A 57003-nucleotide genomic window follows, 5' to 3' on the forward strand; every position below is an offset into this window, starting at 1 on the left:
CGGCAGCGGCCGCAGAGACGATCACCGGGGCGCTCGCCCGCGCCTATGAATACAATTCCGAACTCAATGCCGCGCGCGCCGGCGTGCGCGTTCGCGACGAGTCGGTGCCGCTCGCCAAGTCGGGCCTGCGACCGCGCGTGACAGGAACCGCCGGCATTTCCACGACCGCGACGAGCGGCGCACCGCAGACCTCGCGGTTGAGCTTCGGCATCGAGGTCAATCAGTCGATCTTCGACGGCTTTCAGACCCAGAACAATGTCAGGGCGGCCAAGGCCGGCGTGCGCGCCGAACGCCAGAACCTGCGCAATACCGAGCAGAACATCCTGTTCGATACGGCGCAGACCTATATGGACGTGCTGCAGAACCGGCAGATCGCCGGCCTGCGCGCGCGCAACATCGAATTCCTGCAGGAACAGCTGCGCGCGGCGCGGGCCCGTTTCGAGGTCGGCGAGGGCACGCGTACCGACGTGGCTCAGGCCGAAGCCCAGCTTGCGGCGGCGCGCGCCCAACTGGTCGCCGCGCGGGCACAGGTCGACACCAGCGAGGCGAGCTTTCTGCAGCTGACCGGAACGCGTCCGGGGTCGCTGCAGCAGGCCAGGCCGCTGATGCGCCTGCTGCCCGGTTCGCTCGATCAGGCCTATGCCATCGCTTTCGACGAGCACCCGGCGATCCTTCTGCGCAACGCGCTCGTCGATTCGAGCCTGTTCACCGTCAAGGCGGCCGAAGGGGCGTTCCTGCCGCAGGTGGGGCTGAGCGCCTCGGTCGATCGCACATCGATCAGCGGCGGTCCCCAGGCAGGCACGAGCACCAGCGCCACGGTCGGCGCACAGATCACCATTCCGATCTATCAGGGCGGCCGGGCGAGCGCGCAGGTGCGCCAGGACAAGGAAGAACTCGGACAGGCGCGAATCGAAACGGCCGTGGCACGCGATCAGGTGCGCCAGGCGGTGGCCTCGGCCTTCACGCAACTGGAGGCCTCCCGGGTCTCGGTCAACGCGAACACCGAATCGGTGCGCGCGGCGCGCCTTGCGCTCAACGGTGTCGTCGAGGAGCGCAATGTCGGCCAGCGCACGACACTGGACGTGCTCAACGCGCAGTCGACCCTGCTCGACGCGCAGGTCGGCCTGGTGCAGGCGCAGCGCGACCTGGTCGTGTCGTCCTATGCGCTGGCCTCGGCCATCGGCCGGCTCAGCGCCGAGCGGCTCGGCCTGAACGTGCAGGTCCACGAACCCGAAGAGCATTACGAGGCCGTCAAGGATCTGTGGTACGGACTGCGCACGCCCGACGGGCGCTGACATGGCCAGCCGACGCAATCGAAGCTGACTTGCATCCCCGCCATCCCCCGCTTTCCTGTGTGCGACCGCGCGCGCGGCCCGCGCAGGATTCTCTTTTTTCGTCGTGTCGAGTACCCTTTGTGCATTGATTCGCGCAGTTCGAGGCGGAGCAGACCGAACGATGGGCCAAGCCAAGCCAGTTGACGACCAGCCGTCGATGGACGAAATCCTGTCCTCGATCCGGCGCATCATCGATCGGGGCGAGGAGCCCGCACGGCCCGCGCCGCCGGTGGCTCCGGTCTTCGATCCGCCGCCTCCCGCGCCGCATTCGGCGGGGCCGGAGCCGCATCCGGTCAACGGCAACCGGCCGCAGCCGGCGACCGGGCCGCGCGCCGATGCGCCGCGGTTGCGCGGTAGCCATGCCGCACCCAACGACGCCGATGCGATGGCCGGGCGGCCGCCGTTGAGCCGGGAGGAACTGGACAGCTTTGCCGAGGTCATCGATGCGCGTTCGCGCGGCGCAGCGGCCGATGGCCGGCCCGCCCAGGCCAGCGCTCAGCACGCGGCCCATGAGGAACGTCGCGGCAAATACGCGGCGCGCTTTTCCGAGGACGACAGCCGCGCCTTTGCCCGGGTGGCCAGCGTGCTGTCGGAGACGACCGGCGTCGCGCCCGAGCCCGGCGGCGGTCTTTCAAGGCGCGCCGAAGCGGAACAGCGGCCGGACGATGGCGCGGCCTATGACCATGTGGTGAACGACCAGGCACCCGACATCGTCCATGACGACGCCCCCGCGCAAGCAAAGGCAGGCCTTGCCATGTCCACACAATCCCCAAAGGCGAGTGCGACCGGAACACGCCAGGCCGATGCGCCGGCGCGGCGGGCGCAATGGTCCGGTCATGGGTCCGATCATGGGTCCGGTCACGACGCGCCGGCGCGGGCCGCCACGGCTCCGCAACGGACGCAGGCCGGGCATGGCGGATCGCTGGTCTCGGCCCGGGCGCGCCAGTCGGTCGAGATGTCGTTCGACGCGCTGTCGGCGACGCTGCGCGAGCAGGCCGGACGCGATCTGTCCGAGATGGCCGAGGACATCCTCAAGCCGATGCTGTCGGACTGGCTCGACAACAATCTGCCCTCGATGGTCGAGCGGCTGGTGCGCGAGGAGATCGAACGCATCGCGCGCGGCGAGCCGCGCCGGGACTGACCGCAGCGCGGCGGAGGCTTTGTTGACTTCGCCGGGTGCATCCGGTTTACAGCGGAACGGCTGATTTCGCCGTCCCGGAACGGATCAATTTCATGCTCGACAAGACCTTTGACGCGGCCGGCGTTGAGCCGCGCATTGCCGCCAAATGGGACAAGGCCAACGCCTTCGCCGCCGGTGCCGGCGCGCGCGAGGGCGCCGAACCCTATTGCATCGTGATTCCGCCGCCCAACGTGACGGGCTCGCTGCACATGGGCCATGCGCTCAACAACACGCTGCAGGACATCCTGATCCGGCATCAGCGCATGCTCGGCAACAATGTGCTGTGGCAGCCGGGCATGGACCATGCCGGCATCGCGACGCAGATGGTGGTCGAGCGCCAGCTTGCCGACAGCGGCGAGAACATGACGCGGCGGCAGATGGGCCGCGACAAGTTCGTCGAACGCGTCTGGCAGTGGAAGGAGGAGTCGGGCGGGCAGATCCTCAATCAGCTCAAGCGGTTGGGCGCCTCCTGCGACTGGTCGCGCGAGCGCTTCACCATGGACGAAGGGCTGTCCGAGGCCGTGCTCGAGGTCTTCGTGCGGCTTTACAGGGAAGGGCTGATCTATCGCGGCAAGCGGCTGGTCAACTGGGACCCGAAATTCGAGACCGCGATCTCCGACCTCGAGGTCGAGAACATCGAGGTCGACGGCCATATGTGGCACTTCAAGTACCCGCTCGCCGGCGGCGCGACATATGACTATGTCGAAAAGGACGCCGATGGGAACGTCACGCTGCGCGAGACGCGCGACTACATCTCCATCGCCACCACCCGGCCGGAGACGATGCTCGGCGACGGTGCGGTGGCCGTCCACCCCGATGACGCGCGCTATGCGCCGATCGTCGGCAAACTGTGCGAGATTCCGGTCGGACCGAAGGAGCACCGGCGGCTGATCCCGATCATCACGGACGACTATCCCGATCCCGATTTCGGCTCGGGCGCGGTAAAGATCACTGGCGCGCACGACTTCAACGACTATGAAGTGGCAAAGCGTGGCTCCATCCCGATGTACCGGCTGATGGACACGAAAGCCGCCATGCGCGACGACGGGCTGTCATACGAAGAAGCAGCTCTGGTGGCGACGGAATTGGCGGCGACTGACCAACTCGGCGAGCATGTCTTCGACCGCGCCAAATACGATGTCCTAAGCAAGCACGGTTTGCTTCCAGACCCCTATTCGACAGACGTTTCAGCATTCGAATTCGCTATCGACCTCATTAATCTGGTGCCCGACGATCTGCGCGGGCTCGACCGGTTCGAGGCGCGCACGCGCGTCGTCGAGCAGATCACCGGCGAGGGGCTGGCGGTGATGACGACCGACGAGGAGGGCAATGCGATCCCCTTCGTTGAGGCCAAGCGCATCATGCAGCCCTTCGGCGACCGCTCCCATGTGGTCATCGAGCCGATGCTGACGGACCAGTGGTTCGTCGATGCCAAGACGCTGGCCGAGCCGGCGATCGCCTCGGTGCGCGAGGGACGCACGCAGTTCGTCCCGCGCAACTGGGAGAAGACCTATTTCGAATGGATGGAGAACATCCAGCCCTGGTGCGTGTCGCGCCAGCTCTGGTGGGGCCACCGCATTCCGGCGTGGTATGGCCCCCAACTGGTACCCTTGGAAGGCCTGCGTTATGCCGAGACACAAGCTGTAGGTGCAAATACTGTATTCGTTGGACGGAATGATGAAGAGGTTCGCCGGGAGGCATTCGAATATTATTCGGAAATCGTCGCCGATCCGTCAGATATTGTGTTTGTTGAAAGTTCAAATGAGGCGTTGGCTCTATTGTCGGAAGATGGGCCGACTAAGATCCCCCTTTACAGAGATCCCGACGTCCTCGACACCTGGTTCTCGTCCGCCCTGTGGCCGTTCTCGACGCTCGGCTGGCCGGAGAACACCGAGGCGCTCGACACCTGGTATCCGACCTCGGTGCTGGTAACCGGCTTCGACATCATCTTCTTCTGGGTCGCCCGGATGATGATGATGGGGCTGCACTTCATGACCGACGACGAGGGCAGGGGCATCGAGCCCTTCCACACCGTCTATGTGCATGCGCTGGTGCGCGACAAGCACGGCGCCAAGATGTCCAAGTCCAAGGGCAACGTCATCGATCCGCTCGAACTGATCGACCAGTACGGGGCGGACGCGCTGCGTTTCACGCTCGCCTCGATGGCCACGCCCGGCCGCGACGTCAAGCTCGACCCCGACCGCATCGCCGGCTATCGCGCCTTCGGCAACAAGCTGTGGAACGCCACGCGCTTTGCCCAGATGAACGGCGTCGCGCCCGCCCCGGACTTCGATCCGAACGGCGCCGAACTGACGATCAACCGCTGGATCCTCACCGAATTGTCGGCGACGGTCGATGCGGTCGACCGCGCCATCGCCGGCTACCGGTTCGACGAGGCCGCCATGGCCGTCTACCGTTTCGTCTGGAACACCTATTGCGACTGGTATCTGGAACTGCTCAAGCCGGTGTTCGCCGGCCAGCACGAGGCGGCCAGGGCCGAGTCGCGCGCCTGCGCGGCTCATGTGCTCGATGCGATCTTGAAGCTCATGCACCCGTTCATGCCGTTCCTGACCGAGGAGTTGTGGGCGCTGACCGGCGACCGCGACGGCCTGCTGTGCCATGCGCGCTGGCCCGGGCCCGAGCTTGCCGACCGTGCGGCGGCGGCCGAGATCAACTGGCTGATCGAGCTGGTCTCGGGCATCCGCTCGGTGCGCTCGGAGATGCATGTCCCGCCCTCGGCCAAGGCGCCGCTGGTGGTGGTCGGCGCCGGCGATGAGACCTGCGGGCGGCTGCTGCGGCACGATCCGGCGATCAAGCAGCTTGCTCGGGTGACCGACATCGTCATCGAGAGCCAGGTGCCCAAGGGCGCCGCGCAGATCGTGGTGGGCGAGGCGACGGTCTGCCTGCCGCTGGGCGAACTCATCGATGTCGCCGCCGAACGGGCGCGGCTGGAAAAGGCGATCGGCAAGGCGCGCGAGGAAATCGCCCGCGCCGAAAAAAAGCTCGGCAACGACAAGTTCGTCGCCAATGCGCGGGCCGAGGTGGTGCAGGCCGAGCGCGACAAGCTGGCCGAAATGCAGCCATCGCTGGAAAGGCTGCAGGCGGCGCTGGCGCGAATCGAAAGCCTCTGAGGGGCGGCGATCGGCGCTGCGCCGGCGGCGCGGCCGGCCTTCAAAGGACCGCAAACCCAAAACGCCGGTTACTGTGGCGATTGCGCAACAGTCGTGATTGTGCGCTGCAGTGGCCCGCGCGCCCCCTGCGTTTTTGCCCGTATTCCGTCAAGAAGAGGTATTGACTTATTTGCGAATCAGGTCGCGCAGTCCCCGGCATCGGGGATTTGCGATGCGCGATCAACGCCCATTGCCGCCTGTCCGCCAAGTGCAATGGGCGAAAGCTTCCGCAAAGGTTGCGCCTGTGCCGGATTGTCGTTCAATTGAACCGAGACGATTCGGAGGGGATGGGGATGCCCGAGACAATCAAGGTCCTGGTTCTGGGTCTGCTCGGCGCGGCCGGTTGCGTCGGCGCCGCCGGTGCGGCCGGGTTCGGTCGCGCGGACGCCGACACCGACATCTTGTACGAGCAAAGCAGTTTCGATTTGCGCGCCGGGGCGACACTGGTCATGCCGCGGCGCGGCTACGAGACGATCAACGGCGCGCCCGCGACCGATCCGGACTTCACGCGGGACCACGTCATACCGTCGATTGCGGCCAATGTCGTCCTTCATGACAAGGCGCGATGCGCCGGGACCTTCGTTGAGGTCTATGGCGCCGATGTCGTCTACGGCCCGCAAAAGATCATGAGCGACCAGCGCTTCGTCGACTTGGACGGTCCCGGGGGGCTCGATCCGATCCCGACGGCCAATGCGACCGAGTCGGTCGAACTGACCTCGAACGAGTATGGCCTGACATGTGCTTTCGGATTTCAGGCCGGCCCCGGCACGGCCTGGATCATCGGCGGTGGCTTTCTCGAGAACTTCCAGTACACCGAGGATACGGTGTTCGGAACGCTCGACTTCGATGGCGGCTACGAGCCGGGCTTCCGCGTCGGCGCGGCGTTCTCCATCGAGGAGATCGCGCTGCGTGCGCAGCTTCTCTACCGCTCGTCGGTGAGCCACAGCCCGGGCGGGACCTTTTCGGGCTATATTCCCAATCCGGGCTTCGATCCGCTGACGCCGCCTTCGCCGACCAATCCGCAATTTGCCCTGCCCAGCGGGCTCTACGACACCTCCGGGGTCGGCACCACGCCGCAGAGCGTCGAGTTGAGCGTGCAGTCGGGCGTCGCGCCGGGCACGCTCGTCTTCGGTTCGGTCAAGTGGACCGACTGGAGCGTGGTCGACACGCTCGATTACACCATCGACCCCTCCGGCGCAGCGCTGCCGAGCCGGAACGAGTATTTCTGGAAGGATGGCTGGACCGTGACCGCGGGCGTCGGCCGGCAGATCACGGAAATGGTCGCCGCATCGGCCAGCCTGACCTGGGATCAGGGCGTTTCGACCACCGAGGATGTGCTGACCGACACCTGGACGCTGGGCGGCGGCGTGGCGGTGTCCGGCGAACGTGCCAGCCTGCAGATTGGCGGCGCCATCAACTATCTGACGGCCGGTTCGGTCGCCATGGACCCCGATCTGACCGATGCCGATCCGGCCGGCGCCAATTCGGCGGCAACGGTGGGCGCCGACTGGGCGTTCGCGCTCGGCGGCAGTCTGACCATCACCTGGTAGACGCACCGGCCGTCCCCCGCGCCGGGCGACAGGGCCGGGCCGGCTTACGGGTCCTTGAAGCGCTCCGCACCGGGAGCGCTTTAACTGCCTTGTCGGCATGCGGGCCGGTCCGGCCCCGGCAATGGCGGCCGATTGTGACGATTCGGCAACAGTTCCCAGCTAAGAATTCCGCTAAGACACCGCCGGGCACCGCTGCCCACATTCCGTCAAAAACCGCGCGCACGCCACGGTGCGCGCTGCCCGGATCGCGCGATCGACCGGCCCGGGCACAGCGACAAGGACCGGACCCACCGATGGACAAACCCGTTTTCGACAAATCCAAGCTTCCCAGCCGCTACACCACCGTCGGTCCGGCCAGGGCACCGCACCGCTCCTACCTTTATGCGATGGGTTTGTCGGCCGAAGAGATCGCGCAGCCGCTGGTGGGCGTGGCCACCTGCTGGAACGAGGCGGCACCGTGCAACATCGCGCTGATGCGCCAGGCGCAGGTGGTCAAGAAGGGCGTCGCCGCCGCCAGCGGCACGCCGCGCGAGTTCACCACCATCACCGTCACCGACGGCATCGCCATGGGCCATCAGGGCATGAAGGCCTCCCTGGTCAGCCGCGACGTGATCGCCGATTCGGTCGAACTGACCATGCGCGGGCACTGCTATGACGCGCTGATCGGGCTTGCCGGCTGCGACAAGTCCCTGCCGGGCATGATGATGGCGATGGTCCGGCTCAACGTGCCTTCGGTGTTCATCTATGGCGGGTCGATCCTGCCGGGCACCTTCAAGGGCCGCCAGGTGACCGTTCAGGACGTGTTCGAGGCGGTCGGCATGCATTCGGTCGGCAAGATGAGCGATGCGGACCTCGACGAACTCGAGCAGGTCGCCTGTCCGTCGGCCGGCTCGTGCGGGGCGCAGTTCACCGCCAACACGATGGCCACCGTCGCCGAGGCGATCGGGCTGTCGCTGCCCTATTCGTGCGGCGCGCCGGCCCCTTACGAGATCCGCGACCGGTTCGGTTTCGCCGCCGGCGAGAAGGTGATGGAACTGATCGCCCGCAACGTCCGGCCGCGCGACATCGTCACGCGCAAGGCGCTCGAGAACGCGGCGGCCGTGGTTGCGGCCTCGGGCGGGTCGACCAATGCGGCGCTGCATCTGCCGGCGATCGCCCATGAATGCGGCATCGAATTCGATCTGTTCGACGTTGCCGAGATCTTCAAGAAGACGCCCTATGTGGCCGATCTCAAGCCGGGCGGAAAATATGTGGCCAAGGACCTGTTCGAGGCCGGCGGCATTCCGCTTCTGATGAAGGCGCTGCTCGATGGCGGCTATCTGCATGGCGACTGCATGACCGTGACCGGCCGCACTTTGGCCGAAAACATGGAGCATGTTGCCTGGAACGACGAGCAGGACGTCGTCTATCCGGTCGAAAAGGCGATCACGCAGACCGGCGGCGTCGTCGGCCTGAAGGGCAATCTGGCGCCCGACGGGGCGATCGTGAAGGTCGCCGGGATGAAGAAGCTCAAGTTCTCGGGCCCGGCGCGGTGCTTCGATACCGAGGAAGAATGCTTTGCGGCGGTGCGCGACGGCAAGTACGAGGCCGGCGAGGTGCTGGTGATCCGCTATGAGGGGCCCAAGGGCGGTCCGGGCATGCGCGAGATGCTGGCGACGACGGCCGCGATCTATGGCCAGGGCATGGGCGATCAGGTGGCGTTGATCACCGATGGCCGCTTTTCGGGGGCGACGCGCGGCTTCTGCATCGGCCATGTCGGGCCGGAGGCCGCCGTCGGCGGGCCGATCGGCCTTTTGCGCGATGGCGACGTGATCACCATCGATGCGGTCGAGGGCACGCTCGAGGTGGCCTTGAGCGAGGACGAACTCGCCGAGCGGCGCAAGGCGTGGCAGCCGCGCAAGACCGACTACACATCGGGGGCGTTGTGGAAGTATGCCCAGACGGTGGGCGATGCGCGCTATGGCGCGATCACCCATCCCGGCGGGGCCGAGGAGAAGCAGTGTTACGCGGACATCTGATGTCGGAAATGCGGTGTGAGTGTGTGATCGGGCGCGTTCTTGGCCCGGCCAGGATCCTGGGTCCGGTCGTGACTCTTGGCCTGGCAATGGCCGTGGCGGCGCCCGCCGCCGGGCCGGCGTTCGCCTTCGATCAGCAGGAGGGCGCCGTCGCCGAGCCGCAGCAGAATGTGCGGTCGCTGTTCAAGTTCGGCTTTTCGGCCTACAAGAGCGGCAACAAGGACGAGGCGTTCCGCGCCTATCGCGATGCGGCCGAGCACGGCCATGCCGGCGCGCGGTGGAAGCTGGCACACATGTATGCGGCCGGCGATGGCGTCGCCGAGAACGACTACGAGGCGTTCAAGCTGTTCCAGGGCATCGTGCGCGAGGGCGCCGCGCCCGGATCGCAGGAATCGACCTTCGTGGCCAATGCGCTGGTCTCGATCGCCAACTATATGAGGCGCGGCATTCCCGGCTCGCCGGTGCGGGCCAATCCCGACCAGGCACGCAATCTGTACTGGCAGGCGGCGGCCGATTTCGGCGATCCCAATGCGCAGTTCGAGCTCGGCCGCATGTTCCTTGAGGGCGAGGGCGGGCCGTCCGATGCGCGCCAGGCGGCGCGCTGGTTCAATCTTGCCGCCGGCAAGGGCCATGTCGGCGCCCAGGCGATGCTGGGCCAGATGCTGTTCGAACGCGGGCAGTCCGTGCGCGGGCTTTCGATGATGACGGCCGCGCTCGAACGCGCCGAGCCCGCCGACCGCGCCTGGATCCGGCAGATCCAGGAAGAGGCCTTCGCCGTGGCGACCGAATCCGACCGCCGCACCGCCATGGTGCTCGCCGAGGAGCTGAAGGCCCAATAGCGACGGCCACCGGAAGCGGATCCGGAGCTCCGGACTTCTGGCCCCTTGGGCGCCCGGCGCGCTGGCCTGCTTGCGCTATTTCATGTGATTGGCGAAATAGAGCGCCCAGCCTGCAATGATAAGCGCGCCGACCGGCACGATCAGCAGTGATATCATCTCGATCGTCGTCATTGCCGCAACCGCTTGAGTATCATGCTGCCAACATAGTGCAGCGTGCTCGATACAAGAAGGGAAAAGACGCTGACGAAGATCAGAAAGCCGGATGCTTGCGCCGATCCGTAGAGGCTTGAGATGATCGGCGCCAGTCCGCCGACGGCAATAACGGCTATCGCCAGGCCGTTCAGGTAGCCGGCCAGCAGCTTGATCCGCTCGTTGTGAATGGTTGTCGCAAGGCTCATGGCGTGTCGCCGGGATCAGCCGGCCGCCCGTGAACGTGACGGCGCGATCGTGCGCGAGGCGGTGGGACACCCCTGCTGAAGCGTCTTCCAGGCGGTGTTGTTGAGCACCTTGTCGCAGCGCGCCAGCACCGCGCCGCCCGGCAGGTCCAGACACATGGTCTCGCCGACCGCGATGTCGCGTCCCTTGAACCGGCAGGTGCAGGGGATCGGGCGGTTCGCCTGTTCCGCAACCACCCCGTCGGCGCCCCAAGCTTGGCCCGTGCCCCCAATGGGCGCGGCAAACGCCGCCAGCAACAGAAGGTGTTTCGTCATGACACAGCCTCCCTCGCCCGAACTGTTCCACACAATCGGCGCATGCACAATCGGCCCGGCGATGGAACCGCTGTCAGCGAAGGGCGGCCGGCGTCACCGACCTTGAGGCTTTTCGCGGGGTCAGCCGGGTCAGCGCGGTCAAAGTGCCATATGCGCGATCACCGGGACATGGTCCGACGGCTTCTCCCAGGATCGCACATGGCTGTCGACGGAAACGCCACGCAGCCGGTCGGCCGCCTCCGGCGACAGCATCAGGTGGTCGATGCGGATGCCGTGATTCTTCTGCCAGGCACCGGCCTGATAATCCCAGAAGGTATAGATCCCCGCCGCCTCGTCGCAGGCGCGCAGCGCATCGGTGAAACCGCAATTGGCGAGCCGGCGGAAGGCGGCGCGGCTTTCGGGCCGATAGAGCGCATCGCCCTCCCAGGCTGCCGGGTCGTGACAGTCCTGGGGCATCGGGATGACGTTGTAGTCGCCGGCAAGGATCAGCGGCTCCTCCAGCGCCAGGCGTTCGCGCGCCCAGGCCTCGAGGCGCTCCATCCAGGCAAGCTTGTAGGGGAACTTGTCGCTGGCGATCGGATTGCCGTTGGGCAGGTAGAGCGAGACGATGCGCACGGCACCGTCAGCGGTGGAGATGACCGCCTCCATGAAGCGCGCCTGGATGTCGTCATCGGCGCCGGGCAGGCCGCGGCCGACCTCGTCGATCGGCCGGCGCGAGAGGATGGCAACGCCGTTGAAGCCTTTCTGGCCATGGGTCTCGACATTGTAGCCGAGCGCCTCGAACGCCTCGCGGGGGAAATTCTCGTCCACCGACTTGATTTCCTGCAGGCAGGCAATATCGGGCCGCGCCTGCTCGAGCCAGCTCAGCACGGTGTCGAGCCGTGCCTTGATGCCGTTGATGTTCCAGGTCGCGATCTTCACGGCGCCCTCGAAGCGGGGGGCCGGTCAGATCGTGAAGGATGTGCCGCAGCCGCAGCTCGCCACGGCGTTGGGGTTCTTGATCTGGAAGGACTGCCCGATCAGGTCATCGACGAAATCGATCACCGAGCCGCCCATATAGACCAGCGAGAGTTCGTCGACGACAATGGTGGCGCCGTCCTTTTCGAGCACGACATCGTCGTCGTTGCGGCCCGAGACGAGGTCGAACTTGTAGGAAAAGCCCGAGCAGCCGCCGCCCTCGACGGAGACGCGCAGCGCGTCCTTGTCCGGCTCGTCCGCAAGTACCCTTGCGACACGGGCGAACGCCGCATCGGTCACCGACACGGTCTTGTCGGTCATGGTCTGGTCGTGTGCGGTCATGATCGGTCTTTCGGCCCTTTTTCCGTCCCCGCGCGCGGCGGCGCGCAGGCGCAATGCGTAAATGAAGGTATGGACGCATGCCCGGCGCGTCAATATGCGTTGGTGCGGGACAATGGCTGACACGCTGGCAGATATCGGCTTCGGGTTCGGCGCGCGGGCAGCGTTCGCCTGCGATCCGGCACGTTCGCGCGGGCGCCTCAAACCGGAGCCGGAAAGCCCGACACGCACCGCCTTCCAGCGCGACCGCGACAGGATCATCCATTCGACGGCCTTCCGCCGGCTCAAGCACAAGACGCAGGTCTTCCTCAGCCACGAGGGCGACCACTATCGCACCCGGCTGACGCACACGATCGAGGTCGCGCAGATCGCGCGGGCGCTGGCCCGCGCCTTCCGTCTCGACGACGACCTGGCCGAGGCGGTGGCGCTGGTGCACGATTTCGGTCATACGCCGTTCGGCCATACCGGCGAGGATGCGCTCGACGATCTGATGGGCGAATATGGCGGTTTCGACCACAACGCGCAGGCGCTGCGCGTGGTGACGCGTCTCGAACAGCGCTATGCGGAATTCGACGGGCTGAACCTGACCTGGGAGACCCTGGAGGGGCTGGTCAAGCATAACGGTCCGCTGGTCGATGCCGGCACGGGCGAGCCGTTCGGCGCACGGGCCTTGCCGCGGGCCATCGCCGACCATGTGGCGCGCCAGGATCTTCAGATCGACCGGCATGCAAGCCTTGAGGCGCAGGCCGCAGCGATTGCCGACGACATCGCCTACAACACCCATGACATCGACGACGGGCTGCGGTCCGGGCTGTTGACCTTCGACATGCTGGCCGGCGTGCCGCTGGCGGGCGACATGCTCGCACGCGTCGACGACCGCTACGGCGTGCTCGATCCGGCGAGGCGCGCCCATGAGGTGACCCGGCGGGTGATGACCGTGATGGTCGAAGACGTCATCGCCACGACCCGCGCCAATCTGCGCCGGCTGGCGCCCTCGTCGGTGGACGACGTGCACGGGGCGGGGGAGACGCTGGTGCGCTTTTCCAATGAGATGGCGCGCTGCGAAAAGGGTCTGAAGGGGTTCCTGTTCGACAATCTGTACCGCCATGAGCAGGTCATGGCGGTGCGAGCACGGGCCGAGCAGGTGGTGCGCGATCTGTTCGCCCGGTTCGTCGTCGCGCCGGAACTGATGGCGGCCGACTGGGGCGAAACGCCCGGCCAGCTCGACGAGGCGCAACTGGCCAGACGCGTCGCCGACTACATTGCCGGCATGACCGACACCTACGCGCTCGCCGAACACCGGCGCCTGTTTGACCGCACACCGGAATTGCGTTAGCGACCGCCGCATCGGGTGCGGAACGGGCATCCGCGCCATTTCCTCCTTGGGTTTTCGTGATGAACATCTTCGCCGTGTTTCGCGACCGTATTTGTGCTGCCATCGATACGCTCGGCCTGGCGTCGAGCGATGGCGAACCGCTCGATCTGTCGCGGGTCAAGACCGAGCCGCCGCGCGATGCGGACCATGGCGATCTTGCGACCAATGCGGCCATGGTGCTGGCCAAGAAGGTCGGCGACAATCCGCGCGCGCTCGCCCAGCGCATCGCCGATGCCATGGCCGCCGACCCCGATGTGAGCGAAGCGACCGTGGCCGGGCCGGGCTTTGTCAATCTGCGGCTTGCGGACGGCTTCTGGCGCGCACGGCTGGCCGAGATCATCGAGGCGGGCGCCGACTACGGCCGCGCGGCGCTTGGTGCCGGCACGAAGGTCAATGTCGAGTACGTCTCGGCCAATCCGACCGGGCCGATGCATGTCGGCCATTGCCGCGGCGCGGTGGTCGGCGACACGCTGGCCAATCTGCTCGCCTTCGTCGGCTTCGAGGTGACCAAGGAGTACTACATCAACGATGCGGGCGCGCAGGTCGAAACGCTCGGCCGTTCGGCGCTGTTGCGCTATCGCGAGGCGCTGGGCGAGGATATCGGCGCCATCCCCGAAGGACTCTATCCGGGCGACTATCTCAAGCCGGTGGGCCAAGCGCTCGCCGCCGAGCATGGCGAGGCCTTGCTTCGGATGGCCGAGGGCGAGGCGGTGGCGATCGCCACCGACGCGGCGATCGAGGCGATGATGGCGATGATCCGCGACGATCTGGCCGCGCTCAACGTGCATCACGACGTCTTCTTCTCCGAGCGCACGCTGCATGCCGACGGCGCGCGCAAGATCCGCAAGGCGATCAACGACCTGACCATGAAGGGCCATGTCTACAAGGGCACGCTGCCGCCGCCCAAGGGACAGGTTCCGGAGGACTGGGAAGATCGCGAGCAGACGCTGTTCCGGTCGACCGAGGTGGGCGACGATCTGGACCGGCCGCTGGTGAAGTCGGACGGGGCCTATACCTATTTCGCCGCCGACGTGGCCTATTTCGTCGACAAGTACGAGCGCGGCTTCGACGAGATGATCTTCGTGCTCGGCGCCGACCATGGCGGCTATGTCAAGCGCATGGAGGCGCTGGCCCGGGCCGTTTCGGACGACCGTGCGCGTCTGACGATCCTGCTGTGCCAGCTGGTGAAGCTGTTCAAGGGCGGCGAGCCGGTCAAAATGTCTAAACGCAGCGGACAATTCGTGACCCTGCGCGAGGTGGTCGACGAGGTCGGCCGCGACGCGGTGCGGTTCATGATGATCTACCGCAAGAGCTCGGAGCCGCTGGATTTCGACTTCGACAAGGTCACCGAGCAGTCGAAGGACAATCCGGTCTTTTATGTTCAGTACGCAACTGCCCGTTGTCACTCGGCTTTTCGCCAGGCGCGCGAAAGTATCAGCGGGGTGGAGGCGGATCTGTCCGCGCTCGATCTTCTGACGCATCCGGAAGAGATCGCGGTTGTACGTAAGCTGGCGCAGTATCCCAAAGTTGTGGAAGCGGCGGCAAATTCTCGTGAACCGCACCGAATCGCGTATTATCTGCACGATGTTGCGAGCGAATTTCACGCTCACTGGAACCGGGGCACATCCGATGACGCCTTACGCTTTGTTAAGGTTAACGATCGACAATTGACCTCGGCCCGGCTGGGACTCGTGCGTGGCGTGCTGAACGTGTTGCAGTCCGGACTGGGTATACTTGGCGTGGAGGCGCCGACACAGATGCGGTGAAAGCGGGGTCGGCAGGGCAGTCACGTTTTGCCCATATTGCACTGGCACAAGCAAGCCCGCGGGCACGCAGTGGCCGTATCGTAAGAGTGCAGGACTAAAATCATGGCCGAAGAAGCCAACCGCAGACTGAGGCCGGCCGGCGATGATCCGGCCGACCGACATGATGGCACATCCGGGGATGATCCATTGCTTGAGCTTTCGCGCATTGTCGGCTTCGACGAGGACGACGACCAGTCCGACACGTCGCAAGGCTTCGGGCAGCCGAGCCACAATGCGGGTCGGCACGGTCACGATCAGTGGCAGCACCATGGCTCGCCGGCATCGGACAATGCCCTAACGGCGGAACCGCCAGAGGGCGAGGCGCCGGGCGCGGCGCCCAGGTCGCCGGCGCCGGCCCATTCGGCCGGGCTCGGCAGCCTGCGGCCGGGTCTGGAGCCCGCGCCAGGACACGACGATGGCGCGCCGGCACAGGCAGCGCCCGTTCACACCGCCGCCGATCGTGGCGCCGGTTCGCAATGGCCGGAAGGTTCGGTGTCGTTGTGGCCGCGCAGCGACGCGTCCGGCCGCCAGCGCGATGACGATCGGCACCAGCCCGACGTCTTGCCGGCACCGCTGGCGCACAAGCCCGACCCCGGCGGCCGCAGCGAGGCGGCCTCGGCCCCATCACCGTTTCCAAGGGCGACGTTTCCAAGGGCGACCCCGACATTGGCCGAGGCCGGTGACGAGGCCGGCGCCGGCCGCTTCGGCGCCCATCGGCCGGCCGGCGAACGCTGGTTCGATCGGCCCGTCGCGGACACGCCCGCGCCGGACAGGCCGGCGGCGCACGAGCGCCCTATCACCGGCGAGCCGGAACGCGCCGTCGAGCCCGAACCGGACGCCGCGCGGCTGCACCCGGTCGCCGAAAGCACGCCGGCGCCGCGCGATGTCTCCGATGCCTTGCCCGATTTCGAGGACGATGCGGACGAGGCCCCCGCGGCTGTGACCGAAGCGGGGATCGAGCCGTTTGCGTGGCAGCCCCCAAGCGATGGCGCGCTCGCCCAACTGCCCGCCGAAGACCTGACGCCACGGCGCGGCGAGCCCGAATTCCCGCCCCATGGCGAAACCGGCGCGGCGCCACCGGCCGCGTCCGACCCGGCCGATGCGCTGGAGGACGAACTCGCCGCCATGCTGATCGCGCACAGCGATCTCGAACCGGCGCAGCCCGCTGCGGTCGCGACCCCGCAGGACGGGTCCGAGCCGGCCCCGGGGCTGGATTCCTTCGATGCCTATCTGGGCCAGTCCGAACCGGCGGTACCGCATATGCCCGACGCGGCACGATCGGCGGCGCCGGGACGAGCCGATCCGACGCCTGCCGAGCCCGATTCGGCGCAGTCCCATCCGCAGCACGGTGTTGCCCCGTCGGCAGCGCCAGCAGAGCCCGGGCTCGAAGACGAGGACCTGGAGAGCGTGTTCCGCGAGGTCTTCGACGCCGAGCTTGATGGCCATGAGGCCTTCGATGCCCTGGCCGAGCCCTTGCGCCCGGCCGGGACGGGCGAGGACGCTGCGCCGGCCCGCGGCGAGGACCGCTTTGCCGAACACGAGCCCGCGCCTGCGCCGGCGGCTCGGGCCGACGAGATGCCGACCGCGCCGGCCGACGGTGCGCCGGGCCAGAGCGCGGGCGAGGAAACCGATCCGGTCGCCGAACTGAGCGCCATCATGGGAATGGCCGACCCGCAGGACGAGCCGGTTGGCGGCGGCGACATGCGGCAGCCGGCCGGCATGGATTCGGACTTCGATGCCTCGTTCGCCGAACTCGACGCGGTTTTCGGTCTGACCGAGGACCATGAGGACCGCGCCCGGGCCGAGCCGGCAATGGTGCCGCCCGACCAGCGCGGCGCGCCAGCGTCCGCGCCTGCCATGCCCGATGCTCCGGCGCTCGACATGGTGGACATGAGCGCCTACGAGGCGAGCGATGGCGGCGGTGTGGCCGTGCCCGAGATGCAGGCCGATGAGGCCGCCGACGACGATCACGGCGCGGACGAGCGCAGCGCGCCGGCGGCAGCCATTGCGGGCGGCGCGGCGGCGGCCGGTGTGGGCGCCGCAACGGCGCGCGAGGCCAGGGCCGACGGCACCGGCGAACCGTTCGACGAAAGCAATTTCGAGGCCGAACTGGCCCGCGACATGGAGTTCGTCGGCCACGATCTGGAAGCCAGCCGCGAGCGGCAGGGCGATCAGTTCTTCGGCGACGACGAATTCGACGATCCGGTCGAGGCCGATTATGGCGAGCGCGAGCGCTCATCCTGGCGCGGTCTTGTCATAGGTGGCGTGGTCGGCATTGTCGCGCTTGGCGGCATCGGCGCGATGGTGCTGTTGACGGGCGGCGAAGACACGCTGACCGCCGGCCCGGTGCTGGTCGAGGCCGACGACGATCCGGTCAAGGTCGTGCCCGACGATCCGGGCGGGCAGACCGTGCCCAATCAGGATCGCGCGGTGTTCGACGACGGCTCGGGTGCTCCGGCGCAGGAAGCGCTGGTGACCACCGCCGAAGAACCGGTCGACATCGCCACCGCTCCGAGCGACGGGCTGCCCGCGGCCTTGGGAACGGGCAATTCGGGCACCGGCGATTCGGCCGCCGGCGAAAAGGCCGAAGACCGGCTGACGGAAGGCGGCTCCGAGACCACCGCCACCGCGGGCGAGATCGAAACGATCACGCCGCGCCGCGTGCGCACGCTGATCGTGCGGCCCGACGGCACGCTCGAGGAGCGGCCGGCGCCGGCCGAACCCGAACCGACGCAGGTCGCGGCCGCCGAGCCGGCGACATCGGGCCAGAGCGGCGAGACGCCTCCGCGCGTCGTCGAAACCACCGTTGCCGGCGATTCCGATGCCGGCAATGGCGGCTCGGATGCGGCGGCAGGCACGGGCACCTCGGACACGGGCACGGCGGCCATCGCAGAGCGCTTCGGCGACACCGCACCGGCCGCCGGCGGTGACAGCGATGCCGGCGAGACGCAGACAGCGGCAACGACGGCCGAGCCCTCGGGCACGGATGGTGCGCCGGCGGCACGGGACGCCGAACAGCTTCCGGTGGCGCGCGAGCGGCCGGCCAATCCGCCGGCCCAGCCCTCGCAGCCGGCCGAGCGCGAGGTTGCCTCGGCGCCGGCCGTGACGACGAGTTCCGGCTCGTCGGGCTTCACCGTCCAACTCGCGGCGCTGCCCTCGGAGGCCGATGCGCGGGACACGGCAACGCGGCTGTCGCAGCGCTATGGCGGGCTGATCGCCGGGCGCGGGCTGACGATCCAGCGCGCCGAGATCGAAGGGCGCGGCACGTTCTACCGCGTGCGCGTGGCCGCGGACGGCCGGCAGGACGCGGCGGCGCTGTGCGAGCGGATCAAGGCTTCGGGCGGCAACTGCTTCGTGGCGCGCTGACCGGCGCGCCGGACCACGCATCGAGCGGGCGGCACGCGGACGGCGCCGCCCGTTTTTGCGTCCGGCCCGGTTGCGCATAAGGTGAGCCATGAGCGAATCAAAGGCGATGATCCTTGGCTGCGCCGGCACGCGCCTCACGCGCGAGGAGGCGGCGCTCTATGCCGACCAGCGGCCCTGGGGGCTGATCCTGTTTGCCCGCAATATCGGCCAGGCCGGCGAGATCGCCGATCTCACCGCGCGGTTCCGCGACCTGGTGGGCCGGCCGGACGCGCCGGTTCTGATCGACCAGGAGGGCGGGCGCGTGCAGCGCATCCGTGCGCCGATCGCCCCGGACTATCCTGCCGGTGCGACGCTCGGGGCGGTCTATGCCCGCGATGGCGAGGCGGGTCTCGACGCGGCAAGGCTGATGGGCCGGCTGCTCGCATCGGACCTTGCCCCGCTCGGCATCAATGTCGACTGCCTGCCGGTGCTCGATGTGCCGGTGCCCGGCGCCAATGACGTGATCGGCACGAGGGCCTATGGCCATGATGCCGACAGCGTTGCCGCGATCGGCGGGGCGCTGGCCGAGGGCCTGATCGAGGGCGGCGTGCTGCCGGTGATGAAGCACATACCCGGCCATGGACGGTCGATGGTCGACAGCCACAAGGCGCTGCCGGTGGTCGATGCGCCGTTCGACGATCTCGACGGCGTCGATTTCGAGCCGTTCCGCCGGCTCGGCCATCTGCCGATGGCGATGACGGCGCATATTGTCTACCGCGCCGTCGATGCGGACAATCCGGCGACGACGTCCGCGCGCGTGATCGGCGAGATCATTCGCGGGCGGATCGGTTTCGAGGGCCTCTTGATGAGCGATGACCTGTCCATGCATGCACTTTCTGGGGATTTCGCGACGCGTGCCCGCGCAACGCTATCGGCGGGCTGCGATATCGCCCTACATTGCAATGGCTTGATGGAAGAGATGAAACCGGTGGCCGAGGCAACGCCGCCGCTTGCGGGCGAGAGCGCCGCGCGCGCCGAACGGGCTCTGGCGCATCTGGCCGGAAAGCCGATGGCGCAGGTCGATCGTGCGATCGAGGAGGCACGCGCACGGTTCGATGCGCTGGTGGCGGCGGCGTAGGGGCCATGACAAGGAGAGCACAGGCAATGGCGCAGCCGCACAAGGGCAGCGATGGCGGCGGACCGGCCGCCGGCGCGCCGGCGCCGATGGAGGCGATGTGGCAGGACGACCGGCCCGAACGGCGCACCGCCGAGCCGGCGCTGGTGGTCGATGTCGAGGGGTTCGAGGGCCCGCTCGACCTACTGCTGCATCTGGCGCGCGACCAGAAGGTCGACCTGACCCGCATCTCGGTGCTCGAACTCGCCCGGCAATATCTCGCCTTCGTCGAGGGTGCCCGCGCGCTGAGGATCGAACTGGCCGCCGACTACCTCGTCATGGCGGCGTGGCTCGCCTATCTGAAATCGCGCCTCCTGATCCCCAGGCCCAAGGATGCCGAGGAGCCGACCGGCGAGGAGATGGCGGCCATTTTGCGCTTCCGGCTGCGGCGGCTCGAAGCAATGCGCGAGGCGGCCGCCAAACTGGTCAACGGCAACCGGCTGGGCCGCGACATCTTCGCGCGCGGCATGCCCGAAACGGTGGTCGTCGAACGCAGATCGTCCTTCGAGGCCACGCTGTACGACCTGCTCGCGGCGTATGGCGCCGGGCGTCAGCGCACCGTGCACAGCCAGGTGCGCATGCAGCGGCGCAATGTCTGGTCGCTGACCGATGCGCGGGCCATCCTCACGCGGCTCGTCGGCACCATGGCCGACTGGACGCCGATGGATGCGTTCATTCTGGCCTATGTTCCCACGCCGCGCGAGCGGGTCACGGCGCTGGCCAGCGGTTTTGCCGCCAGTCTGGAAATGGTGCGCGAAGGAACGATCGATATGCGCCAGGACCGGGCTTTCGGCCCGGTCATGCTGCGCGACAGGACTGACGCGGACGGCCCGGAGCGGGCGACGGAGGCGAATTGACCGACGAAAACGACACGAGCGGCGACGCGATGGGCATCGAGCGGCTGAACCAGGTGCTCGGCGAAGCCTTCACGGGCCAGGCGTCCGCCGGTGCGGCGCGCCTTGCGGACAATCCGGCCAGGCGCCTTGCCATCGGCGAAGCCATGCGCATGGCCGAGGCGCTGGTTTTCGCCTCGGCCGAACCGGTCAGCGAGAAGGCGCTGGCCGTGCGCCTGCCCGACGGGCTCGATGTATGCGCGGTGATGGAGGAACTGCAAAAGCACTATGAAAGGCGCGGGGTGAACCTGGTTCGCATCGACAATGCCTGGGCCTTCCGCACCGCCGCCGACCTTTCCTTCCTGATGACGCGCGAACAGGTGCAGACGCGCAAATTGTCGCGCGCCGCGCTCGAGGTGCTGGCGATCATCGCCTATCACCAGCCGGTAACGCGCGCCGAGATGGAGGACATTCGCGGCGTCGAGACATCCAAGGGCACGCTCGACGTGTTGCTCGAGACCGGCTGGGTGAAGATGCGCGGGCGCCGCAAGACGCCGGGGCGGCCGGTGACCTATGGCACGACGCTGGCGTTTCTCGACCATTTCGGCCTGTCGGAGGTGCGCGACCTGCCGGGCATGGACGAATTGAAGGCGGCGGGGCTTTTGTCATCTCAATTGCCGGCAAGCTTTGCCATGCCCGCGCCCAGCGCCGATCCCGACGGGCTGACCGAGGACGAGGATGCGCTCGAGGATATCGATCTGGAAGAGCTCGGCCTTCTGACACCGGGCGGCGGCGACTGAGGCCAAAAGCACCGCCGATGGCGCCGCCGGCGGTCAAGGCCTATATGGTGCGTGTCAACGACCAGCGGGATCAATCACTTCATGGCTTCAGCGCCTGCCCAGAAGACCGCGCGCACGGGGGTTACCTTTGCTGCGGAACTGGCCTTTGAGGGCATTCATCTGCATTACGGCCCGGTGCACACGCTCAAGGGCATCTCGCTGACGGTGGCGCCTGGCGAGATCCTGTGCCTTCTGGGCCCGTCGGGCTCGGGCAAGACATCGCTGTTGCGCGTTGCGGCCGGGCTCGAGCCGCAGACATCGGGCCGCGTGCTGATGAATGGCCGCGAGATCGCCGGGCCGGCCACGTTCCTGCCGCCCGAAAAGCGCTCGGTCGGGCTGATGTTCCAGGATTTCGCGCTGTTTCCGCACATGACGGTGGCACAGAATGTGCGCTTCGGTCTGAAGTCGATGGCGTCCAATGTCGCCGAGGGCGAGGCCAGTGCGGCGATCGACCGTGTCGGGCTGTCGCACCATGCCCGGTCCTATCCGGACGTGCTGTCGGGCGGCGAGCAGCAGCGCGTGGCGCTGGCCCGTGCGCTGGCGCCGCGACCCTCCGTCATCCTGATGGACGAGCCGTTTTCCGGGCTCGACACGCGGCTCAAGGATTCCATCCGGGCCGAGACGCTGGCGATCCTGCGCGAGACGCGCGCGACGACCATCGTCGTCACCCATGACGCCGAGGAGGCGATGCGCCTTGGCGACCGGATCGCGCTGCTCGATCGCGGCCGGATCGTGCAGGCGGGTACGGCCGAACAGATCTATCACGATCCGGCGAGCCTGTTCGTCGCCGGCTTCTTCTCCGAGCTCAACATCTTCAGGACGCGTGTCGCCGGCGGGCGCGCGCCGACGCCGCTGGGCGCATTCGATGCGGGCCGGTTCGAATCCGGGGCGCCGGTGACGGTCGCGGTGCGCAATGCGGGCATCGAGGTGACGCAGTATCGCGGCGGCACGCCGCCGCCCGGCGCCATTTTGGGCCGGATCACGGCGCGGCGGTTCCTGGGCGTGTCCGAGCAGCTCTGGCTCGCCGTGGAGGGCGCGTCGGCGCCGGTGCGGGCGCGGGTGCGGGCCGACGAACTCGATCGCGGGGCGCGCGACGTCGCGATTTCGGTGCGCCCCGGCGACATATTGCTGTTTGAAAGCGAGGGCGAAAGCGCTTAAGTGAGAGCACGATAGAGCGAGGAGACAGTTTCCATGGGCGCGTTCAGCATCTGGCAATGGATCATTGTTCTGGTCATCGTGCTGCTCTTGTTCGGGCGCGGCAAGATCCCCGAATTGATGGGCGATGTGGCCAAGGGCATCCGCAACTTCCGCACGGGCATGAAGGACGAGTCCGAGGAAGACGACGAACATTCCGACACGGTGACCAAGACCGTTGAACACAAGGCCGAAGAGCCGGTGAAACCTGCAAAGGACGCCGTCAACAAGAGCTGACGGCACGACCCTTTGCGTGATGCGCCGGAGAGGCGCGCTGGGTTCTTGATCGATGCTGCCTGATTTTGGCTGGACCGAGCTTCTGGTCATTTCCGTCGTGCTGATCGTGGTGATCGGACCGAAGGATCTGCCGCGCGTGTTGCGCGGGTTCGGCAAGACGATGACCAGCGTGCGGCGCATGGCCGGCGATTTCCGCAAGCAGTTCGACGACGCGCTCAAGGAAGCCGAGCTGGACGAGGTGCGCAAGCTGGCCGATGACGTGCGCTCGCTCGACCCGCGCAGCCAGATCCGCGACGCGCTCAACCCGCTTGCCGAGGCCGGCAAGGAGATCGACTCCGATCTCAGGAAAGCCATCGGAAAGCACGACCAGCCCATGCTGCCCAAGAGCGCCCCCGAGATGGGGCTCGACGAGGCAGGCTCGAAGGCGCGCGCCGCCCAGGCCAAGAGCGACAAGGGGCGGACGGCGTCGGGCAGGACGGGTGCGGCGGCGAAAGCCGGCGACGCCAAGGCGAAGCCGGCGCAGGCCAAATCGGAGCAGGGCAAGTCCACCCAGGCCAAGTCCGGGCAGACCAAATCCGCCCAGGCTAAGTCCGGGCAAGCCAAGTCCGGGCAAGCCAAGTCCGGGCAAGCCAAGTCCGGGCAAGCCAAGTCGGCGCAGGCCGGCGCCGGCCGGACCGCGAAAAAGGCCGCGCCGGCCCGAAGCAAGGCCAGCGAGGGCAAGGCCCCGGCCGGCAAGGCGGCCGCATCCGGGGCGTATTCAAAATCCGACCAGCGAGGGTCCCCGACGTCGTCCTCGGGCGCCTCGTCGGGCAAGGCCCCGGCGCGCACCGCCGGCACGGCAAAATCGGGGTCCGGCGGCGCATCGAAAGGCACGGGCGGCGCCAATGGCGCGACGGCGGCCAAACGGTCCGCCAAACCGGCCGCATCGAGGACCGCGTCCAAGGGGACCGGCAAGACGGCGGGCGGCGCGGCGCGCAAGTCCTCCGGGCGCACCGCGCGCAAGTCGTCGGGCGCTGCGACCGGCGGCAATGATGGCGGTTGATCGATGAGCCGGGTCGACGAAGAAGCGCAGATGGAGGCCACGGCCGCCCCGCTGATCGAGCATCTGACCGAACTGCGGCGGCGCCTGATCTGGTGCGTGGGCGGCTTTCTGGCCGGGTTCATCCTGTCATTCGCCTTCGCAACGTCGATCTTCAACGCGCTGGTCGTGCCGTTTCAGTGGGCGGTCGAATGGCACGGCATGACCGAAGACGACGTGCAGTTCATCTACACCGCGCCGCAGGAATTCTTCTTCACCCAGATCAAGATCGGTGCCTTTGGCGGTCTCGTGCTCGCTTTCCCGCTGATCGCCACGCAGCTCTATCTGTTCATCGCGCCGGGGCTTTATTCGAACGAGCGCGGCGCCTTTCTGCCTTTCCTGGTCGCCACGCCGGTCCTGTTCCTGATCGGGGCGGCGCTGGTCTATTTCATGATCATCCCGATGGCGATGTGGTTCTTCCTGTCGCTCGAGCAGACGGGCGGGGAAGGGCTGGCCTCGATCCAGCATCTGCCGCGGGTGTCCGAATACCTGTCGCTGATCATGACGCTGATCATCGCCTTCGGCCTCGTCTTCCAGTTGCCGGTGGCGCTGACGCTGATGTCGCGCGCCGGGCTGGTCACGCCCGAGGGACTGGCGTCCAAGCGCAAATATGCGATCGTCATCGCCTTCGTGGCCGCGGCGATCCTGACCCCGCCCGATCCGATGACGCAGCTCGGCCTGGCGATCCCGACGATCCTGCTGTTCGAGTTGTCGATCTTCCTGGCGCGTCGTTTCCAGCCGCCGCCCTCGGAATATGACGACGAGGAGGACGAGGATGACGAGGCGGTCGACGAAGGGCCGGACGACACACCCGATCCCGCCAAGACGGCCGGGCCGTAAGGACGCCCGGCCTGGCTTCGTCCGTCAGGGCGTGCCCGCTATCATCGGTGCCGGCTGAAGCGCGCATTCCATCCTCCCATTCTCAGGCGCTGGGAAACCTCCACCCTGCATTCCGCCCCTGCCGACGTGGGAGGGAAGGCCTATGCACCGGCGCACCTGCTGCTGCGCTGGTGCCCGGCTCGGGCTTCTTCACGGGCGCGAGGGACCGATGTCTCCTCCCACGCTCGCTGGGGAGGGGTAAGGGGCGGGGCCAGACTGCCAAACCGGACGCCCCGTCTTGACCTTGCGCGCGCTTTCCGCAATGCACGCCCGGTCAAGGTCAGGACCGAATCCCATGCTCGACATTCGCTGGATCAGGGACAATCCCGAGGCACTCGACGATGCGCTGAACAAGCGCGGCGCGGCGCCGCAATCGGCATCGCTGGTCGCGCTCGACGAGGAGCGGCGCGCCCATGTGGCCCGCGTGCAGGACGCGCAGGCGCGCCGCAACGCGGCGTCCAAGGAAATCGGGGCGGCGATGGCTTCGGGCGAGACCGAAAAGGCCGAGGCGCTCAAGGCCGAGGTCGCCGACCTCAAGCAGTTCCTGTCGACCGCAGAGGACACCGAGCGCGATCTGGACGCGCGGCTGCGCGACGCGCTGGCGCGGGTGCCCAACATCCCGCTCGAGGACGTGCCCGTCGGCGCGGACGAGGGCGCCAATGTCGAGGTCCGCCGGAGCGGGGAGAAGCGCAGCTTCGACTTCGAGCCGAAGGAGCATTTCGAGCTGGGCGAAGCGCTCGGCCAGATGGATTTCGAGACCGCGGCGAAGATGTCGGGCGCGCGGTTTGCGGTCGTCTCGGGCGGGCTGGCGCGGCTCGAACGCGCGCTCGGCCAGTTCATGCTCGACATGCACACCACCGAGCACGGCTACACCGAGGTCAACCCGCCGCTTCTGGTGCGCGACGATGCGCTGTTCGGAACCGCGCAACTGCCGAAGTTTGAAGAGGATTTGTTTCCAACTGCGCGAAGCTTAACGGATAAGGAGCGCATAGCAAAAGCCGCATTTGCGGTCTTTGACGACGTTAGTCGCGAAACGGCTGCGGAAGGACTACAAGAGTTTGAAGAGCCGATTCATGACCGGATCAATCAACTGCTCGACGACGAGGTACTGATTCCAAAACATGAACGCCTCTGGCTCATCCCCACCGCCGAAGTGCCGCTGACCAACATCGTCCGCGAGACGATCATCGACCACGACTATCTGCCGCGCCGCTACACCGCGCTGACGCCGTGCTTCCGGTCCGAGGCGGGTTCGGCCGGCCGCGACACGCGCGGCTATCTGCGCCAGCACCAGTTCTACAAGGTCGAACTGGTCTCGATCACCGATGCGCAGTCCTCGCTGGTCGAGCTCGACAGGATGACCGGCTGCGCCGAGCGCGTGCTCGAGCGGCTGGGCCTTCACTTCCGCACCATGGTGCTGTCGACCGGCGATATGGGCTTTTCGGCGCGCAAGACGTACGATCTGGAGGTGTGGCTGCCGGGGCAGGGGGCCTATCGCGAGATCTCCTCGTGTTCGGTGTGCGGCGATTTCCAGGCGCGGCGCATGAATGCGCGCTACCGGCCCGACGGGGGCAAGGGCACCGAGTTCGTGCACACGCTCAACGGGTCGGGCGTCGCCATGGGCCGGGCGCTGATCGCGGTCATGGAGACCTATCAGCAGGCGGACGGCTCGATCGCCGTTCCCGAAGCACTCAGGCCCTATATGGGCGGTACCGACGTGATCGGGGCGGGCGGCTGATGGCCGGACTGCACCGCCGGCGCGTCGCCGTTTTCGCATTTCTCGCAAGCCAGGACACGCAATGCGCATTCTGATCACCAATGACGACGGCATCCATGCCGAGGGCCTGGCGGTGCTGGAGACCATCGCGCGGTCGCTGTCCGACGACATCTGGGTGGTCGCGCCCGAGACCGACCAGTCCGGCCTTGCCCATTCGCTGACGCTCAACGATCCGCTGCGGCTGCGCGAGATCGACGAGCGCCATTTCGCCCTGCGCGGCACGCCGACGGACTGCGTGATCATGGCGGTGACCCATGTCATGCCCGAAAAGCCGGATCTGGTCCTGTCGGGCGTCAATTCGGGCCAGAACATCGCCGACGACATCACCTATTCGGGCACGGTGGCCGGCGCCATGGAGGGCACGCTTCTGGGCATCCGCTCGATCGCGCTCAGCCAGGCCTACAATTTCAACGACAATCGGCGCTTCGTGCCCTGGTCGGTGGCCGAAAGGCACGCGCCGGCGCTGCTTGAAAAGCTGGTCGCGCTCGACCTGCCCGAGGGCACGTTCCTGAACGTCAATTTCCCCAACTGCCCGGCCGAGGAGGTGGCGGGGGTGAGCATCACGCAGCAGGGCAAGCTGTTGCACGGGCTGTTCATGGAAGAACGGCGCGATGGGCGCGGCTTTCCCTATTTCTGGATGCGCTTCGGCCGTTCGCCCGTCGAGGCCAAGGGCACGTCGGACGTCGCCGTCTTGCGCCAGGGGCGCATCTCGGTAACCCCGCTCAAGCTCGATTTGACCGCGCACGACGTGATCGGCACGCTGGAGGCGACGCTCGGTTGACCACGGCACACGCGACAGATACCGGGCCGGCGGCGGTCGATCGCGAGAGCCTTGCGGCGTTTCTTCTGCGCATGCGCGCGGCCGGCATCGACGACAAGGCGCTGCTGAAGGCGATCGAGGCGGTGCCGCGGCGCGAATTCGCCGACCCGCAATTTCACGATGCGGTGTGGTCCTCGCGCATGATCCCGATCGATTGCGGCGAGACGATCGAGGGGCTGGACCATCAGGCGCGCGTGCTGGCCGAACTGGCGCTCGACGAAAACCAGCGCGTGCTCGAGATCGGCACCGGTTCGGGATACACCGCCGCGGTGATGGGCAAGCTGACGCGGCGGGTCTATTCGATCGAGCGGTTCCGGCGGCTCAGGGCGGCGGCGCAGGCGCGGCTGCGCGCGCTGAAGATCGACAATGTCATTGTCAGCCATGGCGACGGGCTCGCCGGCAGCGACGAGGGGCCGTTCGACCGCATCGTGGTCTGGCCGGCACTGACATCGGTGCCGCGCGGCTTCACCGAACTGCTGGTTTCGGGCGGCAAGCTGATCTGCGCCATCGGCGAGGCGGACGAGCGGCAGGTGCTGGTGCGGCTGACCAAGGTCGGCAGCCGCTATGAGCGCGAGGACATCGGAACGGTGCGCGCGCAGTTGGTCGTGGCGGGCTTGCCCGAGGCGCTGTGAGGCGGACGCGCGGGGGCGATTCCTGCTTGCCGCACAAGGCTTAACCGTCGAGTAACACTAACGCGCTTTAATCGTCCTGCATTCGAACAAGGGCAGGGCAAGTAATGCGTCTGATTGGTGCTTCCTCCCGGCGTCCGGCAAAACTCCTGCAGACGGCCTCGGTCCTCGTGCTGGGCACGCTGGCGACCGGCTGCGCGGGCAATATCGAGCGGTTCACCGACAGCTTCTACACCGAAGCGGTGCCGGTGCGTCCGCCCCAGGCCGTGCAGACGCCCTATCCGGGTCCGCGCACCGCGTCCGCCCAGTCGGGCCAGACCCATCGCCAGACACTGGCCCGCTCGGGCGGCATCGACCCGTCGACGACCGGTTCGATCCGGCCGGCCAGCGCAGCGGCCGCACCGGCGGCTGTCACGCGCCAGCCCATGGCGGCGCCGCGGCCGGCGGCGCGCCAGGCCGAGGCGACGGCGACGGCGGCGGCGCCTGCGCCGAGCCGGTCCGAGCCCGTTGCCCAGGCGCCGGCCGTGCGCACCGTGTCGGCGCCGCCAGCGGCGGCCGAACCGCAGCAGGTGGCGCTCGCCGCACCGGCAGACCCGCCCGCGCAGCCCGCAAGCGCATCGGGCGGCGAAGCGGGGTGGACCGGCACCGGCGGCACCTATGTCACGCTGCGCCAGGGCGAGACGATCTACAACCTGACCAAGCGCTACGGCGTGCCGGTCGACGCGATCATGCGCGTCAACGGGCTGTCGGATGCGCGTTCGGTGCAGGCGGGCCAGCGCATCCTGATCCCGACCTACGTCTATGACCGCTCCGTGCCGGTGTCGGCGCCCGATGCCAATGCCGGCGTGCGCTCGGCGCGGGCCAGCGTGGGCGGGCGCACCGAATTCGACCTGAAGCGGGCGCCGGTGCCACGCCTGCGCCCGCAGATCGCCATGGCGAGCGAAGCGCCGAACCCGCCGGCGCAGACCGCGGCGGCCGCATCGGCGACCTCCGGTCTGAAGGGCGGCCGCTACACGGTGGCCGCCGGCGACACGCTGTCGGCGATCTCGCGCCGGACCGGCGCCAGCATCGAGGCCATCAAGCGCACCAACGGGCTGAACGGCGACATGGTGCGCATCGGCCAGAGCCTGATCATTCCGGGTCTTGATGGCGGGCCGGCCCCGGCGACCGAGGTCGCCGCTGCCAATGTCGATCCCGTCGTCACCAGCAGCGTCCAGCGGGTCGACACCCGGCCGCAGTCGCTGTCCAATGCACGCTCGGTCACCGCGATCGACCAGAGCAGCACCGCGAGCGCGCCGGCCGCAACGGGCGTTTCCAGCATGCGCTGGCCGGCACGCGGGCGCATAATCGCCGGTTTCGGCAGCAATGCCGGCGGGCGACCCAATGACGGCATCGACATCTCGGTGCCCAAGGGAACCCCGGTCAAGGCGGCCGAGAACGGCGTGGTCATCTATGCCGGCGACGGGCTCAAGGAGTTCGGCAAGACGGTGCTGGTGCGCCACAGCGACGGCGTGGTGACGGTCTACGGCCATCTGTCGGAGATGAGCGCGGCGCGCGGGGACACCGTGCAGCGCGGCCAGACGATCGGCGCGTCGGGCATGAGCGGCAATGCGCGCCAGCCGCAACTGCATTTCGAGGTGCGCAAGGACGCAACCCCGGTCGACCCGCTGACCTATCTGAACTGACCGGCTATTTGCTGCCGTGGTCCCAGCCTTCGGTGAGGCGGCGATTGAGTTCGCCCATCCGGGCCAGGATGATCGCGCCGCGCGTGCGCTCGATGATGCCTTCGCGTTCGAGCCTGGCGATTTCGCGGCTGACGACCTCGCGCCGGCAGCCGATGCGCTCGGCCAGGTCCTGCTGGACCGGGGGCGGCGACACGGCGCGCTGGCCGTCATGGCCCTTGCGCGGCCGCGACAGGCGGATCAGTTCGGCATAGAGCCGGTATTTCGCCGCCAGGAACGAATGCTCGGCAAGGCGCGTGTTGAGCCCGCGAATGCGCTGGGACATGAACCGCATCAGCGTAAGCGCGACCTCGGGATTTTCGCGCAGGATATCGATGAACACGGTCTGCGGCACACGCAGCAGCCGCGTTCTGAACAGCGCGGTGATGTTGGCCGAGCGGCTGCTGCCGTCGATCGCGGCCAGTTCGCCGAAGAACGAGCCTTCGCCGATCTCGCCCAGGATCATCTCGCGGCCGGTGGCGATGCGCAGGATGACCCGGATCTGCCCGCTGACGATGGCGAAGAAGTCGTGCGTCTCGTCCTCGAAGTCGAGGATCAGCTCGTTCTCGTCGAAATCGGCGATCGAGCACTGCGCCGAATAGCGCCGGTCCTGCTCGGGGTCGAGCGCGGCGAACAGGGCGAAGGCAGACAGGTGCTGCATCGTGCGTCTTCGGGTTGGCGTGGGTGAGGCCGATCATGCCGCATGGTGCGACCGGAACGCAAGCCGGGCATTCGAGCCCGGACAGCCGCGCCATCGCAACCGGGCACGGCTGCCGCCGGACGCGGGCTAGGCTTCGGTGGACCGCATGTTCGCCAGCGACGCGGCGATCTCCCCGGCGAGCCGGGCATTGTTCTCGACCAGGGCGATGTTGGTGGCAAGGCTGCGGCCGCCGGTCAGTTCGACGATGCGGCCGAGCAGGAAGGGCGTGACATCCTTGCCGACAATGCCGGCTTCATCGGCCTCGGCCTGCGCCCTTCGGACATGGGCGGCCATCTGCTCACGCGGGATCTCGTCGGCAGGCGGCACGGGATTGGCGATCAGGACGCCGCCATGGCCGAAGCGCGGCAGGGCGTTGCGCATGTGCAAGAAGCGCGCGATCGCGGCCGGATCGTCCAGCCGCAGCGGGGCGGGCAGGCCGGTGTGGCGCGACCAGAAGGCGGGCAGTTCGTCCTGACCCACGGCGATGACGGGCACGCCGCGCGTCTCCAGCGCCTCGAAGGTCTTGGGCAGATCGAGGATCGCCTTGGCGCCGGACGAGACGACCGCAACCGGCGTGCGCGCCAGTTCGTCGAGGTCGGCGGAGACATCGAAGCTTGTTTCGGCGCCGCGATGCACACCGCCAATGCCGCCGGTGGCGAACACGGCGATCCCGGCGGCATGGGCGACCATCATGGTGGCGGCGACCGTGGTGCCGCCGGTGAGCCCCTGCGCGCAGGCAAAGGCGAGATCGGCGCGCGACAGCTTGGCATGACCGCCGTGTCCGGCGAGCGCCTGCGTGGTCGGCTCGTCGAGGCCGACATGGATGGCGCCGCCGACGACGGCGATGGTGGCCGGCACCGAACCGGCCGCGCGTACGGCGGCTTCGGCCCGCGCGAGCATCGCCAGATTGTCCGGATGGGGCATGCCATGGGTGATGATGGTCGATTCAAGGGCCACGACGGGCCGCCGCTCGTCCAGCGCGGCACGCACGTTCGGCGCATATTGAAGTCCGTTTCTCATCGCCTCCGTTCTCCGCCCGATCCCTCGCTGCGACACACGCCCTTGCGCCTGGGCCGGTGCGGCCGCCCTGCCGCCCCGGTCCGCGCCGCGCCGATCCAACAGCCACGAGGCGGCCCTGGCCGGCCTGGGCGACCTTCGCCTTGCGCGCCATGGCCGTGCCCGGGCATCGGGGTGCCGATGCGGCACGCCGGCCGGCCGGGACCGTCTGGCCGCAAACGGGCCGTGTTGCAAGCCGTCATGGTCCGGCGATGGCATCGCACGCGCCGGCCGGCCGCCCTGCGCCTGCGCGAAGGTGGCCATGCGCCCGGTGCGTGCCCCGCCAGGTGGCGCGGGCCATCGTCATACCGACCCAAGGCGCTCGGGCTCGGGCAGGCTGCCGGCCAGGGCGGCAAGGTCGGCGCGCGCGAGTTGCGGCGCGAACGGTCCGTCATGTCCGATGCTCACCGCCGCGGCCGCGTGCCCGATGCGCACCGCCGCGACGAGATCGGTCTCGGGCCAGTGCGCCAGCACGGCCCCGGCCAGCGCGTCGCCGGCGCCCGTCACGTCGCGCACCCGGGCTTGGTCCGTCGTCGGCACCCGCCAGCATCGGTCGTCCTCGAGCACGACAGCGCCGCGCGGCCCGTCGGTGACGACGGCGCGGCGGGCGCCGGACCGGTGCAGCGCGGCCATCTGCGCCAGCGATATCGGTCCGTTCTGGCGCGTCTCCGCGCCGGTCAGCGCGGCAAGCTCGCGCCGGTTCATGACCACCAGTGCAAGGCCGGACAGTCGCCCGCGCAGCCGCCCGGCCTTGGCCGGAGAGACGGTCAAGCCGACCGCGGGCGGACGTCCGGGCGCGTCCAGCAAGGTGCCGATCGCCGTCGCGGGCAGATTGGCGTCGACGACGAGCCGGTCCGCCGCGCCAACCAGTGCGCGCACATCGCTGCGCCGCACATGCCGCGCAAGCCCGTTCTCGTAGAGCGCCATGTCGGCCAGGGCGACGATGACTTCGCCCTGCGCATCGAGGATCGCCGTGTAGCTCGGCGTCGCCCGGTCCACGAACACCGCGCTATGATCGTCGATGCCGGCATCGGCCATCGCCTCGGCAACGAGCCGCCCGGCCAGGTCGCCGCCGCGCGCCGATACCAGCCCGACCGAACAGGCATTCAAGGCGCAGGCAACGCGCAACACATTGGCCATGCAGCCGCCGACGCTCTCGCGCACCGTGCCTGGCTGGGACGTTGCGGGCACGAACGTTCCCTCAAGCCGGCCGATCCGGTCGATATGGGCCGCCCCGATGCCGACGAGCGCCGCCATCAATGCACCTTCGCGATCAGGTCCACGGCGTGCCGCCCGCAGCGGCGCAGCACGTCGCCACCGGTGCAAAACATAATACGAACAAAAAACGAAAGCAAGGTAAAATCAATGGTTTGTTGGTCTTGCGAGATGAGAACATTTATGGTACAAATGCTTTTTATCGTTTCATTTGCGCTGCCATGCGCATTAACATAAGGGTGGGGTCGATGGCTCAGAACAATCTGCGTCTGGTTGAGGGCAAATCGGTGGACAAGTCAAAGGCATTGGATGCGGCGCTCGCGCAGATCGAGCGGTCCTTCGGCAAGGGCTCGATCATGCGCCTGGGCGTCAATGAACAGGTCGTCGAGATCGAGACCGTTTCGACCGGCTCGCTGGGTCTGGATATCGCCCTTGGTGTGGGTGGTCTGCCCAAGGGACGGATCATCGAGATCTACGGGCCTGAGAGTTCGGGCAAGACGACCATGGCGTTGCACACCGTGGCCGAAGCGCAGAAGGAGGGCGGCATTTGCGCCTTCATCGACGCCGAGCACGCGCTCGATCCGATCTATGCGCGCAAGCTGGGCGTCAATCTGGAGGATCTGCTGATTTCGCAGCCCGATACGGGCGAACAGTCGCTGGAGATCGCCGATACGCTGGTGCGTTCGGGCGCCTGCGATGTGATCGTGATCGATTCGGTGGCGGCGCTGACGCCGCGGGCGGAGATCGAAGGCGAGATGGGCGATTCGCTGCCGGGTCTGCAGGCGCGGCTGATGAGCCAGGCGCTGCGCAAGTTGACCGCATCGATCGCGCGCTCGAACACGATGGTGATCTTCATCAACCAGATTCGGATGAAGATCGGCGTGATGTTCGGGTCGCCGGAGACGACGACGGGTGGCAATGCGCTGAAGTTTTACGCGTCGGTACGGCTGGACATCCGCCGGATCGGCGCGGTCAAGGATCGCGACGAGGTGGTTGGCAATCAGACGCGGGTCAAGGTGGTCAAGAACAAGCTTTCGCCCCCCTTCAAGGAGGTGCTGTTCGACATCATGTATGGCGAGGGGGTATCCAAGACCGGTGAGCTGATCGATCTCGGGGTCAAGGCGGGCATTGTCGAAAAGTCCGGCTCGTGGTTCTCCCATGACAGTCAGAGGCTGGGCCAAGGTCGGGAGAATGCCAAGGCATTCCTGCGCGACAATCCCGAGGTGGCGGGCCGGATCGAACTGGCATTGCGGCAGAATGCGGGTCTGATCGCCGAGCAGCTTCTGCGTGATGAAGGCGAGGCGGTCACCGATCCGGACTCGGTCGGAAGCGATCAGGCGGCCGAAGGCTAGCGTGTCCGCCAAGTCCAGGCCGTCGCGGTCCGGGCCGGGCGGTGACGGCGCTGGCATGGGACCCTGGTGGACATGGCCGGCGTTTTTGCCCTAAGGACGGGCGGACATGGCGCGGCGGCCAGGGCTTGCCGCAGCGGGCCTGGTCGGCCCTTTGGTGACTTTTAGGACAGTTCATGAGTGGCGTTAATTCCATACGCACGGCCTTTCTGGATTTCTTTGCACGGCATGGACACACCGTCGTGCCGTCAAGTTCGCTCGTGCCGCTGAACGATCCGACATTGATGTTCACCAATGCGGGCATGGTGCAGTTCAAGAATGTCTTCACCGGTCTTGAAACGCGCGACTATCAGCGGGCGGTGACCGCGCAAAAGTGCGTGCGCGCAGGCGGCAAGCACAACGATCTGGACAATGTCGGCTATACCGCCCGGCATCACACCTTCTTTGAAATGCTGGGCAATTTTTCGTTCGGCGACTATTTCAAGGAGCAGGCGATCGAGCTGTCCTGGAAGCTGATCACGGAGGAATTCGCGGTCGCGCCGGAACGGCTGTGGGTCACCGTCTACCATACCGACGAGGAGGCCTACGGGCACTGGCGCCGGATCTCGGGCCTGCCCGAGGATCGGATCGTCCGCATCGCCACGCATGACAATTTCTGGGCGATGGGCGAAACCGGTCCTTGCGGGCCGTGTTCGGAGATCTTCTATGACCATGGCGAGCATGTATGGGGCGGGCCGCCGGGCTCGCCCGAAGAGGATGGCGACCGTTTCGTCGAGATCTGGAACCTGGTCTTCATGCAGCATGAGCAGGTCTCGCCCGAGGTGCGGGTGGATTTGCCGCGACCGTCGATCGACACCGGCATGGGGCTGGAGCGTATCGCCGCCGTCCTTCAGGGCGTGCACGACAATTACGACATCGATCTGTTCCGCGCGCTGATCGCGGCGTCGGAGGAACTGACCGGCACCCGGGCGATCGGCGAGCATCAGGCGAGCCATCGGGTGATCGCCGACCATTTGCGCGCCGGCGCCTTCCTGATGGCCGATGGCGTGTTGCCGTCCAATGAGGGGCGCGGCTATGTGCTGCGCCGCATCATGCGGCGGGCGATGCGCCATGCCCATCTTCTGGGCGCACGCGAGCCGCTGATGCACCGGCTCGTTCCGGCGCTGATCGGCGAGATGGGCGAGGCCTATCCGGAGCTTCACCGGGTGCGTGCGCTGATCGGCGAGACGTTCGAACTCGAGGAAACGCGCTTCAGACGCACGCTTGAACGCGGGCTTGGGCTGCTCGAAGAGGCGACCGTGTCGCTGGGCGAAGGTGATACCCTTGCCGGCGAGACCGCGTTCAAGCTCTATGACACCTATGGCTTCCCGCTCGATCTGACCGAGGATGCCCTGCGCCGGCGCGGGATCGGCGTCGACACGGACGGTTTCGACAAGGCGATGGCCCGGCAGAAGGCCGAGGCGCGGTCGCACTGGGTCGGCTCGGGCGAGATTGCCGATGACACGGTCTGGTTTGCGATCCGCGATGAGGTGGGCGCGACGGAATTCGTCGGCTACGATGCGGAGAAGGCCGAAGGCGTGATTGCAGCGATCGTACGCGACGGCGTGCCGGTCGAACGCGCCGAGGCCGGCGAAGACGTGCTGATCGTGACCAATCAGACCCCGTTTTACGGCGAATCCGGCGGCCAGCAGGGCGATTGCGGGTTCATGCTCGGCAACGGGCTGGTGATTGCGGTGACCGACACCCAAAAGCATGCCGATGGCGTGTTCGTCCATCACGCTCGCGTGCACAAGGGGCAGGCGCGCAAGGGCGCCGTCGTCGTCATGGAGGTCGATCACACGCGCCGCGCGGCGCTGCGGGCCAACCACTCGGCGACCCATCTCGTTCACGAGGCGCTGCGCGAGGTGCTTGGCGACCATGTCGCCCAGAAAGGCTCGCTCGTGGCGCCCGATCGCTTGCGTTTCGATTTTTCGCATCCCAAGCGCGTCAGCCATGACGAGCTTGCGCGAATTGCGGATCTGGCCAACGAGATCGTGCTGCAAAACAGTCCCGTCACCACCCGCGTGATGGGCGTCGATGAAGCGATCGAGGAGGGGGCGATCGCCCTTTTCGGCGAGAAGTATGGCGATGAAGTGCGGGTCGTGTCGATGGGCACGGCGCTGCATGGCGACAAGATCGGACAGACCTATTCGATCGAGCTGTGCGGTGGGACCCATGTCGGCGCGACCGGTGAGATCGGGTTGATCTTTATCGTTTCGGAGAGCCCGGTTTCGGCCGGCGTGCGCCGCATCGAGGCGCTGACCGGTGAGCGCGCGCGCAAATTTCTGCAGGGCCAGGACGAGCGGGTGCGCGCGATGGCGAACCTGCTCAAGGCCGGTCCCGATCAGGCCGTGGACCGTGTGGAGCAATTGGTCGAGGAGCGCCGGCGGCTCGAGCGTGAACTGGCCGAGGCGCGCAAGGCGCTGGCGCTGGCTGGTCCAGCCAGCGGAACCGGTGACAGTGGCCAGGAGCAGGACCGCCTGGTTGCCGGGGTCGGTTTCATGGGCCGTGTCGTCGAGGGCGTTCCGCCGCGTGACCTGAAGTCCATGGCGGATCAGGCCAAGTCGCGCCTTGGGTCGGGCGTTGTGGCCCTGGTGGCAAGGTCCGGTGACGGCAAGGCATCGATCGTGGTCGGTGTCAGCGACGATCTGACCGGTCGGTTCGATGCGGTCGATCTGGTGCGCACCGGTGCGGCCGCGCTCGGGGGCAAGGGCGGCGGCGGTCGGCCGGACATGGCCCAGGCCGGCGGCCCCGATGGCGGCAATGCGCAGGCGGCGATCGATGCGATCATCGATGCGATGGAGCGCGAGCCGGCCACGGCATGACGGCCTGCGGCGGCGGTTCGGGGCGATCGGCGCCATGCATGCAGCGATCGCAGCGGCCACGCGGATCGACCGCGACGAAGACAAAGGCGAATGTGTGCGTTGCTGTTGCGGGCCGGCCCGTTGCGGGCATTGGCGGCGGCGTCGCGTCCGGTCCGTGAAGACTACGCCGAAACCAGGCCGAGTGCGCTTTCGAACAGGGCGCGGCCGTCGGTGCCGCCATGGGCCGGTTCGATGCGGTTTTCCGGATGCGGCATCAGACCCAGCACATTGCCTTCGGAATTGACGATGCCGGCTATGTCGTCGGTCGAACCGTTGGGATTGGTGCCTTCGGCATAGCGCAGGACGATCCGGTTGGCATCGTGCAGACGGGCGAGCGTGCCAGCGTCGGCGAAATAGTTGCCGTCGTGATGGGCGACGGGGCAGTCGATCACCTGGCCGGGGCGATAGCCGCGGGTGAACGCAGTGTCGGCGTTGACGACCTGCAGCCTGACGGTCTTGCAAACGAAGTTCAGCGAGGCGTTTCGCATCAGCGCTCCGGGCAGAAGGCCTGCCTCGAGCAGGATCTGAAAGCCGTTGCACACGCCCAGAACGCGCACGCCGCGCCTGGCCGCCTCGGCGACGGCCCGCATGACCGGCATGCGCGCGCCGATCGCCCCGCAGCGCAGATAGTCGCCGAAGGAAAAGCCGCCCGGGATGACGACCAGATCGGTGCGGGCCGGCAGCTGCGTGTCCGTCTGCCACAGGGTGAGCGGTTCGTGCCCGGTGATGGTGCGCAGCGCCGCGATCATGTCGCGATCCCGGTTGAGCCCGGGCAGCAGAACGACGACAGCCCTCATCGCTCAGTCGATCTCCACGGCGTAGTCCTCGATGACCGTATTGGCGAGCAGTTTCTCGCACATGTCGGCCAGTTCGGCTGCCGCGCGCGCGCGGTCGTCATGGTCGAGCGTGACGTCGAAGACCTTGCCCTGCCGGACGCCGGCGACACCGGCGAAACCGAGCGCGGCCAGGGCGCCGCCGATCGCCTTGCCCTGCGGGTCGAGGACACCGGTCTTCAGCGTGACGGTGATGCGTGCGTTGATCATCGGCCAAACGTCAGTGCAGCTTGTCCTTGGAGGCGACGAGCACGGGGCCGGAGGGGCGCGGGCGCTCGTTCTCGTTCATGATGCCGAGACGGCGGGCGACTTCCGCATAGGCCTCGACCAGCCCGCCCATGTCGCGGCGGAACCGGTCCTTGTCGAGCTTCTCGTTCGTGTCGATGTCCCACAGCCGGCACGAATCGGGGGAGATCTCGTCGGCCACCACGATGCGCATCATATCGTTCTCGTAAAGCCGTCCGCATTCGATCTTGAAATCGACCAGCTGGATGCCGATGCCCAGAAACAGCCCGGACAGGAAATCGTTGACGCGGATGGCCAGCGCCATGACGTCGTCGATCTCCTGCGGATTGGCCCAGCCAAAGGCGGTTACATGCTCCTCGGTGACCAGCGGGTCGCCGAGCGCATCGGACTTGTAGTAGAACTCGATGATCGAGCGCGGCAGCACCGTACCCTCCTCGATGCCCAGCCGCCTGGACAGCGACCCTGCGGCGATGTTGCGCACCACCACCTCGACCGGAATGATCTCCACCTCGCGGATGAGCTGCTCGCGCATGTTCAGCCGGCGCACGAAATGGGTGGGAATGCCCATGCGGTTGAGCGCGGAGAAAATGTGCTCCGAGATGCGGTTGTTCAGAACGCCCTTGCCTTCGATGACATCGTGCTTGGCGGCGTTGTCGGCGGTGGCATCGTCCTTGAAGTGCTGCACAAGCGTGCCTGGCTCGGGTCCCTCGTAGAGAATCTTCGCCTTGCCCTCGTAGATTCGCCTGCGCTGTTTCATGGGCCGACCTTGCGTGCTGGAAAAGGTGTTGAAGCGGGAAGCGTCCGTGCGCGGTCTAGCCGAACTGGCGCTGCAAAACAAATGGGCATTTGCGCCCTCAACGTCAAAGGGCGCGGTTGTCCCGGCGATCGGCGGCAATGCGTCGAACGGCGTGCGGGACCCTGATAAAGCATTTGGCTAACACCGGCAAAACCACTAGATAAAGGGCCATCTCAGCCGCGCTTTTGGAGACCGAAAATGAGCATCAAGGACCGCCGGGACGCCTTCGAGAACAAGTTCGCCCACGACGCCGAGTTGCGGTTCAAGGCCGAAGCGCGCCGCAACAGGCTGCTGGGGCTGTGGGCCGCCGAAAAGCTCGGCAAGTCGGGCGATGAGGCGGCCGCCTACGCCAAGGAAGTGATCGCCGCCGACTTCGAGGAGCCGGGCGAGGAGGACGTCTTCCGCAAGGTAAGGGGCGATTTCGACGCCGCCGGGGTGGAGCAGTCCGACCACCAGATCCGCCGCACCATGGACGAGCTGATGGCCAGGGCCATCGAGGAAGTGGAAAAGGGCTGAGCTTCGTGCCGCCGCTGACCGCGCGCATCGCCGACCGGTATCGAAACCGCCATGGCTGAAGCCCCCCTTCATCTTGCGCGGCGATTGCGCGCCGGAGAGACCGTCATCTGCGCCTGGTCGTCGCTGCCCGACACCGGGTTCGTGGCGATGCTGGCGGGGCAGGGGTTCGACGCGGTCAATCTGGACATGCAACATGGCGGCCATACCGAGCAGTCGGTGTGGGACGGCATTGCCGCAATCGTCGGGCTGGGCAAGCCGGTCATGGTGCGCGTGCCGGTCGGCCGGTTCGACATGGCCGCGCGGGCGCTCGATTTCGGCGCCGACGCGGTCATCGCGCCGATGATCAACTCGCCCGCCGATGCGCGCGCCTTTGCCGCGGCGATGAAGTACCCGCCGGTCGGGGAGCGATCATGGGGCCCGACGCGGGGCATCACGCTGCGCGGCATTTCGGGCGGAAACGCCTATCTGGCGAGCGCCAACGCGGACACGCTCAGCTTCGCCATGATCGAGACGCGCGGCGCGCTCGATGCGCTCGACGACATCCTCGCGACCCGGGGAATCGACGCGGTGTTCGTCGGGCCGGCGGATTTTTCCATCGCCTGGACCGGCGGCGAGCGGCTCGATCCCAAGCTCGACGCGATGATGGAGGCAATCGCCCACATCGCGGCCTGCGCGAAGGCCCATGGCAAGCTGGCGGGCATCTTCGCGGCCGACCCGGCGATGACGCAGCGCTATGTGGCGATGGGCTACGGGCTCGTCGCCGCCGGGTTCGACGCGGCGCTGGTCAGGGCCGGCGCCGATGCGGTGCTGGCCGCCGCGCGCGGCGACTGATCTGGCTTCCCTTCAGCCGAACACACGCGCGAAGATCGTGTCGACATGGCGGGTGTGGTAGCCGAGGTCGAACCGGTCGCGAATGTCGGTTTCCGAAAGGTGCGCGCGCACATCGGCATCGGCGAGCAGTTCGGCGAGGAAGTCCTTGCCTTCTTCCCACACCTTCATGGCGTTGCGCTGGACCAGGCCATAGGCCTGCTCGCGGCTGACGCCGGCCTGGGTCAGCGCCAGCAGCACGCGCTGGGAGTGGATCAGCCCGCGCAGCCGGTCGACATTGGCGGCCATGGTCTCGGGATAGACGACCAGCTTGTCGATCACGCCGGTCAGCCGGTGCAGGGCGAAATCGAGCGTGACGGTCGCATCGGGGCCGATCATGCGCTCGACCGAGGAATGGGAGATGTCGCGTTCGTGCCACAGCGCCACGTTCTCGAGCGCCGGGGTGACATAGCCGCGCACCATGCGGGCAAGACCGGTCAGGTTCTCGGTCAGGACCGGATTGCGCTTGTGCGGCATGGCGGACGAGCCCTTCTGGCCGGGCGCGAAGTATTCCTCGGCCTCCAGAACCTCGGTGCGCTGCAGATGGCGGATCTCCACTGCCAGTCGCTCGACCGAGCCGGCAATGACCCCGAGCGTAGCAAAGAACATGGCATGGCGGTCGCGGGGGATGACCTGGGTCGAGATCGGCTCGACGGTCAGCCCCATCGCTTCGGCGACATGGGCCTCGATCGCCGGGTCGATATTGGCGAAGGTGCCCACGGCGCCGGAAATCGCGCAGGTGGCGATGTCGGCGCGGGCGGCGACAAGGCGCGTGCGACAGCGATCGAACTCGGCATAGGCCTGGGCCAGCTTGAGCCCGAACGTCGTCGGCTCGGCATGGATGCCGTGGCTGCGGCCGATGGTGACTGTGTCCTTGTGCTCGTGGGCGCGCGCCTTGAGGGCGGCGAGCAGGGCGTCGAGGTCGTCGAGCAGGATGTCGCAGGCACGGGCGAGCTGGACGGCAAGGCAGGTGTCGAGCACGTCCGAGGAGGTCATCCCCTGATGGACGAAACGCGCCTCGGGGCCGACGATCTCGGCCAGATGGGTCAGAAAGGCGATGACGTCGTGTTTGGTCTCGCGCTCGATCTCGGCGATGCGCTCGACATCGAAGGTGGCGCTGCCGGCCTTCTCCCAGATCACCTGGGCCGCCCGGTCGGGAATGATGCCGGCTTTGGCCAGGGCGTCGCAGGCATGGGCCTCGATCTCGAACCAGATGCGATACTTGGTCTCCGGCGACCAGATGGCCGTCATTTCGGGGCGCGAATAGCGGGGAATCATGGGGCGGTGCCTGCCTGTGCGATAGCGATGGGCTGGCGTATCAGGCCGCGCGTGCAGACTCAACGCATGGCGCGGCTGGCCGCCACGCTCGCCACGGCGAGCAGCGCCGGGCCGGCAAGTCCGTAAAGGCGCGGGCCGATGACGGTGTATTGGTAAACGGCGGCGGCACCGGTGAAGAACTGCTGCAGGAGCCAGATCCGCGTCAGCGGTGGCGCATGCCACTGGGCGTAGTAGGCGCGGTAATCGAGCACGAGCAGGCCGGCGGTGACGGCCAGGATGGCAACCGGACCCAGCGCGGCAATGGCAAGCGTGCGCAGGGGCGGGCGCAGCCGGCGTCCGAACACCGAAACGACGGCGGCGGCCAGCGCCAGGCCGACGGCGCCGCCGGCCCCGAGCACCAGGGCCAGGTCGACGACGTCGCCGCCATCGTGCCAGCCAAAGCGCACCTTGAGCGCATGGACCGTCAGGCCGGCAAGGCAGGCGCCGAAGGCAAGGGCGATGGCGCCGATGCGCACGAGCCGGACCGCGGGCCGCACCGGTCTGCCCGCAAGGCGCGTGCCCGGCCGGGACCGGCTGCGTTCGCCGGCGCTCACGGCCCGGTGACGGTGACCGCCATCCAGCGATGATCGGGCCCCTCGAAGCCGTAGGAGCGCACGGCGATCAGCACGGCATAGGTGTCGGGTCCATGCGGATGGTCGGCGACCTGGATGCCGCCGATCCGATAGCCGAGCGGACAGCCCCGGCTCGCCGGCACGCGGTCGTCCTCGTGCAGCAGGCGCGTGGTGCCGCCCGGCGTGGGGTCGATGGCGACAAGGCGAAAGCCCGCCAGCGTGTCGACGACGCCGGCGCAGGTGTCCTCGGCGACGAAGCCCAGCTCCTCGAGCCGAACCTCGATGGGGTCGTCGATCGGCGGGAACACCGGCCGCGGATTGACGGTCATGACGAAGGGATCGGCGCTGCGCTCGGTGACGGCGTTGAAGCCGGCCAGCCAGCCCCGATTGTCGGCCAGGACATCGTCGCCGACGATCGCCTCGCCCTGATCGCGCGCCATGGCACGGGCCTGCGCGACGTCCGCCGCTTCGTCGTCGAGCCGTACGCGAATCGGGGTTCCGGCGAGGAAGGTATCGGTTGCGGTGTCGATGTAGAACCGGTTGGCATAGGGAAAGCCCGAGCCGTCCTGGATACCGTATTCCTCAAAGGCGAAGATGCTCGCATCGGCCGAAAAGCCGAGCACGTTCAGCCTGGCGGCATCGCCGGCAAGGGCCGGCGCCGGCGACAGGGCGGCGAAGGGCGCGGCGATCGCGGCGGCGAAGGCGGCGCGCGTGAGCGTGGTGATCATGTCAGGCTCCTTGTGCCCGGTTGTCCGTTGCCGCCGCCCTGATGGCGGAGATGTTATCACGATACGCCGCCGCTGTCCCGCCCCGGAACACCGCCGAGCCGGCCACGAACACATTGGCCCCGGCGCGCGCGCAGGTGCCGGCGGTCTGCGCCGTGATGCCGCCATCGACCTGCAAATCGATCGGTCGGTCGCCGATGAGGGCGCCGAGCGCGGCAATCTTGCCGGTTGCCGCTTCGATGTAGGCCTGACCGCCAAAACCCGGATTGACGCTCATCACCAGGATCAGATCGACGAGGTCGAGGACATTTTCGACCGCCGAGACGGGCGTTGCCGGATTGAGGCTCACCCCGGCACGCTTGCCGAGCGCCTTGATCGCCTGCAGCGAACGATGCAGGTGCGGGCCGGCTTCGGCATGCACGGTGATGATGTCGCTGCCGGCCTTGGCGAACGCCTCGATATAGGGGTCGGCCGGGGCGATCATCAGATGACAATCGAAGACGGCGTCGGTGTATGGCCGCACACTGGCGATGACATCGGGGCCGAAGGAGATGTTGGGCACGAAATGGCCGTCCATGACGTCCAGATGCAGCCAGTCCGCGCCGGCCTGGACGACGGTTTGGACCTCTTGGCCAAGGCGTGCGAAGTCGGCGGCGAGGATGGAGGGGGCGATGGCGATGGGGCGCATGGTCGAACGGTCCGCTGATGCTCGGGAGATTTCACACTATCACCGCACGGGACGGGCCACAGCGCAATCCGCACACCGAAGGCGATTTGCCATCATTCGAGCGCGGTCGGCTTCGTCGCGGCAGGCATGGCGCGGTCGGTGCGTCCAAGCGGTCGGCTGTCGGTGCGCGTCGGCATCGCGGGCTGGAGGCGCACTGACGGCCGATCGGGGCGATCAGTGCGAGGCGGGCGGCTGCATGCCGATATCGGGGTAGATCTCGGCCGCCATCAGGCCCTTCTCGCCGGCGCCGAAGCGCGCGATGACCACCTGTCCCGGCCTGAGCTCGGTCAGGCCGTAGCGGCGCAGTGTTTCCATGTGCACGAAGATGTCGGGCGTGCCCTCGCCGCGGGTCAGGAACCCGAATCCCTTGGTGCGGTTGAACCATTTGACGATGACGCGTTCGAGGCCGCTGGTCGGGGTGACCGTCTGGTGCGTCCGGGGCTCGTTGGCCGCAGGATGCACGGCGGTCGAATTGTCCATCGAGATCACGTGAAAGGCCTGGAACCCGCGTTCGCCGCGGCGCGCCTCGCACACGATCCGCGCGCCCTCGAGCGCGGTCTGGAAGCCGTCGCGACGCAGGCACGTCACATGCAGCATGACATCGCCCAGCGCGCCGTCATCGGGCACGATGAAGCCGTACCCCTTTGCAATATCGAACCATTTGATGGTTCCGGCGACCTCGATCAGGCCATGCACATCCGCCGTGCGCGCATCGGTGCGCGCCGTTTGGAGCGACTTATCCTTGTCCGATTGCGAGCCGTCACTCATACGACACACTTCCCCTCCACGTCCGCCCAGTCTCGGGACCAGAATCGGCGATCCGTGATTCGCCTCAAGGATAGCATCACAGCCAGTGATTGCGGCAAGAGCGAAAACCGAATTAGTTGGGAATTGCCGCAAGTGTTGCGCAAGGGCACATGGGGCGTGCACAAAGGGCCATGATCGACGCGCTCGGCGCCATGCCGCCGGCGCCGGCAAGCGGTGGTCCGGTATGGGCGCTGCGACGACGAACCACAAGGGAGACCTCCACATGCGTTATCTGCACACCATGGTGCGTGTCCGCGACATCGACGAGTCGCTCGACTTTTACTGCAACAAGCTCGGCCTTGAGGAGATCCGGCGCATGGAGAACGAGGCCGGCCGGTTCACGCTGATCTTCCTGGCCGCCCCCGAAGACCGCCAGAGCGCGGTCGAGGATCGGGCGCCCATGGTCGAGCTCACCTATAACTGGGATCCGGAAGAATATCAGGGCGGCCGCAATTTCGGCCATCTGGCCTATGCGGTCGACGACATCTACGCGCTTTGCGAGAAATTGCAGGCTTCGGGCGTGACGATCAACCGGCCGCCGCGCGACGGCCACATGGCCTTCGTGCGTTCGCCCGATGGCATCTCCATCGAATTGCTGCAAAAGGGCGAAGCCCTGCCGAAGAAGGAGCCGTGGGCTTCCATGCCAAATACCGGCAGCTGGTGAGGGGCGCCTGCACGCAATCTTCATGATTTGGCCGCATTGTCGCCCCTAGCGCACCCGCTCTGCCTGGGGTGGTTTAGCTTTGCCCGCCGATGTGGTAAGCAATCGTTAACTTGCCGTTAACCATTGTCGCGCCAACTCGAGCCCGGATCGCAACCGGGGGTGGCAAGAGGGGACGACTGTTTGACAAGCAATGACCGGCATCGGGGGCACGGGCACGCCTTGCGCATGATGGCCGCCGCGGCGGCCGCCATATTCGTATCGGCCTGCACGGCGGACACGCTGGGCTCCGTCGCCGGCTTCAAGCCGCTGCCCACCTTGAACGGCCAGCACACGCTGACCCTTGGCGAAAGCACGATGTTCCCGGCCACCGGCCCGGAACGCAGCTATGCGGGCGCCACGCAATCCTATAGCGGGCCGACACCGACCGAAGGCGTGCCGCGCCCCCCAAGCGCCCTGCTTGCCGGCCAGACACCATCGGCCGCCGCAGTTCAGCCGGCCGCGGCCAGCGGGTCGTCGGCGCCGCCCGACGATGTGGCGACGCGCCGGATCGAGGCCGCCGGTCTTGCGCCCCGGGGGCGTGCGCCGCAAGCGGCGTCGGCCGGCAGCGACCGCGATTCCCGGCAGGGCTTTCTGGCCTCGCTCTTCGGTCGCCCCGATTCGGGCTCTCGGCCGGTGATCCGATCGGCTGAAGGGCCGCTGTTCGCGCGCGCGTCGCTGTCGGGCAGTGACGAAGGGAACCGCAACAACGGCACCGACGGGGCCGGCGTGCAGGTCGCATCGGCGGCCGGTCTCGCCCGGCTTGCGCCCAACGGGCTGCGTACCCAGCACGACGGTGTCGATGTGAAATGCCTCAAGCCGGCGCTTGTCGACATTCTCGACCAGGTCGAGCGCCATTTCGGCGAGCCGGTCGTCGTCACCTCGGGCTATCGCAGCCCCGGCCGCAACCGCAAGGCCAGCGGCGCCTCCAATTCCCTGCACATCTATTGCGCCGCCGCCGACATTCAGGTCGAGGGCGTGAGCAAGTGGGACCTTGCCTCCTATATGCGCGATCTGCCTGGCCGCGGCGGCGTGGGCACCTATTGCCACACCGATTCGGTTCATATCGACATCGGCCCGCGCCGCGACTGGAACTGGCGCTGCCGGCGATAGCTGGCGGGCCGGCTCTGGCAACGGACTGCCGCGATGGGCGGGCTATTAAGGGCACTCCAATTCGAAGGTCGCGGTTGGGCGCGACGCCGCCCGTGGCCGAGGTCTGGCGGCCGATTGCGGATGGACGGGCGGGCCGCAAGCCGGGGCAGCGGGACTGCCATTCGATGGCCGGTCGATGCCGCGCCGGGGATCGGATGGGCGTTTTGAGAGCACACGCCGGACACGGCGTTGCCGGCGATTCGGCGATCGGGGTGTCTGCACCTTTTTGCGATGCCCACGGCATGGAACGGCCGGGATCGGACCGCGATCGGCATGGCGAAAAATGCCCGTTGGCGCTCGTACAAGGGTTGCGAGCCCAGGCGATAGTGCCTATACACCGTTCACCCTGCCGCGCGCCCATCGTCTAGCGGTCTAGGACGCCGCCCTTTCACGGCGGAAACACGGGTTCGAGTCCCGTTGGGCGTGCCATTTCACCCTTGCATCGTCGACGCTCCCGGTGGCCGCTGGAGGTGTGCGTGTCCGCGACCGGGCGCGCGTGAAAAAGGCCGGACGCGCTGCGCCCGGCCTGCCCGTGCGTCATTGCGGCGTCGGCTCAGGCCGCCTTCTGGATCTCGACCGAATGCGGATAGGGAATCGAAATGCCCTTTTCGTCGAAGGCCAGCTTGACCGCCTTGAGCATGTCGAAGCGCACATCCCAGTAGTCGGCCGCCGCGCACCACACGCGCATCGTCAGATCGACCGAGCTTTCGCCCAGACCGGTCACGCGCACCCACGGTTCGGGCTCGTCGTGGATGCGCGGGTCCGCCCGTGCCAACTCGGCGATGATCGCGACCGCCTTGTCGGCATCGTCGCCGTAGTCGATGCCGAACTGCAGATCGACGCGCCGGGTGTCATGGGCCGAATAGTTGGTGATCACCGATCCCCAGGCCTGGCCGTTGGGGATGATGATCTGCACATTGTCCGGCGTCGCAAGTTCGGTGACGAACAGGTTGAGATCCTTGACCGTTCCGGCCGTGCCGCCGATGTCGACATACTGCCCGAGCCGATAGGGCCGAAACAGGGTCAGCATGAAGCCGGCGGCGAGATCGCTCAGCGTGCCCTGCAATGCCAGGCCGATGGCCAGCGTCGCCGCGCCGAGCACCGCCACCAGGCTGGTCGCCTCGATCCCGAAAATGCCGAGCACGGCAATCAGCACCATGGCCAGGATGGCCCATTTGACGATGCTCGCGGTGAACCCGCCGATCGTCGGATCGATCTGCGGCGTCGCCATGATGCGCCGGCGAACGAGGCCGCCCGCCCAGCCGGCGATGATCCAGCCGACGACCAGCACGATAAGCGCCTTGATGGCGTTGAAGACGAGCGGCCCCCAGCCGCCGATTTGCTCCGTCATGGCTTCCATGTGATCTTGTCCCTTTTGTCACGCGTCGCGCCAGCGGCGCTGTCTAGCGATGGTTGAGACGCAAGTCCAGCCTCAACCGTGAGCGGGCAAGGTCGTCAAGGCCGGCAGGGCCCGATCCCGACAGGTCGGATTCGGCAGGCCCGCGCGTTCGTGCCGTCAGCGCCGCGCCGACCAGGGCGGCATCAGGTCGGAGGGCTCCTCATGGGCGGCGTAGACGCCGCGGGCCACGGCCCTTGCCATGGCCGAGGCGGCCGCGGCACACAGATCGATGAAGACGTCCTGGTCGTCCTCGACGTCGATCCGGTTGGTCGACAGCGCGAAGATGCAGTCGCCGTCAAAGGGGGTGTGCGCCGGCCAGATGGCTCGGGCCAACCCGTCGTGAGCGGCGATGGCGAGCCGCTTGCACTGCGCCTTGGTCAGGCGCGCATCGGTGGCGATGACGCCGATCGTGGTGTTGGCGAGCGCACGGTCGGAGGCCATCTGCCGGAACTTGACCGCGATCTCGGTGGCATTGACGGGCAGCGGATGGGCCGGGCCGAGCCCGCCGAACTCGCCGTCGATCTCGAAAGGGGCGGCCCAGAAATGGCGCGTGTCGCCGACCGTCACCGACCCCAGGCAGTTGACCGCGACGAGCGCGCCGACCGTGATCTGCGGGTCGTCGAGCATCGCCGAAGCGGAGCCGAGCCCGCCCTTGAGCCCGGCGGTGGTGGCACCGGCGCCGGCCCCGTGCGAGCCGATCGAGAAATGGTCGTCGGCGGCCTGCGCGGCCAGCGCGCCAAGGGCGCGATAGGGCGACTTGTCGCCCCAGTCCTTGTCGCCGCCATTGATGAGATCGAACAGGATCGCGGCGGGAACGATCGGCACGCGGTGCGCGCCGACCGGAAATCCGCGCCCTTGTTCGGCGAGCCAGTCCTGAACGCCCGCCGCCGCATCGAGGCCGAAGGCCGACCCACCGGCCAGGACCACGGCATCGACCGTCTGCACCGTGTTGTGCGGCTCGAGCAGGTCGGTCTCGCGCGTGCCCGGCGCACCGCCAAGAACCTGGACGCCGGCGGTGGTGGGCACGTCGCAAATGACGGCGGTGACGCCGCTCTTGATCCTTGCATGTGTCGCCTGGCCGACCCTGAGGTCCGGCACGTCGGTGATCAGATTGCGCGGTCCGGGCTCGATGGGCATGGTTCAGTTGGCCTCGTTGTCTGAAACGGGCACCAGCGCGCCGTCGTCGATGACATGCATCTTGTAGAACATTGTCTGCGGTTCGCCGGCCCCGGTAAAGGCGAGCGCGCCGGCGGCGGTCTCGAAGCTGCGCGCGCGCAGCGCCGCCAAGGCGGAAGCGTCCGCCGCCAGCGTCTGGCGGGCGATCTGCGCGGCAATGCGCGTGAAGTCGGTGCCGGGCGGAATGGTGGCGATCAGCGTGCCGTCGGGCAGGGCGCCTTCTTCGGGCGGGGCCAGCAGGAAGCTGCCTCCGGCAAGGGTCAGCTCGTAGTCGAGCCGGGCGGCGTCGGCGGCGATGACGGCCGCGTCGCGCGCGTCGCCGCCGATCAGCGCGTGCGTGGCGCCGGCGCGGCGCAGCCTCCGGACAAGCGCGGCCTGGGTCTCGACGAGCGGGCGAAACGTGTCGGCATAGACCGGCTCGAGCGCGCGCTCGGCCAGAGCCAGGCGAACGTTCTCGGCAAGCTGGCGGCCATATAGCGTTCCGTCGTCGATGACGGCGAAGGCGACATTGCGCCAATGGGTGGCCAGATGGTCGGCGAGGACCTCGATCTCCTGATCGGCGGGCGGCGCAACGCGAAAGACGGGCCAGCGCCCGGTGGTGGCGTGCGTGCCGGTGATGTCGGGGGCCTGAATGCCGGTCGCCAGCACGGGCACGTCCGCTTCGGCGAGAATGGGCATGGCGGCGTCGAAGGCATCGATGCAGGGCAGGCCGATGACGAGGCGGGCACCGCTGGCAGCCGCGGTGCGTGCGGCGCGCGCGGCGATCGGCGCCTCGCAGCCATCATCGAGCACTGTCACCTCATCGCCGAGCACGGCGCGGGCGCTGGCACCCATCGACTGGCCGTAGGTGCCGAAGGGTCCGGACAGCGGCGCCAGCAGGGCGACGCCGCCATCGGCCTGCGCCAGGGCCGGCGCGGCGGCGGCGGCATGCAGCGCGCCGGCCAGGGCGATGAAGCGCAACCACGTCAACATGGCGCTGTGATGCACCGGCGCCGGGCAAAGGGCAAGGGCGGCGCGGCGCGCCGGGCGATTCGGGCCGACGCTTCAAGGCCGGCGTGAACGGCGATCGCGCGTCCAGTCCGCTGCTTCGCGTGCCGCAACGGGCAGCCGGTGCGGGGGCCGGCCGCGGCGTTCGTGTCGATGACCGGCCAGCGCCCGGGCTTGACCTTCCCGTAGCTGGAGCCTTTAGGGGCTTTCTTCCCGGTCCGCCTCGCGCGCATGCGTGCGGTGGGATCAACACCGATGCACCGGAATGTGAGACCCGCTGAAACGGGCCTGGCAACCGCCTATATGCAGGCCATGAGCAATATTGACCCAGAACCGGACCTGTCGCTGGGCCTGCGCGACCCCAAGGCCAGGGAGGCCGCATCGGTCGAGGAGGTCGTGCGCAAGGCGCGCGCGCTCGGCTTTTCCGAACCGGAGATCGAGCGGCTCAGAGGCTATTACGATGTGCGGTTGAAAGGAGCGCTCGGTGAACATCAAGAAAGCGGCGCAGGCAACTGATCTTCCCCCCAAGACGATCCGTTATTACGAGGAGATCGGGCTTGTCGCTCCGGCGCGCTCGGCCAACGGCTATCGCGACTATTGCGAGGCCGATCTGCACCGGCTTCGCTTCATCCAGCGCGCGCGCAGCCTCGGATTTTCGATCCAGCAATGCCGGTCGCTGCTGTCGCTTTACGATGACGAGCATCGGGCGAGCGCCGACGTCAAGGCGCTGGCGCTCGAAAAGGTGGGCGAGATCGACCGCAAGATCGAGGAGCTGCGCTCGCTGCGCGCCACGCTGTCGACGCTGGTGGCCCATTGCCATGGCGACGACCGGCCCGATTGCCCGATCATCGAGGATCTGGCCGGGGCCTGACCGCAATGGGGCGGCGGATCGATGACGGTTTGCCGTGCCGTGCGTGCATGGTCGCCGCCGCAACCGGCATCGGCGCGGGGCGGGGTGTCTGGAACAACCGTTCCGTCGACATCCGATCTGGTGTACGACACTGACCGGATATCGAAACGCGGACCCGCTCCATGAAAGGCGCGACATTGGCATCGGACCGGAACGGCGCAGCCATGACATTTGCCCTTCAACCGCTCGTGTTGCGCCTGGCGCTGGCGTTCGTCGCCGCGCTGCTGGCATGCCTGCCGGCCACCGCGAACGAGCCGCTGCGCCTGCCGGTCGATGCGCAGGTGCTGGAAATCGTCGCGGCGGACGGCACGGAACGCGCCCGCTACGAGATCGAGATCGCGCGCAGCGCCGCGGCGCGTTCACGCGGACTGATGCACCGCACGGACCTGCCCATGGACCGGGGCATGCTGTTCGTCTTCGACCGGTCCGCGCCGCGATCGTTCTGGATGAAGAACACGCCATTGCCGCTCGACATAATCTTTGCCGACGAGACGGGCCGCATCGTCCGCGTGGCGGCCAACACCGAGCCATTTTCGACTGCGCAGGTCTTGTCGGGGGCGCCGGCGCGCTATGTGCTCGAAGTGCATGCGGGCCAGGCGGCTGCCCATGGTATCGTGCAGGGCGATATGCTGCGCCATCGTGCGATCGAACCCTAGGGGCGAAGGCGCGGCCGTGCCGACGCCTTGCCGTCGCCGGCAACCGGGTGTATGCGGACCGGGCCGTCGCGATGGCACCTCGGAGCGTAGCGCAGCCTGGTAGCGCATCTGGTTTGGGACCAGAGGGTCGCAGGTTCGAATCCTGCCGCTCCGACCATGGCGGCGAACCGCCTCGATGCCCGCGGGAGCAACGCAAGATCGGCCACGGACAAAGACGATGACCAGCGCACGCATCTACAGCCCGGCCAAGACGGCCATGCAGTCCGGCAAGGCCAAGACGGGCCGGTGGATCCTGGAGTTCGACCGCCAGTCGCCGCGTCGGGTCGACCCGCTGATGGGCTATACCTCCTCGAGCGACATGCACAGCCAGGTGCGGCTGACCTTTGCCACCAGGGATGCGGCGATCGCCTATGCGCAAAAGCACAAGATCGCCTACCGGGTCGAGGAGCCGCACGTGCCCAAGCGCCGCCGGCAGGCCTATGCGGACAATTTCCGCCACGACCGGCGCACGCCCTGGACGCACTGATTGACGGCGCGCCTCGAGCGCCACGCCGCGGCACCGCCAGCTTGCGCCCGGCCGGGTGCGTCGCGTATATCCCCGCTGCCGGACCCGTAGCTCAGCTGGATAGAGCAGGTGACTTCTAATCATCAGGTCGCAGGTTCGAGTCCTGCCGGGTTCGCCAACGTTTTCAGTGGTTTGTCCGTGGTTGCGCGAAGCGGGAAGGGCGCCGGTCACGCGGCGGCCAAGGCCGCGGCAAGGCCCGTTTCGATATCGGCGATCAGATCGTCGGCGTCCTCGAGCCCGATCTGCAGGCGGATGACCTGCCCGCCGTAATCGCGCGCCGAGACGGTTCTGTCGCCCAGATGGACCGGCACGGCAAGGCTCTCATAGCCGCCCCAGGAAAAGCCGAGACCGAACCAGGTCAGGGCATCGAGGAAGGCGTCGGCCTGCGCCTTCGACCCCCTGAGCACGAAGGCGAACACGCCCGCCGCACCGCCGAAATCGCGCTTCCAGATGGCGTGGCCGGGGGCGGACTCGAGCGCCGGAAAAAGCACGTCGCCGACAAGCGCGTGCCCTTTCTGGCGCAAGCCGTCCAGCCAGCGGGCGATCGTCAGCGCGCTTTGCTGATGGTGGGCCAGGCGCACGCCCATGGTGCGCAGCCCGCGCAGCACCTGATAGGCGTCGTCGGGGGCGGCGCATGTGCCCAGCGCGGTCTGCATCGCCGACAGACGCTCCCAGCAGGCCCGGTTGGCACTGGTCATGCCCATCAGCACGTCGGCGTGACCGGCCGGATACTTCGTCGCGGCGTGGATCGAGATGTCGACCCCGTGATCGAGCGGCCGGAAGAACAGCGGCGTTGCCCATGTGTTGTCGATCATGGTGACGATGCCGCGCTCGCGCGCGGCCGTCGCCATCGCCGGAACGTCCTGCACCTGGAAGGTATTCGAGCCGGGGGCCTCCATGAACAGGACCCGGGTGTTGTCGCGGAAGCGGCCGGCGATGCCCTCACCGATCTCGGGCACGTAATACTCCACCTCGATCCCCATGCGGGTCAGCACGGTGTCGGCGAAACGGCGCGTCGGATAATAGACGGTGTCGACGATCAGGACGTGGTCGCCCGCCGACAGGAACGCCAGCAGCGGAACCGTGACCGCGGCAAGGCCCGAAGGCACGAGGATGGTGCCGGCGCTGCCTTCCAGGGCGTCGATTGCGGAGGTCAGGGCGTCGGTGGTCGGCGTGGCGTGCGTGCCGTAGGTATAGCGCTGGTCGTTGTGGCGCAGCGTGCGCGCATCGGCGAACAGGACGGTCGAGGCGCGCACCACGGGCGGATTGACGAAGCCGTGATAGTCATGCGGGTCGTTGCCGGCATGGGTGAGCGTGGTGTTGATGCCGGCCGCTGGCCGGCGCTTTCTGGCCGTCATCGATGCAGTCCCTTGCTTGCATGCCGATCGCCGAGCGGGTAGGCGCAACGGCCCTGTGCGTCAACCGCGCCGAAGGCGCGATGTCGATCGGTGGCTCCAGCACTTCAATGCCAAAGCATACGGCCCCACGCGAAACGACCGCCCGGGCGCGCCGACAGGGATCGGTGCGGGGCGCCCTGCTGACGGCCATGCCCGGAACGCCACGCGCGGCCCTTGCGAACACCGTGCGGAGCTGGCGGCGCGGCGTCTTCCGGCTGTCGCGCGCGCCGGCGGCCGGCAGCCCGCCGCTCGTCTCGCCCGCACTGGCCTGGTCCATGGTCGCCGCGCTGGCGCTGGTGCTGGTTGCGGCCGCGTTCGATCCGCTGGTCGTGGATGCCGTCGGCACGAGCCAGTGGCCGGCATGGCGATTTCTGGCCGCGGTCACCGATGCGGCGCGCGTGCACTGGTACCTGGTGCCGTCCGGCGCGATCGCGCTCGTGCTGGGATCGGTCGACTGGCGTGCCATAACGTCGCAGGCGGTGCGTGCCCGGCTGTTTCTGGCCCATGGCAGGGCGGCCTTCATCTTCGTGGCCATTGCCGCCCCGGCCATCGTCATCAACGTGATCAAGCAGGTCGTCGGCCGTGGCCGCCCCGTTACACGTCAGGACTTCGACGCATTTGTATTTGCGCCGTTCGAGTTCGACTATGCTTACCAGAGCTTTCCGTCCGGCCACGCCACCACCTCCGGGGCGCTGGCCATGCTGCTTGCGCTGTGGTTTCCGCGTCGGGCGCCGCTCGCCCTGGTTTTCGGGGCATGTCTCGCCTTTGCGCGGGTGCCGGCGGGCGCTCATTATCTGTCCGATGTCATTGCCGGATTCGCCATCGGCGCCGCTTCGACACTGGTGCTTGCGCGATGGCTGGCGCGCCGGCGCTGCCTGTTCCGGTTCGGCCCGTCCCGCGAGCGACCGGTTTTGATCAAATAGCCCCCAAATCGAGACGAAACGGGTCGCCAAAACGCTTTGGGTGAGCCGGACAAGCGTCGCGCGGTTGGGAAAAAATCTTGACCAGCTTGGATTTTTGGCTTTGTCTTCGGTTCGGGAAGGGAGGTAGCTGCCGGTACGCGCGTCGCGTGATACCGGTGAGCAGGCGCTCGCGCCCAAGTACTTGTTCAAGTAAGAGGAAGCAACTCTATGACCAACAGTGTATTGACGGTAGCAATCGGCGCCGCGGCCGCGGTGGCCCTGGGCGCCACGGCCGCTTCGGCCGCAACGCTCGACGACGTCAAGGCCAAGGGTTTCGTCCAGTGCGGCGTCAGCCAGGGACTGCCCGGCTTTTCGAACCCCGATGCGGACGGCAACTGGAGCGGCATGGATGTCGATCTTTGCCGCGGGATCGCCGCTGCGATCTTCGACGATCCGGAGGCCGTCAAGTTCACGCCGCTTTCGGCCAAGGAGCGCTTCACGGCGCTGCAATCGGGCGAGGTCGACCTTCTGTCGCGCAACACGACATGGACGATGAGCCGCGACACGCAGCTCGGTCTGAACTTTGCTGGCGTGAACTACTATGACGGCCAGGGTTTCATGATCCGCACGGACATGAACGTCAACTCGGCGCTTGAGCTTTCGGGTGCCTCGATCTGCACCAACACCGGCACGACCACCGAACTGAACGTGGCCGACTATTTCCGCGCCAACGACATGGATTACGAGCTGGTCGCCTTCGAAAAGGCGGACGAGGTGGTCGCCGCCTATGATTCGGGGCGCTGCGACGTCTACACCACGGACCAGTCGGGCATTTATGCCCAGCGCCTCAAGCTGACCGATCCGGGTGCGCACAAGGTGCTGCCCGAAGTCATCTCCAAGGAGCCGCTGGGGCCGGTGGTCCGGCAGGGCGATGACGAATGGTTCAATCTGGTCAAGTGGACGCATTTCGCCATGGTCAATGCCGAAGAGCTCGGCGTGACCAGCCAGAACGTCGACGAGATGATGGAAAGCGACAATCCCTCGATCCGCCGCCTGCTCGGCGTCGAGGGCGAGTTCGGCACCGATATCGGCGTGGAGAACGACTGGGCCTACAAGATCATCAAGCATGTGGGCAATTACGGCGAGGTGTTCGCGCGCAATGTCGGCCCCGACACGCCGCTCAACATCGCCCGCGGCATCAACGCGCTGTGGACCGATGGCGGTCTGCAATACGCGCCACCGATCCGCTGACAGCTTGATTGCAATTGCCCGGCAGCCAGTCTGCCGGGCATTTTTATTTCCTTTTCGGCGCCCAAGCGCCTGAGCAGGCGGCCGCGATCGCTCATGCGGGACGGCTGCACTGCGACGGGCGGAGCAACAAAACCATGGCAGTCACCGATACAGCCTCGGGCAGATCGGCAAGCGGCGGCGGCGACGCGCCGCCCAAGGTCGCGCTCTTGAACAATCCGCGCGTGCGCAGCTGGCTCTTCCAGGGCGTGCTCGCCGTCATCGTCGCCTATCTGGCCTATTCGGGCTGGATGAACATGAATGCCAACCTGCAGGCCGCCGGCGTCGCCTCGGGCTTCGGGTTCCTGGACGAGAACGCCGGCTTTTCGGTCGCCCAGTCGCTGATCGCCTACGACCAGGGCAGCTCGAGCTATGGCCGGGTCTATGTGGTGGGCGTGCTCAACACGCTGGTCGTTGCCTTTTTCGGCATCGTGCTTGCGACCGTCATCGGCTTCATCGTCGGCATCGCGCGGCTGTCCAACAACTGGATCGTCAGCCGGCTGGCGACCGGCTACGTCGAGTTCATGCGCAATCTGCCGCTGCTGCTGCAGATCTTCATCTGGTATTTCGGCGTGCTGCGCCTGTTGCCGCAACCGCGCGACAGCATCGATTTCGGGGCGCTGGGCCTTCTGAACAATCGCGGCTATTTCGCCCCCAAGCCGGTGTGGGGCGATGGCGCGGCGATCACGTTCTACGCGCTCGTCGCCGGCCTGGCGATCGCCTATGTGATCGGCCGATGGGCGCATCGCCGGCAGATGAAGACCGGCCAGCCCTTTCCGTCGTTTCTCGTCGGGCTTGCGGTGGTTGTCGGGCTGCCGCTGCTCGCCTTCTTGGCAACGGGCAGCCCGCTGAGCTGGGACATGCCCGAACTGGGTGCATTCCGGCCCTCAGGCGGCATGACCGTCATCCCCGAGTTCATCGCGCTTCTCGTGGCGCTTTCGACCTACACCGCCGCGTTCATCGCCGAAATCGTGCGCGCCGGTATCCTGGGCGTCAGCAAGGGCCAGTCGGAGGCGGCCCATTCGCTCGGCCTGCGCCAGGGGCAGAATCTGCGCCTTGTCGTCATTCCGCAGGCGCTGCGGATCATCATTCCGCCGCTGACCAGCCAGTATCTCAATCTGACCAAGAATTCCTCGCTGGCCGTGGCCATTGCCTATCCGGAGCTGACCTCGGTGTTCGCCGGCACCGCGCTCAACCAGACCGGACAGGCGGTGGAGATCATCTCCATCACCATGCTGACCTATCTGACGTTCTCGCTTCTGACCTCGGCCTTCATGAACTGGTACAATGCGCGCGTCGCGCTGGTGGAGCGCTGAGATGAGCCACACTCCCATCGACCATGGCGATCTTGCCTATGTCCGCGATCAGATGCTGGCCGAGCAGCCGGCCCCGCGTGTCAGCCGCGGGGCGATCGGCTGGATGCGCGAGCACCTGTTCCAGTCG

53 protein-coding genes, 3 tRNA genes and 2 pseudogenes (2 of these 58 running past the window's edge) are annotated in these 57003 nt (G+C 67.5%); 39 read left to right on the top strand and 19 right to left on the bottom strand.

Annotated features, from left to right (window positions below; translation table 11 throughout):
- The 6 genes from RBB34_RS06205 to RBB34_RS06230 form a co-directional block, all read left to right on the top strand.
- A protein-coding gene (locus RBB34_RS06205; RefSeq protein ID WP_306118327.1) for a TolC family outer membrane protein crosses the window boundary here: on the top strand, positions 1 to 1295 show its 3' portion. 58 nt of this gene lie to the left of the window's left edge; only the last 1295 of its 1353 coding nucleotides appear in the window; its start codon lies beyond the left edge, outside the window; its stop codon occupies positions 1293 to 1295.
- A gap of 160 nt (positions 1296 to 1455) precedes the next feature.
- Complete coding sequence (locus RBB34_RS06210; protein ID WP_306118328.1) at positions 1456 to 2475, top strand: DUF2497 domain-containing protein; 1020 nt, start codon at positions 1456 to 1458, stop codon at positions 2473 to 2475.
- A gap of 92 nt (positions 2476 to 2567) precedes the next feature.
- Positions 2568 to 5645, top strand: a complete 3078-nt coding sequence (locus tag RBB34_RS06215; RefSeq protein ID WP_306118329.1) for a valine--tRNA ligase — start codon at positions 2568 to 2570, stop codon at positions 5643 to 5645.
- A gap of 332 nt (positions 5646 to 5977) precedes the next feature.
- Positions 5978 to 7234: a long-chain fatty acid transporter gene (locus RBB34_RS06220; RefSeq protein WP_306118330.1), complete on the top strand. Its 1257-nt coding sequence runs from the start codon at positions 5978 to 5980 to the stop codon at positions 7232 to 7234.
- A gap of 293 nt (positions 7235 to 7527) precedes the next feature.
- A complete protein-coding gene (gene ilvD, locus RBB34_RS06225; RefSeq protein ID WP_306118331.1) occupies positions 7528 to 9252 on the top strand; it encodes a dihydroxy-acid dehydratase in 1725 nt (574 codons plus the stop codon).
- Positions 9253 to 9338: 86 nt separating this feature from the next.
- The gene (locus tag RBB34_RS06230) at positions 9339 to 10088 is read left to right on the top strand and encodes a tetratricopeptide repeat protein (RefSeq protein WP_306118394.1); all 750 of its coding nucleotides are present in this window, start codon (positions 9339 to 9341) and stop codon (positions 10086 to 10088) included.
- Positions 10089 to 10255: 167 nt separating this feature from the next.
- Here RBB34_RS06230 and RBB34_RS06235 read toward each other — a convergent pair whose 3' ends face one another.
- The 4 genes from RBB34_RS06235 to erpA all read right to left on the bottom strand — a co-directional run bounded on the left by RBB34_RS06235 (position 10256) and on the right by erpA (position 12097).
- On the bottom strand, positions 10256 to 10486 hold the full coding sequence (locus tag RBB34_RS06235; RefSeq protein ID WP_306118332.1) for an amino acid transporter: 231 nt from the start codon (positions 10484 to 10486) through the stop codon (positions 10256 to 10258).
- Between the two features lie 15 nt (positions 10487 to 10501).
- The gene (locus tag RBB34_RS06240; protein WP_306118333.1) at positions 10502 to 10798 is read right to left on the bottom strand and encodes a hypothetical protein; all 297 of its coding nucleotides are present in this window, start codon (positions 10796 to 10798) and stop codon (positions 10502 to 10504) included.
- A 138-nt stretch (positions 10799 to 10936) separates the two neighbouring features.
- Complete coding sequence (gene xth, locus RBB34_RS06245; protein WP_306118334.1) at positions 10937 to 11719, bottom strand: exodeoxyribonuclease III; 783 nt, start codon at positions 11717 to 11719, stop codon at positions 10937 to 10939.
- Between the two features lie 24 nt (positions 11720 to 11743).
- Entirely contained in the window at positions 11744 to 12097 is a 354-nt protein-coding gene (gene erpA, locus RBB34_RS06250; protein ID WP_306118335.1) for an iron-sulfur cluster insertion protein ErpA, read from the bottom strand.
- Positions 12098 to 12209: 112 nt separating this feature from the next.
- Here erpA and RBB34_RS06255 point away from each other — a divergent pair, with 112 nt between their 5' ends.
- The 15 genes and pseudogenes from RBB34_RS06255 to RBB34_RS06320 all read left to right on the top strand — a co-directional run bounded on the left by RBB34_RS06255 (position 12210) and on the right by RBB34_RS06320 (position 29764).
- A complete protein-coding gene (locus RBB34_RS06255) occupies positions 12210 to 13430 on the top strand; it encodes a deoxyguanosinetriphosphate triphosphohydrolase (RefSeq protein ID WP_306118336.1) in 1221 nt (406 codons plus the stop codon).
- A 59-nt stretch (positions 13431 to 13489) separates the two neighbouring features.
- Positions 13490 to 15235, top strand: a complete 1746-nt coding sequence (gene argS / locus RBB34_RS06260; protein ID WP_306118337.1) for an arginine--tRNA ligase — start codon at positions 13490 to 13492, stop codon at positions 15233 to 15235.
- A 186-nt stretch (positions 15236 to 15421) separates the two neighbouring features.
- A complete protein-coding gene (locus RBB34_RS06265) occupies positions 15422 to 18640 on the top strand; it encodes an SPOR domain-containing protein (RefSeq protein ID WP_306118338.1) in 3219 nt (1072 codons plus the stop codon).
- A gap of 88 nt (positions 18641 to 18728) precedes the next feature.
- Positions 18729 to 19757, top strand: a complete 1029-nt coding sequence (nagZ, locus tag RBB34_RS06270; protein WP_306118339.1) for a beta-N-acetylhexosaminidase — start codon at positions 18729 to 18731, stop codon at positions 19755 to 19757.
- Positions 19758 to 19783: 26 nt separating this feature from the next.
- Positions 19784 to 20650 carry a ScpA family protein gene (locus RBB34_RS06275; RefSeq protein WP_306118340.1) on the top strand — a complete coding sequence of 289 codons (867 nt, stop codon included), beginning with the start codon at positions 19784 to 19786 and terminating at the stop codon, positions 20648 to 20650.
- Positions 20647 to 21426 carry an SMC-Scp complex subunit ScpB gene (gene scpB, locus RBB34_RS06280; RefSeq protein ID WP_306118341.1) on the top strand — a complete coding sequence of 260 codons (780 nt, stop codon included), beginning with the start codon at positions 20647 to 20649 and terminating at the stop codon, positions 21424 to 21426. Before RBB34_RS06275 ends, scpB begins: the two co-directional genes overlap by 4 nt.
- A gap of 81 nt (positions 21427 to 21507) precedes the next feature.
- Positions 21508 to 22623: an ABC transporter ATP-binding protein gene (locus RBB34_RS06285; protein ID WP_306118342.1), complete on the top strand. Its 1116-nt coding sequence runs from the start codon at positions 21508 to 21510 to the stop codon at positions 22621 to 22623.
- A gap of 33 nt (positions 22624 to 22656) precedes the next feature.
- Positions 22657 to 22896 carry a twin-arginine translocase TatA/TatE family subunit gene (locus RBB34_RS06290; protein ID WP_306118343.1) on the top strand — a complete coding sequence of 80 codons (240 nt, stop codon included), beginning with the start codon at positions 22657 to 22659 and terminating at the stop codon, positions 22894 to 22896.
- 52 nt (positions 22897 to 22948) lie between these two features.
- Positions 22949 to 23938 (top strand): Sec-independent protein translocase protein TatB, encoded by a 990-nt coding sequence (tatB, locus tag RBB34_RS06295; RefSeq protein ID WP_306118344.1) that lies wholly within the window; start codon positions 22949 to 22951, stop codon positions 23936 to 23938.
- Positions 23939 to 23941: 3 nt separating this feature from the next.
- Positions 23942 to 24814 carry a twin-arginine translocase subunit TatC gene (gene tatC / locus RBB34_RS06300; RefSeq protein WP_346432529.1) on the top strand — a complete coding sequence of 291 codons (873 nt, stop codon included), beginning with the start codon at positions 23942 to 23944 and terminating at the stop codon, positions 24812 to 24814.
- A 334-nt stretch (positions 24815 to 25148) separates the two neighbouring features.
- Positions 25149 to 25808: pseudogene (locus RBB34_RS19840) on the top strand (serine--tRNA ligase); the annotation flags it as partial.
- 171 nt (positions 25809 to 25979) lie between these two features.
- A pseudogene (gene serS, locus RBB34_RS19845) lies at positions 25980 to 26591 on the top strand (serine--tRNA ligase); the annotation flags it as partial.
- 61 nt (positions 26592 to 26652) lie between these two features.
- Positions 26653 to 27411: a 5'/3'-nucleotidase SurE gene (gene surE, locus RBB34_RS06310; RefSeq protein WP_306118346.1), complete on the top strand. Its 759-nt coding sequence runs from the start codon at positions 26653 to 26655 to the stop codon at positions 27409 to 27411.
- A complete protein-coding gene (locus RBB34_RS06315) occupies positions 27408 to 28082 on the top strand; it encodes a protein-L-isoaspartate(D-aspartate) O-methyltransferase (RefSeq protein WP_306118347.1) in 675 nt (224 codons plus the stop codon). Before surE ends, RBB34_RS06315 begins: the two co-directional genes overlap by 4 nt.
- A 104-nt stretch (positions 28083 to 28186) precedes the next feature.
- Entirely contained in the window at positions 28187 to 29764 is a 1578-nt protein-coding gene (locus RBB34_RS06320) for a peptidoglycan DD-metalloendopeptidase family protein (protein ID WP_306118348.1), read from the top strand.
- Positions 29765 to 29768: 4 nt separating this feature from the next.
- Here the strand turns inward: RBB34_RS06320 and RBB34_RS06325 are convergent, their stop codons facing one another.
- The 3 genes from RBB34_RS06325 to RBB34_RS06335 form a co-directional block, all read right to left on the bottom strand.
- Positions 29769 to 30461, bottom strand: coding sequence for a Crp/Fnr family transcriptional regulator (locus RBB34_RS06325; RefSeq protein ID WP_306118349.1), 693 nt, complete (start codon positions 30459 to 30461; stop codon positions 29769 to 29771).
- A 126-nt stretch (positions 30462 to 30587) separates the two neighbouring features.
- A complete protein-coding gene (locus tag RBB34_RS06330; RefSeq protein WP_306118350.1) occupies positions 30588 to 31520 on the bottom strand; it encodes a pseudouridine-5'-phosphate glycosidase in 933 nt (310 codons plus the stop codon).
- Between the two features lie 339 nt (positions 31521 to 31859).
- Entirely contained in the window at positions 31860 to 32813 is a 954-nt protein-coding gene (locus RBB34_RS06335; protein ID WP_306118351.1) for a carbohydrate kinase family protein, read from the bottom strand.
- 206 nt (positions 32814 to 33019) lie between these two features.
- Here RBB34_RS06335 and recA point away from each other — a divergent pair, with 206 nt between their 5' ends.
- Complete coding sequence (gene recA / locus RBB34_RS06340) at positions 33020 to 34123, top strand: recombinase RecA (protein WP_306118395.1); 1104 nt, start codon at positions 33020 to 33022, stop codon at positions 34121 to 34123.
- Positions 34124 to 34296: 173 nt separating this feature from the next.
- Positions 34297 to 36984, top strand: coding sequence for an alanine--tRNA ligase (gene alaS, locus RBB34_RS06345; protein ID WP_306118352.1), 2688 nt, complete (start codon positions 34297 to 34299; stop codon positions 36982 to 36984).
- A gap of 161 nt (positions 36985 to 37145) precedes the next feature.
- Here the strand turns inward: alaS and purQ are convergent, their stop codons facing one another.
- Genes purQ through purC form a run of 3 tightly spaced genes read right to left on the bottom strand, consistent with a single transcriptional unit; the run spans position 37146 to position 38859 of the window.
- Positions 37146 to 37820: a phosphoribosylformylglycinamidine synthase subunit PurQ gene (gene purQ / locus RBB34_RS06350; protein ID WP_306118353.1), complete on the bottom strand. Its 675-nt coding sequence runs from the start codon at positions 37818 to 37820 to the stop codon at positions 37146 to 37148.
- A gap of 3 nt (positions 37821 to 37823) precedes the next feature.
- Positions 37824 to 38066, bottom strand: a complete 243-nt coding sequence (purS, locus tag RBB34_RS06355; protein WP_306118354.1) for a phosphoribosylformylglycinamidine synthase subunit PurS — start codon at positions 38064 to 38066, stop codon at positions 37824 to 37826.
- Positions 38067 to 38076: 10 nt separating this feature from the next.
- Positions 38077 to 38859 carry a phosphoribosylaminoimidazolesuccinocarboxamide synthase gene (gene purC / locus RBB34_RS06360; protein ID WP_306118355.1) on the bottom strand — a complete coding sequence of 261 codons (783 nt, stop codon included), beginning with the start codon at positions 38857 to 38859 and terminating at the stop codon, positions 38077 to 38079.
- A 13-nt stretch (positions 38860 to 38872) separates the two neighbouring features.
- Here purC and RBB34_RS06365 point away from each other — a divergent pair, with 13 nt between their 5' ends.
- The 3 genes from RBB34_RS06365 to RBB34_RS06375 are packed head-to-tail and all read left to right on the top strand — an operon-like array spanning position 38873 to position 40245.
- Positions 38873 to 39040, top strand: a complete 168-nt coding sequence (locus tag RBB34_RS06365) for a hypothetical protein (RefSeq protein WP_306118356.1) — start codon at positions 38873 to 38875, stop codon at positions 39038 to 39040.
- 56 nt (positions 39041 to 39096) lie between these two features.
- Entirely contained in the window at positions 39097 to 39414 is a 318-nt protein-coding gene (locus tag RBB34_RS06370; protein WP_306118357.1) for a DUF1476 domain-containing protein, read from the top strand.
- A gap of 51 nt (positions 39415 to 39465) precedes the next feature.
- Positions 39466 to 40245, top strand: a complete 780-nt coding sequence (locus tag RBB34_RS06375) for an aldolase/citrate lyase family protein (protein ID WP_306118358.1) — start codon at positions 39466 to 39468, stop codon at positions 40243 to 40245.
- Positions 40246 to 40257: 12 nt separating this feature from the next.
- Here RBB34_RS06375 and purB read toward each other — a convergent pair whose 3' ends face one another.
- The 5 genes from purB to RBB34_RS06400 all read right to left on the bottom strand — a co-directional run bounded on the left by purB (position 40258) and on the right by RBB34_RS06400 (position 44390).
- Complete coding sequence (gene purB, locus RBB34_RS06380) at positions 40258 to 41559, bottom strand: adenylosuccinate lyase (RefSeq protein ID WP_306118359.1); 1302 nt, start codon at positions 41557 to 41559, stop codon at positions 40258 to 40260.
- 59 nt (positions 41560 to 41618) lie between these two features.
- Positions 41619 to 42152, bottom strand: a complete 534-nt coding sequence (locus tag RBB34_RS06385; RefSeq protein ID WP_306118360.1) for a hypothetical protein — start codon at positions 42150 to 42152, stop codon at positions 41619 to 41621.
- Positions 42149 to 42898 (bottom strand): DUF2259 domain-containing protein, encoded by a 750-nt coding sequence (locus RBB34_RS06390; protein ID WP_306118361.1) that lies wholly within the window; start codon positions 42896 to 42898, stop codon positions 42149 to 42151. Before RBB34_RS06390 ends, RBB34_RS06385 begins: the two co-directional genes overlap by 4 nt.
- A gap of 1 nt (position 42899) precedes the next feature.
- Entirely contained in the window at positions 42900 to 43583 is a 684-nt protein-coding gene (gene rpe / locus RBB34_RS06395; protein ID WP_306118362.1) for a ribulose-phosphate 3-epimerase, read from the bottom strand.
- Between the two features lie 213 nt (positions 43584 to 43796).
- The gene (locus RBB34_RS06400; RefSeq protein WP_306118363.1) at positions 43797 to 44390 is read right to left on the bottom strand and encodes a cold-shock protein; all 594 of its coding nucleotides are present in this window, start codon (positions 44388 to 44390) and stop codon (positions 43797 to 43799) included.
- Positions 44391 to 44652: 262 nt separating this feature from the next.
- Between RBB34_RS06400 and gloA the strand changes: the two genes are divergently transcribed.
- From gloA to RBB34_RS06415, 3 genes are all read left to right on the top strand, one after another.
- Positions 44653 to 45093, top strand: a complete 441-nt coding sequence (gene gloA, locus RBB34_RS06405) for a lactoylglutathione lyase (protein WP_306118364.1) — start codon at positions 44653 to 44655, stop codon at positions 45091 to 45093.
- Between the two features lie 225 nt (positions 45094 to 45318).
- Positions 45319 to 46242, top strand: a complete 924-nt coding sequence (locus tag RBB34_RS06410; RefSeq protein WP_306118365.1) for a D-Ala-D-Ala carboxypeptidase family metallohydrolase — start codon at positions 45319 to 45321, stop codon at positions 46240 to 46242.
- Between the two features lie 392 nt (positions 46243 to 46634).
- Positions 46635 to 46710, top strand: a tRNA-Glu gene (locus RBB34_RS06415).
- A gap of 124 nt (positions 46711 to 46834) precedes the next feature.
- On the opposite strand, the gene RBB34_RS06420 is transcribed toward RBB34_RS06415, so the two are convergent.
- From RBB34_RS06420 to RBB34_RS06430, 3 genes are all read right to left on the bottom strand, one after another.
- Positions 46835 to 47641, bottom strand: a complete 807-nt coding sequence (locus tag RBB34_RS06420; protein ID WP_306118366.1) for a mechanosensitive ion channel domain-containing protein — start codon at positions 47639 to 47641, stop codon at positions 46835 to 46837.
- A gap of 156 nt (positions 47642 to 47797) precedes the next feature.
- Positions 47798 to 48817, bottom strand: coding sequence for a P1 family peptidase (locus tag RBB34_RS06425; protein WP_306118367.1), 1020 nt, complete (start codon positions 48815 to 48817; stop codon positions 47798 to 47800).
- Between the two features lie 3 nt (positions 48818 to 48820).
- Positions 48821 to 49828 carry an ABC transporter substrate-binding protein gene (locus RBB34_RS06430; RefSeq protein WP_306118368.1) on the bottom strand — a complete coding sequence of 336 codons (1008 nt, stop codon included), beginning with the start codon at positions 49826 to 49828 and terminating at the stop codon, positions 48821 to 48823.
- Between the two features lie 270 nt (positions 49829 to 50098).
- Here RBB34_RS06430 and RBB34_RS06435 point away from each other — a divergent pair, with 270 nt between their 5' ends.
- From RBB34_RS06435 to RBB34_RS06460, 6 genes are all read left to right on the top strand, one after another.
- Positions 50099 to 50359: a hypothetical protein gene (locus RBB34_RS06435; protein WP_306118369.1), complete on the top strand. Its 261-nt coding sequence runs from the start codon at positions 50099 to 50101 to the stop codon at positions 50357 to 50359.
- A complete protein-coding gene (gene cueR / locus RBB34_RS06440; RefSeq protein WP_306118370.1) occupies positions 50328 to 50714 on the top strand; it encodes a Cu(I)-responsive transcriptional regulator in 387 nt (128 codons plus the stop codon). Before RBB34_RS06435 ends, cueR begins: the two co-directional genes overlap by 32 nt.
- A gap of 203 nt (positions 50715 to 50917) precedes the next feature.
- Positions 50918 to 51409 (top strand): DUF192 domain-containing protein, encoded by a 492-nt coding sequence (locus RBB34_RS06445; RefSeq protein ID WP_306118371.1) that lies wholly within the window; start codon positions 50918 to 50920, stop codon positions 51407 to 51409.
- Between the two features lie 80 nt (positions 51410 to 51489).
- Positions 51490 to 51566 (top strand) — tRNA-Pro (locus tag RBB34_RS06450).
- Between the two features lie 60 nt (positions 51567 to 51626).
- Positions 51627 to 51935: an ETC complex I subunit gene (locus RBB34_RS06455; protein ID WP_306118372.1), complete on the top strand. Its 309-nt coding sequence runs from the start codon at positions 51627 to 51629 to the stop codon at positions 51933 to 51935.
- Positions 51936 to 52015: 80 nt separating this feature from the next.
- Positions 52016 to 52092, top strand: a tRNA-Arg gene (locus tag RBB34_RS06460).
- Positions 52093 to 52141: 49 nt separating this feature from the next.
- Here RBB34_RS06460 and RBB34_RS06465 read toward each other — a convergent pair.
- On the bottom strand, positions 52142 to 53332 hold the full coding sequence (locus RBB34_RS06465; RefSeq protein ID WP_306118373.1) for a cystathionine beta-lyase: 1191 nt from the start codon (positions 53330 to 53332) through the stop codon (positions 52142 to 52144).
- Positions 53333 to 53496: 164 nt separating this feature from the next.
- Here RBB34_RS06465 and RBB34_RS06470 point away from each other — a divergent pair, with 164 nt between their 5' ends.
- From RBB34_RS06470 to RBB34_RS06485, 4 genes are all read left to right on the top strand, one after another.
- A complete protein-coding gene (locus RBB34_RS06470) occupies positions 53497 to 54294 on the top strand; it encodes a phosphatase PAP2 family protein (protein WP_306118374.1) in 798 nt (265 codons plus the stop codon).
- Between the two features lie 207 nt (positions 54295 to 54501).
- Positions 54502 to 55524 (top strand): amino acid ABC transporter substrate-binding protein, encoded by a 1023-nt coding sequence (locus tag RBB34_RS06475; RefSeq protein ID WP_306118375.1) that lies wholly within the window; start codon positions 54502 to 54504, stop codon positions 55522 to 55524.
- 134 nt (positions 55525 to 55658) lie between these two features.
- On the top strand, positions 55659 to 56876 hold the full coding sequence (locus RBB34_RS06480; RefSeq protein WP_306118376.1) for an amino acid ABC transporter permease: 1218 nt from the start codon (positions 55659 to 55661) through the stop codon (positions 56874 to 56876).
- 1 nt (position 56877) lies between these two features.
- Positions 56878 to 57003: the beginning of an amino acid ABC transporter permease gene (locus RBB34_RS06485; protein WP_306118377.1), read on the top strand. Its footprint extends 1215 nt past the window's final position; 126 of the gene's 1341 nt are visible here — the first part of the coding sequence; it begins with the start codon at positions 56878 to 56880; its stop codon lies off the right edge, out of view.

Source organism: Roseitalea sp. MMSF_3546 (genome assembly GCF_030732865.1).
Lineage (GTDB): Bacteria > Pseudomonadota > Alphaproteobacteria > Rhizobiales > Rhizobiaceae > Roseitalea.

Coding starts and splice junctions, on each gene's coding strand:
- RBB34_RS06210 (WP_306118328.1), top strand. CDS start 1,456: ATGGGCCAAGCCAAGCCAGTTGACGACCAGCCGTCGATGGACGAAATC.
- RBB34_RS06215 (WP_306118329.1), top strand. CDS start 2,568: ATGCTCGACAAGACCTTTGACGCGGCCGGCGTTGAGCCGCGCATTGCC.
- RBB34_RS06220 (WP_306118330.1), top strand. CDS start 5,978: ATGCCCGAGACAATCAAGGTCCTGGTTCTGGGTCTGCTCGGCGCGGCC.
- ilvD (WP_306118331.1), top strand. CDS start 7,528: ATGGACAAACCCGTTTTCGACAAATCCAAGCTTCCCAGCCGCTACACC.
- RBB34_RS06230 (WP_306118394.1), top strand. CDS start 9,339: ATGGCCGTGGCGGCGCCCGCCGCCGGGCCGGCGTTCGCCTTCGATCAG.
- RBB34_RS06235 (WP_306118332.1), bottom strand. CDS start 10,486: ATGAGCCTTGCGACAACCATTCACAACGAGCGGATCAAGCTGCTGGCC.
- RBB34_RS06240 (WP_306118333.1), bottom strand. CDS start 10,798: ATGACGAAACACCTTCTGTTGCTGGCGGCGTTTGCCGCGCCCATTGGG.
- erpA (WP_306118335.1), bottom strand. CDS start 12,097: ATGACCGCACACGACCAGACCATGACCGACAAGACCGTGTCGGTGACC.
- RBB34_RS06255 (WP_306118336.1), top strand. CDS start 12,210: ATGGCTGACACGCTGGCAGATATCGGCTTCGGGTTCGGCGCGCGGGCA.
- argS (WP_306118337.1), top strand. CDS start 13,490: ATGAACATCTTCGCCGTGTTTCGCGACCGTATTTGTGCTGCCATCGAT.
- nagZ (WP_306118339.1), top strand. CDS start 18,729: ATGAGCGAATCAAAGGCGATGATCCTTGGCTGCGCCGGCACGCGCCTC.
- RBB34_RS06275 (WP_306118340.1), top strand. CDS start 19,784: ATGGCGCAGCCGCACAAGGGCAGCGATGGCGGCGGACCGGCCGCCGGC.
- RBB34_RS06285 (WP_306118342.1), top strand. CDS start 21,508: ATGGCTTCAGCGCCTGCCCAGAAGACCGCGCGCACGGGGGTTACCTTT.
- RBB34_RS06290 (WP_306118343.1), top strand. CDS start 22,657: ATGGGCGCGTTCAGCATCTGGCAATGGATCATTGTTCTGGTCATCGTG.
- tatB (WP_306118344.1), top strand. CDS start 22,949: ATGCTGCCTGATTTTGGCTGGACCGAGCTTCTGGTCATTTCCGTCGTG.
- tatC (WP_346432529.1), top strand. CDS start 23,942: ATGAGCCGGGTCGACGAAGAAGCGCAGATGGAGGCCACGGCCGCCCCG.
- surE (WP_306118346.1), top strand. CDS start 26,653: ATGCGCATTCTGATCACCAATGACGACGGCATCCATGCCGAGGGCCTG.
- RBB34_RS06320 (WP_306118348.1), top strand. CDS start 28,187: ATGCGTCTGATTGGTGCTTCCTCCCGGCGTCCGGCAAAACTCCTGCAG.
- RBB34_RS06325 (WP_306118349.1), bottom strand. CDS start 30,461: ATGCAGCACCTGTCTGCCTTCGCCCTGTTCGCCGCGCTCGACCCCGAG.
- RBB34_RS06330 (WP_306118350.1), bottom strand. CDS start 31,520: ATGAGAAACGGACTTCAATATGCGCCGAACGTGCGTGCCGCGCTGGAC.
- RBB34_RS06335 (WP_306118351.1), bottom strand. CDS start 32,813: ATGGCGGCGCTCGTCGGCATCGGGGCGGCCCATATCGACCGGATCGGC.
- recA (WP_306118395.1), top strand. CDS start 33,020: ATGGCTCAGAACAATCTGCGTCTGGTTGAGGGCAAATCGGTGGACAAG.
- alaS (WP_306118352.1), top strand. CDS start 34,297: ATGAGTGGCGTTAATTCCATACGCACGGCCTTTCTGGATTTCTTTGCA.
- purQ (WP_306118353.1), bottom strand. CDS start 37,820: ATGAGGGCTGTCGTCGTTCTGCTGCCCGGGCTCAACCGGGATCGCGAC.
- purS (WP_306118354.1), bottom strand. CDS start 38,066: ATGATCAACGCACGCATCACCGTCACGCTGAAGACCGGTGTCCTCGAC.
- purC (WP_306118355.1), bottom strand. CDS start 38,859: ATGAAACAGCGCAGGCGAATCTACGAGGGCAAGGCGAAGATTCTCTAC.
- RBB34_RS06370 (WP_306118357.1), top strand. CDS start 39,097: ATGAGCATCAAGGACCGCCGGGACGCCTTCGAGAACAAGTTCGCCCAC.
- RBB34_RS06375 (WP_306118358.1), top strand. CDS start 39,466: ATGGCTGAAGCCCCCCTTCATCTTGCGCGGCGATTGCGCGCCGGAGAG.
- purB (WP_306118359.1), bottom strand. CDS start 41,559: ATGATTCCCCGCTATTCGCGCCCCGAAATGACGGCCATCTGGTCGCCG.
- RBB34_RS06390 (WP_306118361.1), bottom strand. CDS start 42,898: ATGATCACCACGCTCACGCGCGCCGCCTTCGCCGCCGCGATCGCCGCG.
- rpe (WP_306118362.1), bottom strand. CDS start 43,583: ATGCGCCCCATCGCCATCGCCCCCTCCATCCTCGCCGCCGACTTCGCA.
- RBB34_RS06400 (WP_306118363.1), bottom strand. CDS start 44,390: ATGAGTGACGGCTCGCAATCGGACAAGGATAAGTCGCTCCAAACGGCG.
- gloA (WP_306118364.1), top strand. CDS start 44,653: ATGCGTTATCTGCACACCATGGTGCGTGTCCGCGACATCGACGAGTCG.
- RBB34_RS06410 (WP_306118365.1), top strand. CDS start 45,319: ATGATGGCCGCCGCGGCGGCCGCCATATTCGTATCGGCCTGCACGGCG.
- RBB34_RS06420 (WP_306118366.1), bottom strand. CDS start 47,641: ATGGAAGCCATGACGGAGCAAATCGGCGGCTGGGGGCCGCTCGTCTTC.
- RBB34_RS06425 (WP_306118367.1), bottom strand. CDS start 48,817: ATGCCCATCGAGCCCGGACCGCGCAATCTGATCACCGACGTGCCGGAC.
- RBB34_RS06430 (WP_306118368.1), bottom strand. CDS start 49,828: ATGTTGACGTGGTTGCGCTTCATCGCCCTGGCCGGCGCGCTGCATGCC.
- RBB34_RS06435 (WP_306118369.1), top strand. CDS start 50,099: ATGCACCGGAATGTGAGACCCGCTGAAACGGGCCTGGCAACCGCCTAT.
- RBB34_RS06445 (WP_306118371.1), top strand. CDS start 50,918: ATGACATTTGCCCTTCAACCGCTCGTGTTGCGCCTGGCGCTGGCGTTC.
- RBB34_RS06455 (WP_306118372.1), top strand. CDS start 51,627: ATGACCAGCGCACGCATCTACAGCCCGGCCAAGACGGCCATGCAGTCC.
- RBB34_RS06465 (WP_306118373.1), bottom strand. CDS start 53,332: ATGACGGCCAGAAAGCGCCGGCCAGCGGCCGGCATCAACACCACGCTC.
- RBB34_RS06475 (WP_306118375.1), top strand. CDS start 54,502: ATGACCAACAGTGTATTGACGGTAGCAATCGGCGCCGCGGCCGCGGTG.
- RBB34_RS06480 (WP_306118376.1), top strand. CDS start 55,659: ATGGCAGTCACCGATACAGCCTCGGGCAGATCGGCAAGCGGCGGCGGC.